55 protein-coding genes (2 of these 55 only partly in view) are annotated in these 56,929 nt (G+C 69.0%); 22 read left to right on the top strand and 33 right to left on the bottom strand.

The genetic code is table 11. The features are described from left to right. Positions 1-30, top strand: the end of a protein-coding gene (locus DMH03_RS22145; RefSeq protein ID WP_125793841.1) for a helix-turn-helix domain-containing protein. The gene continues 849 nt to the left of window position 1, outside the view; the window shows 30 of its 879 coding nt (coding positions 850-879); the start codon falls outside the window, past its left edge; the stop codon is at positions 28-30. Between the two features lie 66 nt (positions 31-96). Here DMH03_RS22145 and DMH03_RS22140 read toward each other — a convergent pair whose 3' ends face one another. Beyond that, positions 97-564: a nuclear transport factor 2 family protein gene (locus tag DMH03_RS22140; RefSeq protein ID WP_125793840.1), complete on the bottom strand. Its 468-nt coding sequence runs from the start codon at positions 562-564 to the stop codon at positions 97-99. A gap of 77 nt (positions 565-641) precedes the next feature. On the opposite strand from DMH03_RS22140, the gene cysD reads away from it, so the two are divergent. Together cysD and cysC are read left to right on the top strand one after the other, a co-directional pair. Continuing rightward, positions 642-1,550 carry a sulfate adenylyltransferase subunit CysD gene (gene cysD / locus DMH03_RS22135; protein WP_125793839.1) on the top strand — a complete coding sequence of 303 codons (909 nt, stop codon included), beginning with the start codon at positions 642-644 and terminating at the stop codon, positions 1,548-1,550. Then, the gene (gene cysC, locus DMH03_RS22130) at positions 1,550-3,376 is read left to right on the top strand and encodes an adenylyl-sulfate kinase (protein ID WP_125793838.1); all 1,827 of its coding nucleotides are present in this window, start codon (positions 1,550-1,552) and stop codon (positions 3,374-3,376) included. Before cysD ends, cysC begins: the two co-directional genes overlap by 1 nt. 43 nt (positions 3,377-3,419) lie before the next feature. Here the strand turns inward: cysC and DMH03_RS22125 are convergent, their stop codons facing one another. Next, positions 3,420-4,397, bottom strand: a complete 978-nt coding sequence (locus tag DMH03_RS22125; protein WP_199748963.1) for an SDR family NAD(P)-dependent oxidoreductase — start codon at positions 4,395-4,397, stop codon at positions 3,420-3,422. 91 nt (positions 4,398-4,488) lie between these two features. Between DMH03_RS22125 and DMH03_RS22120 the strand changes: the two genes are divergently transcribed. Beyond that, positions 4,489-5,184 carry a TetR/AcrR family transcriptional regulator gene (locus tag DMH03_RS22120; protein WP_125793836.1) on the top strand — a complete coding sequence of 232 codons (696 nt, stop codon included), beginning with the start codon at positions 4,489-4,491 and terminating at the stop codon, positions 5,182-5,184. 108 nt (positions 5,185-5,292) lie between these two features. Here the strand turns inward: DMH03_RS22120 and DMH03_RS22115 are convergent, their stop codons facing one another. Next, complete coding sequence (locus tag DMH03_RS22115) at positions 5,293-6,471, bottom strand: WD40 repeat domain-containing protein (protein WP_158633105.1); 1,179 nt, start codon at positions 6,469-6,471, stop codon at positions 5,293-5,295. Positions 6,472-6,720: 249 nt separating this feature from the next. Here DMH03_RS22115 and DMH03_RS22110 point away from each other — a divergent pair, with 249 nt between their 5' ends. Beyond that, positions 6,721-7,173 carry a hypothetical protein gene (locus tag DMH03_RS22110; protein ID WP_125793834.1) on the top strand — a complete coding sequence of 151 codons (453 nt, stop codon included), beginning with the start codon at positions 6,721-6,723 and terminating at the stop codon, positions 7,171-7,173. Positions 7,174-7,217: 44 nt separating this feature from the next. Here DMH03_RS22110 and DMH03_RS22105 read toward each other — a convergent pair whose 3' ends face one another. The 4 genes from DMH03_RS22105 to DMH03_RS22090 are packed head-to-tail and all read right to left on the bottom strand — an operon-like array spanning position 7,218 to position 10,732. Continuing rightward, positions 7,218-8,255, bottom strand: a complete 1,038-nt coding sequence (locus DMH03_RS22105) for a serine hydrolase (protein WP_125793833.1) — start codon at positions 8,253-8,255, stop codon at positions 7,218-7,220. Between the two features lie 18 nt (positions 8,256-8,273). Next, the gene (locus tag DMH03_RS22100) at positions 8,274-8,927 is read right to left on the bottom strand and encodes a response regulator transcription factor (protein WP_125793832.1); all 654 of its coding nucleotides are present in this window, start codon (positions 8,925-8,927) and stop codon (positions 8,274-8,276) included. After that, on the bottom strand, positions 8,924-10,153 hold the full coding sequence (locus DMH03_RS22095; RefSeq protein ID WP_125793831.1) for a sensor histidine kinase: 1,230 nt from the start codon (positions 10,151-10,153) through the stop codon (positions 8,924-8,926). Before DMH03_RS22095 ends, DMH03_RS22100 begins: the two co-directional genes overlap by 4 nt. Before the next feature lie 9 nt (positions 10,154-10,162). Continuing rightward, positions 10,163-10,732 carry a TetR/AcrR family transcriptional regulator gene (locus DMH03_RS22090; RefSeq protein ID WP_125793830.1) on the bottom strand — a complete coding sequence of 190 codons (570 nt, stop codon included), beginning with the start codon at positions 10,730-10,732 and terminating at the stop codon, positions 10,163-10,165. Positions 10,733-10,821: 89 nt separating this feature from the next. Between DMH03_RS22090 and DMH03_RS22085 the strand changes: the two genes are divergently transcribed. Together DMH03_RS22085 and DMH03_RS22080 are read left to right on the top strand one after the other, a co-directional pair. Then, the gene (locus tag DMH03_RS22085) at positions 10,822-12,039 is read left to right on the top strand and encodes an MFS transporter (protein WP_125793829.1); all 1,218 of its coding nucleotides are present in this window, start codon (positions 10,822-10,824) and stop codon (positions 12,037-12,039) included. A 13-nt stretch (positions 12,040-12,052) separates the two neighbouring features. Continuing rightward, a complete protein-coding gene (locus tag DMH03_RS22080; protein ID WP_125793828.1) occupies positions 12,053-14,017 on the top strand; it encodes an AarF/ABC1/UbiB kinase family protein in 1,965 nt (654 codons plus the stop codon). Here DMH03_RS22080 and lepB read toward each other — a convergent pair. The 9 genes from lepB to DMH03_RS22035 all read right to left on the bottom strand — a co-directional run bounded on the left by lepB (position 13,941) and on the right by DMH03_RS22035 (position 21,722). Next, positions 13,941-14,741: a signal peptidase I gene (lepB, locus tag DMH03_RS22075; RefSeq protein WP_125793827.1), complete on the bottom strand. Its 801-nt coding sequence runs from the start codon at positions 14,739-14,741 to the stop codon at positions 13,941-13,943. The two genes, DMH03_RS22080 and lepB, sit on opposite strands and share 77 nt — an antisense overlap. A gap of 28 nt (positions 14,742-14,769) precedes the next feature. Then, the gene (locus DMH03_RS22070) at positions 14,770-15,099 is read right to left on the bottom strand and encodes a YnfA family protein (protein ID WP_125793826.1); all 330 of its coding nucleotides are present in this window, start codon (positions 15,097-15,099) and stop codon (positions 14,770-14,772) included. A 251-nt stretch (positions 15,100-15,350) separates the two neighbouring features. Further along, the gene (locus tag DMH03_RS22065) at positions 15,351-15,758 is read right to left on the bottom strand and encodes a metal-sulfur cluster assembly factor (protein WP_125793825.1); all 408 of its coding nucleotides are present in this window, start codon (positions 15,756-15,758) and stop codon (positions 15,351-15,353) included. Further along, entirely contained in the window at positions 15,755-16,204 is a 450-nt protein-coding gene (gene sufU / locus DMH03_RS22060) for a Fe-S cluster assembly sulfur transfer protein SufU (RefSeq protein WP_125783745.1), read from the bottom strand. The genes DMH03_RS22065 and sufU overlap by 4 nt, the downstream gene beginning before the upstream one ends. Position 16,205: 1 nt before the next feature. Next, a complete protein-coding gene (locus tag DMH03_RS22055) occupies positions 16,206-17,495 on the bottom strand; it encodes a cysteine desulfurase (protein ID WP_125793824.1) in 1,290 nt (429 codons plus the stop codon). 38 nt (positions 17,496-17,533) lie between these two features. After that, entirely contained in the window at positions 17,534-18,304 is a 771-nt protein-coding gene (gene sufC, locus DMH03_RS22050; protein WP_125793823.1) for a Fe-S cluster assembly ATPase SufC, read from the bottom strand. A gap of 36 nt (positions 18,305-18,340) precedes the next feature. Beyond that, positions 18,341-19,513, bottom strand: coding sequence for a Fe-S cluster assembly protein SufD (gene sufD, locus DMH03_RS22045; protein WP_125793822.1), 1,173 nt, complete (start codon positions 19,511-19,513; stop codon positions 18,341-18,343). A 2-nt stretch (positions 19,514-19,515) separates the two neighbouring features. Continuing rightward, the gene (sufB, locus tag DMH03_RS22040) at positions 19,516-20,964 is read right to left on the bottom strand and encodes a Fe-S cluster assembly protein SufB (RefSeq protein WP_125783736.1); all 1,449 of its coding nucleotides are present in this window, start codon (positions 20,962-20,964) and stop codon (positions 19,516-19,518) included. After that, entirely contained in the window at positions 20,961-21,722 is a 762-nt protein-coding gene (locus DMH03_RS22035) for a metalloregulator ArsR/SmtB family transcription factor (RefSeq protein WP_199748987.1), read from the bottom strand. Before DMH03_RS22035 ends, sufB begins: the two co-directional genes overlap by 4 nt. Before the next feature lie 318 nt (positions 21,723-22,040). On the opposite strand from DMH03_RS22035, the gene mptB reads away from it, so the two are divergent. The 5 genes from mptB (at position 22,041) to DMH03_RS22010 (ending at position 27,468) form a co-directional block, all read left to right on the top strand. Then, entirely contained in the window at positions 22,041-23,627 is a 1,587-nt protein-coding gene (gene mptB / locus DMH03_RS22030; RefSeq protein WP_125794031.1) for a polyprenol phosphomannose-dependent alpha 1,6 mannosyltransferase MptB, read from the top strand. Positions 23,628-23,646: 19 nt separating this feature from the next. Continuing rightward, positions 23,647-24,573, top strand: a complete 927-nt coding sequence (locus DMH03_RS22025; RefSeq protein WP_125793821.1) for an ABC transporter ATP-binding protein — start codon at positions 23,647-23,649, stop codon at positions 24,571-24,573. After that, a complete protein-coding gene (locus DMH03_RS22020; RefSeq protein ID WP_125793820.1) occupies positions 24,570-25,370 on the top strand; it encodes an ABC transporter permease in 801 nt (266 codons plus the stop codon). Before DMH03_RS22025 ends, DMH03_RS22020 begins: the two co-directional genes overlap by 4 nt. A 64-nt stretch (positions 25,371-25,434) precedes the next feature. After that, positions 25,435-26,403 carry a heme A synthase gene (locus DMH03_RS22015; RefSeq protein ID WP_125793819.1) on the top strand — a complete coding sequence of 323 codons (969 nt, stop codon included), beginning with the start codon at positions 25,435-25,437 and terminating at the stop codon, positions 26,401-26,403. Between the two features lie 117 nt (positions 26,404-26,520). Beyond that, on the top strand, positions 26,521-27,468 hold the full coding sequence (locus DMH03_RS22010) for an acyl-CoA desaturase (RefSeq protein WP_125793818.1): 948 nt from the start codon (positions 26,521-26,523) through the stop codon (positions 27,466-27,468). A 121-nt stretch (positions 27,469-27,589) separates the two neighbouring features. Here the strand turns inward: DMH03_RS22010 and DMH03_RS22005 are convergent, their stop codons facing one another. Further along, on the bottom strand, positions 27,590-28,456 hold the full coding sequence (locus DMH03_RS22005; RefSeq protein ID WP_125793817.1) for a RimK family alpha-L-glutamate ligase: 867 nt from the start codon (positions 28,454-28,456) through the stop codon (positions 27,590-27,592). Further along, positions 28,453-28,761: a hypothetical protein gene (locus tag DMH03_RS22000; protein ID WP_125783724.1), complete on the bottom strand. Its 309-nt coding sequence runs from the start codon at positions 28,759-28,761 to the stop codon at positions 28,453-28,455. The genes DMH03_RS22005 and DMH03_RS22000 overlap by 4 nt, the downstream gene beginning before the upstream one ends. A gap of 95 nt (positions 28,762-28,856) precedes the next feature. On the opposite strand from DMH03_RS22000, the gene DMH03_RS21995 reads away from it, so the two are divergent. Next, complete coding sequence (locus tag DMH03_RS21995; protein ID WP_125793816.1) at positions 28,857-29,828, top strand: quinone oxidoreductase; 972 nt, start codon at positions 28,857-28,859, stop codon at positions 29,826-29,828. Then, positions 29,825-30,361 (top strand): GNAT family N-acetyltransferase, encoded by a 537-nt coding sequence (locus DMH03_RS21990; protein ID WP_125793815.1) that lies wholly within the window; start codon positions 29,825-29,827, stop codon positions 30,359-30,361. The genes DMH03_RS21995 and DMH03_RS21990 overlap by 4 nt, the downstream gene beginning before the upstream one ends. Positions 30,362-30,738: 377 nt before the next feature. Here the strand turns inward: DMH03_RS21990 and DMH03_RS21985 are convergent, their stop codons facing one another. The 5 genes from DMH03_RS21985 to DMH03_RS21965 form a co-directional block, all read right to left on the bottom strand. Next, complete coding sequence (locus DMH03_RS21985; protein ID WP_125793814.1) at positions 30,739-30,984, bottom strand: cold-shock protein; 246 nt, start codon at positions 30,982-30,984, stop codon at positions 30,739-30,741. Next, positions 30,984-31,556, bottom strand: coding sequence for an FKBP-type peptidyl-prolyl cis-trans isomerase (locus DMH03_RS21980; RefSeq protein ID WP_125793813.1), 573 nt, complete (start codon positions 31,554-31,556; stop codon positions 30,984-30,986). The genes DMH03_RS21985 and DMH03_RS21980 overlap by 1 nt, the downstream gene beginning before the upstream one ends. Before the next feature lie 10 nt (positions 31,557-31,566). After that, positions 31,567-33,822, bottom strand: coding sequence for a UvrD-helicase domain-containing protein (locus DMH03_RS21975; RefSeq protein WP_125794030.1), 2,256 nt, complete (start codon positions 33,820-33,822; stop codon positions 31,567-31,569). A gap of 69 nt (positions 33,823-33,891) precedes the next feature. Then, positions 33,892-35,073, bottom strand: a complete 1,182-nt coding sequence (locus tag DMH03_RS21970; protein ID WP_233611578.1) for an MFS transporter — start codon at positions 35,071-35,073, stop codon at positions 33,892-33,894. A 140-nt stretch (positions 35,074-35,213) separates the two neighbouring features. Next, entirely contained in the window at positions 35,214-36,194 is a 981-nt protein-coding gene (locus tag DMH03_RS21965; RefSeq protein WP_125783717.1) for a heme o synthase, read from the bottom strand. A 299-nt stretch (positions 36,195-36,493) separates the two neighbouring features. Here DMH03_RS21965 and tkt point away from each other — a divergent pair, with 299 nt between their 5' ends. The 7 genes from tkt to DMH03_RS21930 all read left to right on the top strand — a co-directional run bounded on the left by tkt (position 36,494) and on the right by DMH03_RS21930 (position 46,440). Continuing rightward, positions 36,494-38,596 carry a transketolase gene (gene tkt, locus DMH03_RS21960; protein WP_125793812.1) on the top strand — a complete coding sequence of 701 codons (2,103 nt, stop codon included), beginning with the start codon at positions 36,494-36,496 and terminating at the stop codon, positions 38,594-38,596. Between the two features lie 17 nt (positions 38,597-38,613). Then, the gene (gene tal, locus DMH03_RS21955; protein ID WP_125793811.1) at positions 38,614-39,726 is read left to right on the top strand and encodes a transaldolase; all 1,113 of its coding nucleotides are present in this window, start codon (positions 38,614-38,616) and stop codon (positions 39,724-39,726) included. 8 nt (positions 39,727-39,734) lie between these two features. Continuing rightward, complete coding sequence (locus DMH03_RS21950) at positions 39,735-41,354, top strand: glucose-6-phosphate isomerase (RefSeq protein WP_125793810.1); 1,620 nt, start codon at positions 39,735-39,737, stop codon at positions 41,352-41,354. Further along, complete coding sequence (zwf, locus tag DMH03_RS21945; RefSeq protein ID WP_125674953.1) at positions 41,351-42,880, top strand: glucose-6-phosphate dehydrogenase; 1,530 nt, start codon at positions 41,351-41,353, stop codon at positions 42,878-42,880. The genes DMH03_RS21950 and zwf overlap by 4 nt, the downstream gene beginning before the upstream one ends. Continuing rightward, the gene (gene opcA, locus DMH03_RS21940; protein ID WP_125793809.1) at positions 42,877-43,869 is read left to right on the top strand and encodes a glucose-6-phosphate dehydrogenase assembly protein OpcA; all 993 of its coding nucleotides are present in this window, start codon (positions 42,877-42,879) and stop codon (positions 43,867-43,869) included. The genes zwf and opcA overlap by 4 nt, the downstream gene beginning before the upstream one ends. Continuing rightward, on the top strand, positions 43,866-44,621 hold the full coding sequence (gene pgl, locus DMH03_RS21935) for a 6-phosphogluconolactonase (RefSeq protein ID WP_125793808.1): 756 nt from the start codon (positions 43,866-43,868) through the stop codon (positions 44,619-44,621). Before opcA ends, pgl begins: the two co-directional genes overlap by 4 nt. A gap of 616 nt (positions 44,622-45,237) precedes the next feature. Then, entirely contained in the window at positions 45,238-46,440 is a 1,203-nt protein-coding gene (locus DMH03_RS21930) for a sensor histidine kinase (protein WP_199748962.1), read from the top strand. 7 nt (positions 46,441-46,447) lie between these two features. On the opposite strand, the gene DMH03_RS21925 is transcribed toward DMH03_RS21930, so the two are convergent. From DMH03_RS21925 to DMH03_RS21895, 7 genes are all read right to left on the bottom strand, one after another. After that, positions 46,448-46,789, bottom strand: coding sequence for an RNA polymerase-binding protein RbpA (locus DMH03_RS21925; protein ID WP_034311760.1), 342 nt, complete (start codon positions 46,787-46,789; stop codon positions 46,448-46,450). A 65-nt stretch (positions 46,790-46,854) separates the two neighbouring features. Next, positions 46,855-47,085, bottom strand: a complete 231-nt coding sequence (gene secG / locus DMH03_RS21920) for a preprotein translocase subunit SecG (RefSeq protein WP_125783705.1) — start codon at positions 47,083-47,085, stop codon at positions 46,855-46,857. 140 nt (positions 47,086-47,225) lie between these two features. Continuing rightward, the gene (gene tpiA, locus DMH03_RS21915; protein ID WP_125783703.1) at positions 47,226-48,011 is read right to left on the bottom strand and encodes a triose-phosphate isomerase; all 786 of its coding nucleotides are present in this window, start codon (positions 48,009-48,011) and stop codon (positions 47,226-47,228) included. Next, positions 48,011-49,219, bottom strand: coding sequence for a phosphoglycerate kinase (gene pgk, locus DMH03_RS21910; protein WP_305021775.1), 1,209 nt, complete (start codon positions 49,217-49,219; stop codon positions 48,011-48,013). The genes tpiA and pgk overlap by 1 nt, the downstream gene beginning before the upstream one ends. Positions 49,220-49,228: 9 nt before the next feature. Beyond that, complete coding sequence (gene gap, locus DMH03_RS21905; protein WP_125793806.1) at positions 49,229-50,233, bottom strand: type I glyceraldehyde-3-phosphate dehydrogenase; 1,005 nt, start codon at positions 50,231-50,233, stop codon at positions 49,229-49,231. A gap of 178 nt (positions 50,234-50,411) precedes the next feature. After that, positions 50,412-51,599 carry a winged helix DNA-binding domain-containing protein gene (locus DMH03_RS21900; RefSeq protein ID WP_125793805.1) on the bottom strand — a complete coding sequence of 396 codons (1,188 nt, stop codon included), beginning with the start codon at positions 51,597-51,599 and terminating at the stop codon, positions 50,412-50,414. Positions 51,600-52,003: 404 nt separating this feature from the next. Further along, positions 52,004-52,432, bottom strand: coding sequence for a nitroreductase family deazaflavin-dependent oxidoreductase (locus tag DMH03_RS21895; protein ID WP_125793804.1), 429 nt, complete (start codon positions 52,430-52,432; stop codon positions 52,004-52,006). 87 nt (positions 52,433-52,519) lie between these two features. Between DMH03_RS21895 and DMH03_RS21890 the strand changes: the two genes are divergently transcribed. Further along, positions 52,520-53,458: an AraC family transcriptional regulator gene (locus tag DMH03_RS21890; RefSeq protein ID WP_125793803.1), complete on the top strand. Its 939-nt coding sequence runs from the start codon at positions 52,520-52,522 to the stop codon at positions 53,456-53,458. Here the strand turns inward: DMH03_RS21890 and DMH03_RS21885 are convergent. The 3 genes in view from DMH03_RS21885 to DMH03_RS21875 are tightly spaced (at most 53 nt apart) and all read right to left on the bottom strand, a layout consistent with a single transcriptional unit that may run on beyond the window. Then, positions 53,442-53,855, bottom strand: a complete 414-nt coding sequence (locus DMH03_RS21885; RefSeq protein ID WP_125793802.1) for a type II toxin-antitoxin system VapC family toxin — start codon at positions 53,853-53,855, stop codon at positions 53,442-53,444. The genes DMH03_RS21890 and DMH03_RS21885 overlap by 17 nt on opposite strands. Then, a complete protein-coding gene (locus tag DMH03_RS21880) occupies positions 53,845-54,111 on the bottom strand; it encodes a type II toxin-antitoxin system Phd/YefM family antitoxin (RefSeq protein ID WP_125793801.1) in 267 nt (88 codons plus the stop codon). The genes DMH03_RS21885 and DMH03_RS21880 overlap by 11 nt, the downstream gene beginning before the upstream one ends. A gap of 53 nt (positions 54,112-54,164) precedes the next feature. Further along, positions 54,165-56,929 carry the 3' portion of a hypothetical protein gene (locus DMH03_RS21875; RefSeq protein ID WP_125793800.1) on the bottom strand. 1,705 nt of this gene lie beyond the right edge of the window, so only the last 2,765 of its 4,470 coding nucleotides appear in the window; its start codon lies off the right edge, out of view — the gene reads right to left on this strand; its stop codon occupies positions 54,165-54,167.

Below are 56,929 nucleotides of genomic sequence, written 5' to 3'. Positions count from 1 at the left end.
GAATCGGGCGGCCACCACCCCCGCGTTTAGTCCTCTCAATGCGGTAGTTGCACGTGCAAGGACCGCATCCAGAGGACTAAACGCGGAATTGGCAGGTCAGGAAGACCAGCGGTTCGCGGTCAGTTTCAGGCTCGGCACGTCGTCCATCGACATCATCGTCTCGTACAGCCGGTCGTACTGGGTCGAAGCGGTCAGCCACGCGCCGTCCACCCGCCGGTAGGTGTCCTCGTAGTACGCCGCACCCTCGATCACCACCCGATGCTCGGGCACGATCACCTTGTCCCGCATCAGCCAGGTGCCCGTCGCGGTGTCGCCGTCGACGTCGATCTCCGGCTGTCCGGCGAAGTGCACCGTCGTGATGCCGGGCCCGACTGCGTTCCGGAAGAACTCGATGACCGCGTCGCGGCCTTCGAAGGTCAGCGGTTTGCCGTAGGACGGCGTGCCGTACCGCGCGTGCGCGTCGACGGTCAGGGTCCCGGCCATCTCGTCCCACAGCTTGAGGTCGAGGCACCGGAGGTAACGGGCTTTGAGTCGTCGGATCTCTTCGAGTGCGACCAGGTCCATGCCGACAGCGTCCTCCTCCCCTTGACCAAGCACAAGAACTTGTTCTACTTTCCTGGTCTCGAACCACGGAGGTCACGATGGCGTCCCCGGCATACGAGCTCACCCATCTCGAAGCGCTGGAAGCCGAAGCCGTGCACATCTTCCGCGAGGTCGCGGCGACCTTCGAACGGCCGGTGCTGCTGTTCTCCGGCGGCAAGGACTCGATGGTGATGCTCCACGTGGCGGCCAAGGCGTTCTGGCCGTCACCACCGCCGTTCCCGGTGATGCACGTCGACACCGGGCACAACTTCGACGAGGTCATCGAGTTCCGGGACCGCACGGTCGACACCTACGGGCTCCGGCTCGTCGTCACCAGTGTCCAGGACGACATCGACGCGGGCAGGGTCGTCGAAGATCCGAAGGCGGGCCGCAACCGCCTCCAGACCGCGGCCTTGTTGCGGGGAATCCGCGAGCATTCCTTCGACGCCGTGTTCGGCGGAGCGCGGCGCGACGAAGAGAAAGCCCGCGCGAAGGAACGGGTGTTCAGCTTCCGCGACGAGTTCGGCCAATGGGATCCGCGCAATCAGCGGCCGGAACTCTGGAATCTCTACAACGGCAGGCACCGCAAGGGCGAGCACATCCGCGTCTTCCCGCTGTCGAACTGGACCGAACTCGACATCTGGCAGTACATCGAGGCCGAGGGCGTCGACCTGCCGTCGATCTACTATTCGCACCGGCGCCCGGTCGTCCAGCGGGACGGCATGCTGCTCGCGCACACCCGCTTCCTCACCTTGAGCGAAGGCGAAACCCCTTACGAGGCAACGGTTCGATTCCGGACCGTCGGCGACGCGACCTGCACCGGCTGCGTCGAGTCGACGGCGACGTCACCGGGCGAAGTGGTCGCCGAGGTCGCCGTCAGCAGGCTCACCGAACGCGGCGCCACCCGCGCCGACGACCGGATCTCCGAGGCGGGCATGGAAGACCGGAAGAAGGAAGGCTACTTCTGATGGGTGCTTCCTTGGTCCGCCTCGCGACCGCGGGCAGCGTCGACGACGGGAAGTCGACCCTCATCGGCCGTCTGCTGTTCGATTCCAAGACGGTGTTCACCGACCAGCTCGAAGCCATCGAACGCACCAGCCGCGACCGCGGCGAGGCGTATCCGAACCTCGCTCTGCTGACCGACGGCCTGCGCGCCGAACGCGAACAAGGCATCACCATCGACGTCGCCCACCGGTATTTCGCCACCCCCGAACGGAAGTTCATCATCGCCGACACGCCGGGGCACGTGCAGTACACCCGGAACATGGTCACCGGGGCGTCCACGGCGGATCTCGCGCTGATCCTGATCGACGCCCGCAAAGGCGTGCTCGAACAGTCGCGGCGGCACGCGTTCCTGGCGACCCTGCTGGGCATCCAGCATCTGGTGGTCTGCGTCAACAAGATGGACCTGGTCGACTGGTCGCAGGAGCGCTTCGAGGAGATCCGTGAGGACTTCCGCCGCTTCGCCATGAAACTACAGGTGTCCGACCTGACCTTCGTGCCGATGTCGGCACTGCACGGCGACAACGTCGTGCACCGCGGCGCCGGGATGCCTTGGTACGAAGGGACTTCCCTGCTGCATCACCTCGAACAGGTGCACGTGGCCTCGGATCGCAATCTCATCGACGCGCGATTCCCGGTGCAGTACGTGATCCGGGAGCACAGCCGTGACTTCCGCGGGTACGCGGGCACCGTCGCGGGAGGGGTGTTCAAACCCGGTGACGAGGTCGCCGTACTGCCGTCCGGTTTCACCACGACGGTGCGCGCGATCTGGGGGCCGGGCGGCACCACGGTCACCGAAGCCTTCGCCTCGCAGGCCGTCACGATCGAACTCACCGACGACCTCGACCTCGGCCGCGGCGACCTGATCTGCCGCCCCGGCAACCGTCCGCACACCGGCCGGGACGTCGACGCGATGGTGTGCTGGTTCTCCGAACAAGGCTCGCTGACACCCGGCTCGAACTACCTCGTGCGGCACACCACGCGCGAGACCAAGGCCGAGATCCGCGACCTCGACTACCGGCTCGACGTGACCACCCTGCACCGCGACGAGACCGCGAACTCTTTGTCCCTCAACGAGATCGGCCGAATCCGGCTCCGCGCGCGACAACCGCTGCTGTTCGATCCCTACCGCCGCAACCGCTCCACCGGCGGTTTCCTCCTCGTCGACGAGCATTCCGGCGCGACGGTCGCGGCGGGCATGATCACCGGGCCGAGTGTGACGGCGTCGAACGTCGTCTGGCACACCGCCGCGGTCACCAGGGCGGAACGCGCGACGCGCGGGCTCACCGTCTGGCTCACCGGGCTCTCCGCGTCCGGGAAGTCGAGTGTGGCCGTGGAACTGGAGCGGCGGCTGGTCGCGTCCGGCAGGCCCGCGTACCTGCTGGACGGCGACAATCTCCGGCACGGGCTGAACGGGAACCTCGGCTTCAGCCCCGCCGATCGCGCCGAGAACGTCCGCCGCGTCGCCGAGGTCGCGAAGCTGTTCGCCGACGCCGGTGTGGTGTCGGTGGTCTCCCTGATCAGCCCGTACCGGGCCGACCGCGAACTCGCCCGCGCCGCGCACGAGGCGGCCGGGCTGCCGTTCCTGGAAGTCTTCGTCGACACCCCGCTCGAGGTCTGCGAAGACCGCGATCCCAAGGGGATGTACGCGAAGGCGAGGGCGGGCGAGATCAGCGGGTTCACCGGGGTGGACGCTCCCTACGAGCGGCCGGAGAGCGCGGATCTGGTGCTGCGCCCGGAAAACGGGGATCCCGCCGCGATGGCCGCGCTGATCCTCGCCGCCCTGGAGTAGGCCTGAGCGCTTTCCGCTGCTCTTTTGTCGCGGGCTGCGCCGCTCAACTCTTGTCGAGTTCCGCGTTGACCATCGCCTCGAATGCGTCGCGACCGTCGATGCCCAAGGCACCACCGACCGCTATCGCCAACCGGTCGAACGGATCCTCCAGCGGCAGCGCGGTCAGGTTTTCCGCGAGTTCGGGCACCGTCCAGAGTTCGCTGTCCTTGTTGATCTGCTCGCCGCGCGTCCAGCCGTGGTTGACCGCGATCGAGCCACCGCGCACCGACAGGACCTGGCCGGTCAGTGGACAGCCCTCGCTGACCAGGTAGGCCACGAGCGGGGCCACCACAGCAGGGTCCTTCGGGTCCAGTTCCCCCTCTGGCGGTGCCTGGTCCATGCCGGGCACCGGGTTCGTCAGCCGAGTGCGCACCATCGACGGGCTGACGCAGTTCACCCTGACCCCCAACCGCCGCAGTTCCACCGCGTGCACCGTGGTCATGGCCGCAACTCCGGCGTTCGCCGCCGCGTAGTTCGTCTGCGTGGGCAGTGGATTGAGCAGCCCGGAGCCCGAGGCGGTGTTGACGATGGCACGGTCGGTGCGCACTCCGTCGTCCACCTGGCCACGCCAGTACTCCGTGGCCCAGCGGCTCACCGCGAAGGTCCCCTTCAGTTTGACCGCCACAACGTCGTCGAACTCCGCTTCGGTCAACCGTTCGAGCCCTTTGTTGACCTCGATGGTGGCGTTGTTGACCACCGCATGCAGGTCGCCGAATTCCGCGACGGCCAACTCGACCATGCGCTGGGCGTCCACCCAATCGGTGACGCTGCCGGTGTCGGCCACCGCCCGCCCGCCCCGCGCGCGGATCTCGTCGGCCACGGCAGCGGCCACCCCCTCATCGCCCCCACGTCCATCGATCTCCACGCCGGGGTCGTTCACGACCACGTTCGCGCCGCAGGACGCCAGGTACAGCGCCTCCGCCCGGCCGATACCCCGCCCGGCACCGGTCACCAGCACCGTCCGTCCAGTCAACTCGCCCATCACGACACCTCTCGACACTCTCCGCCATTGATGCACTCAGTATACTCATACACTAGGTGTATTGAGTTATATGGTGCACTATGCTCCCCCTGTGCCAGACGAAGTTGGACGTCGTGAACGCAAGAAGCTGCTCACCCGGCAGGCGCTGGTGAACGCGGCCGTCCGCCTGTTCACCGAACAGGGCTACGACCAGACGAGCGTGGCCGACATCGCGGAAGCCGCCGACGTCAGCAAACGCACGTTCTTCCTGCACTTCCCCACCAAGGAGGACGTGCTGCTGGCCGACGGCGGCCCGAGGACGGACCTGGCTGTGCGGGCCATCGAGGGACGACGGCCCGACGCGCCGATGCGCGAGGTACTGGCAGAGGCGACGAAGAACATGATCGCCCACACCGCCGCCGGTGACCTGCCGAACGGGCTGGCAGCGCTCCGTGCCCGGCTGGTGGTCACCACGCCCGCCGTTCAGGCCCGCGTGCTGCACACCATGTTCACCGCACAGACCCGAATCGCCGCGGCGCTGCACAAGGCGTACCCGGACAAGCTCACCGAGATCACCGCGGCCGGCGTCGTCGGCGCGCTGACGGGTGCCATCAGCGCCGCCGCCGTCACCAGCCTCCAACTCGGCGAGCCCCCCGAACGGACCCGCGCAGCGATGCAACAGGCAGCGGAGATCGCCCTGCACCACGCGGAAACGCTCGACACCGGGCACGCCGCTCCGCGCGGCTTCCCAGGGCGCAAAGGCAACCCGCGCCCACCGATGACCGACATCAGAGGCGCACGCGCATGACGCTCGCATGCGTGCAGCGGAGCGGACGCCGCCTACCGCACTGGCCGGGCCGTAGTCGGTGTCGAGAAGGCGTTTGGCGATCCCTGCAGCAAAAGCCGGGGTGCTCCACTAGCCCAGGCCGCTCATGTCCCAGAGGCGCACGGTGTGGTCCATCATGACGGTGGCCAGCGTCTGTTCAGCCGGGCTGTACAGCACGTACGTGGCGGCGGCGACGGTGCCGATGGGGTCACCGCGTGATTCGCGGCTGGCGACGTCCCACAGTTGCACCCCCTGGCCCGCGCTCGCGGTGACGAGGCGCTGACTGTCCGGGCTGAACGAGACGCTCACGGCGCTGTTGTTGACCGGCTGACCGAGCCGCTTGCGGCCGGCCACATCCCAGAACTCGGTGGTCAGGGCGGACACCGCGATGGCAAGGGTACGTCCGTCCGGGCTCAGGGCCAGGCTCAGCACCGGGCCAGTGGCGTCGATGGGAAGCCGGCCGAGCGGCTGCCGGCTGTCGACATCCCACAGCCGCACCGTGTTGTCCGCCGCCGCGGTGACCAGCAGGTGGCTGTCCGCGCTGAACGCCATGGCGAGGACGCCGGAGGTGTGGCCGAGGAGGGGCTCGCCCACCTGCTTGTGGCTGGCCACGTCCCAGAACCGGACCTTGCCGCTGACCTCCCCCGTGGCCAGCAGCCGATCGTCCGGGCTGAACTTCACCACCATGCTGAAGATCGGCAGCCCGCGCATGCCCTCGGTCTCGCTGAGCGCTTGGCCGACCTGCTGAAGGCTGGCCGTGTCCCAGAACTGCACACCCCGGCCCGAGGGCGCGACGGCCACGGTGCGCCCGTCCCGGCTCATCGCCACCCCGTTGGCCAAGCCGGTGTCGAAGGAGCCGAGCTCCTTGTGGTTCGGCACATCCCACAGCCGCACGGTCTTGTCCGCACTCGCCGTGGCGAGGACCTTGCCGTCCCCGCTGAACCCCATCCCGGTGATGTTGGCGGTGTGCCCGGACAGGGTGCCGAGCTCGCGTGCCGTAACGGGCGGCGCCAGCGGGTTGATGCCGACCCCGGTCCGTTGGCCGTCCGTGGCCAGCCAGAACATCAGGACGAGGGTGACCACCAGCGCGACGCCGCCCGCGCCCGCGCCGACCATCAGCGCGCGCCGCCGGGTACCGAGATACTGGTGGACGCCCCCGGAAATGGTGTTCGCCTGCACCACCATGTTCGTCTTCGCCGACACGCTCAACTCGTTGTGCGTCTCGGGGGCAGGCGTGCCGCTGCCGGCCTCGGGTGGGAGGTCGTTCACCGACGTCGCTTCGTATCCATGACGCCGAATTCTAGTGGCGCGGCGTCCGCGAATTGTGCCCTTGAGCATGGGACGGTCCCGGTTCCCTCGAAAGCACCAAGGCCGGAAGAGGAACGTCCACACTTCGGCATGAGCAGGTGCTCAACCGGACGCACGCTTCGTGATAGGAGGATGCTCGTGGAATCACGATCGTGGCAGCAGGTATGACGTGGTCTACTCCTCCCCGTGGGTGGAACTGCGTTGTGTGTCTTGAGCCCGTACACCGCCGATCGTGTCGAGCCGATCGTGGTGGCCGAGATGACTGCCGAGGGCTTGGACCAGAGCCCTCTTCACCCGGAGTACTGGCATTCCGCCGACGGGCTGCCCTACGGATACTCGCTCGACGCAGCGGACAGTGAGACGGACCCGTCGGAACTCCGACTCCTGGAGCAGGCGGACGGTAGGGCGATGCGCTGCGACATCATGTTGCACATCTTCGTCAGCGACCTCGCTGGTCGCCCTGCGCTGGGCAAGCTGGCGCAGCGTGTCGCGGAACGAACCCAAGGCTGGGTGTTCGTCGAGTTCCAGGCTCCGCCTTCAGCGAGCCTGCTCGGGCACTTGGAGAACGCGGGCCGTTGCATCGGCGTGAACGACTACGTCTACCTCGACGCATCGGCGATGGCAGCGTGGAATGCCCATCCAGCGTTCCACGTCCTCAAGTAGACACTCGTGGCATGAGCGCCGGCCCCTCGCCGACGTATCAACCCTCAGCCGCCGTTGGATGCCCGATACGGAGCGGCCGCATAGGTGCGCGCCGTGGCGGCCGTCAGCTTCTCGACCGACCGGAACATCGTCTTCCCGAGCTTCGCCCGCGCCTTCAACGCCGGATGCGTCGCGGCGTAGTCGTCCTTGCTGACCGCCGGATCGCCCGCGAACTCGCCGGAGGCGAACAGCGAATAGGTCAGGATCGGCTTGCCGTCGGCGCTGAACATCACGCCTGCCTCGTTGCGGCCGTCGTTGAACCAGCCCGCCTTCGTGGCGACCCGCAGCCGCTCGGCCGAGGTCAGGCCGAGCCGCACGCCGTCGGTGAACGCGCTCAGCGAACGCAGGATGTTCAGCAGGTAATCGGTGGACTTCGCCGAAAGCAGGGTCCCGCCGACCAGTTTCCGCAGCAGCGTATGCGTCTCGGCCGGGGTGGTCTTGCCGAGGAAGAACCGGTTCGGGTTCGCCACCGGCACGACCTGGGTGTGCACGAATCCCTTGCCGCGCAGGATCTCGTTGAGTTCCGCGGCGGGGCAGACCAGGCCGCACAGGCGGACGGCGGTGTTGTCGGACAGCGTCAGCAGCGCGGCCATCGCGTGCCCGAGGGTCACCGAACTCGGGTACGCCCCGTCGAGGGCGAAGATGCCGTCGGTGTCCTTGATGACGATGTCGGCCGTGACGTCGACGCGCCGGTCCAAAGTGAGCAGTCCGCGGTCGATCTTGTCGAGCACCGCGGTGGCGACGGCGATCTTGTTGACGCTGTACGCCTCGACCACCTCGTCCGCCCGCTCGGAGACGGCGGGAACCAGGTTCCCGGCGGAATCCGCGACGCTGACGTAGGACGACCATGTGCCGCCCGCCTTCGCGGTTTCCCTGGCGTAGACCTGGGAAATCCGGCGTGCGGCGGCCGAAGCGTCGGTGGCGGCGGTGTCCGGTTCGGACTCTTCGGCGGCGTGAGCGACCTGCGCCGTCCCGAGCACCGCGCCCGCGGCGGCGACCGTGCCCAGCCCCAGCAGGCGACGACGATTGACGTTGGTATCCACTCGCGAACCCTACCGCGTTCAGCCGGCCGGGGTGACGAATCCGGTGTCGTAGGCCTTGATCACGGCCTGCGTCCGGTCCCTCGCGCCGAGTTTCGCGAGCACGTTCCCGACGTGTGTCTTCACCGTCTGCACGCCGAGGTACAGTTCGCCCGCGATCTCCACATTGGACAGTCCGCCCGCCATCAGCCGCAGCACCTCGCGTTCGCGTTCGGTGAGCCCGGCGCCGTCGAGGCCGTCCTGCGGCGCCCGGTTCGCCTGCTGCGCGGCCAGCCGCCGGATCGCGGCCGGGAACAGCAGCGACTCCCCCGCCGCCACCGTCCGGATCGCGCCGACGATCTCCTCGGGCCGGGCCCGCTTGAGCAGGAACCCGCTCGCACCGGCGAGCAGGGCGTCGTAGACGTAGTCGTCGTTCTCGAAGGTGGTCACCACGATCACCTTCGGCGGATTGTCCATTGTGGACATGAGATGCGTGGTCGCGCGGATGCCGTCGACCGACGGCATCCGGACGTCCATCAGCACGACGTCCGGCCGGAACCGCGAGACCAGCCCCGGCACCTCGGCCCCGTCGGCCGCTTCGCCAACGACCTCCAGGTCCGGTTCCGAGGCGACGATCGCCCGCAGCCCCGCCCTGATCAACTGTTCGTCGTCGACCAGCAGCACTCCGATGCTCATCGCCGCTTCCCCCATGGCACCGCCACCTCGACCTTCCAGCATCCGTCCGCACGGCCCGCGGTGATCGTGCCGCCGAGCACTTCCACCCGTTCCGTCATTCCCCGCAGCCCCCGGCCGCCCCCGTCCCGCGACGGCGCCGCGGTGCCGAGCGGGTTGGACACCCGCAATCGCAACAGCTCCGCTCCGGCGTCGACGAGGACCGTCACCGGAACCTTACCGGCGTGCCGCAGCGCGTTCGTCAGGCATTCCTGCAAGATCCGGTACGCCTCACGGGAGACGACCGGCGGCACCGAGGACGGTTCGCCCCGCACCTCGGCCGTCACCTCGGCGCCCGCCAGGCGCGTGGCCTCGACCAGCGCGGGCAGCTCCGCCAGCCCTGATTGCGGAGCCCGAGAGGACGCCTCGTCACGCAGCAGTCCGAGCACGTGGTCGAGATCGTCCAGGGCCGCCCGTGCCGACTCCTCGATCGCGGTGAGCGCCTGCTCGGTGAAGCCGGGATCGGTCCTCAGGGTCCGGCGCGCCGCCCCGGCCTGGATGGTCACGACGCTCAGCGCGTGTCCGACCGAGTCGTGCAGTTCCCGCGCCAGCCGGTTGCGTTCGGCGAGCTGTTCGGTGCGCTTCTCCAGCTGGGCGATCCGTTCCGCGGCCGAGATCCCCAGCAGGCTCTTGGCGCAGCGGGTCAGTACCGCGCCCGCGCCCCACACGACATAGGCCAGCGCCACGACGCCGAGCAGGAACGCCACCGGGATCCACGCGCTGGCCCAGCCCTGCGGCACCACGATCGGATCCTCTGTGGACAGTGCGATCCGGCCGCTGAACGGGGCCGCGACGGTGAACCCGAAGCCGACCGGGACGAACAGGCTCGCCAGGCTGAGAACGCAACCGGTGCCCACGTGCAGCAGGTACATCGCCGTCGACCGCAGCCGGACGGGCCAGCCGCCCGCGGGCCCGAACGTCACTCCCGGCACGGGATCGTCCAGCAGTTCCCGGACGGCCGCGCCCTCCAGCACCCGGACGGCGGGGATGAACGACGACGCGATGATCACCAGGACGAGGGTGATCATCGCGATGACGAGCCCGCGCTCCACCGTCGCGACGAGGGGCAGCAGCGACGGCACCACGATGGCGGCGAACAGCACATACGGCACGCTCAGTGCGCCACCGAGGATGAAGTAGACCCACCTGCGGTAGGTCGCCCGGTCCACGAGCGGGCCGAAAAGTCGCATGCGCTCTTTCTAGCGTGTGCCCGCCGTACGCGGATCCCGCATCAGTATCTCCGCGATCTCCCTCGCGAGGGTGACCCGATGCGCGTCCCCGTCGATACCGGTGTGCGCGACGGCGCCCTCGACCAGGAGGAAGAGCTGTTCCGCGAGCTTCTCCGGATCGTCCGCGTCCGGGGCGTCCTCACGGATCAGCTCGGCGAACTTCGCCCGTACAGCCGCCTTGTGCCGCCGGATCACGTCGAGTCCGGGATGGTCTGCGGGCAGTTCGGCCGCCGCGTTGAGGAACGCGCAACCCCTGTCGCTGCCGAGCTTCGGATGATCGACGTAGGCGTCGAAAACCGTCAGCGCCCGAGGCCGGTCGGCGGCGGCCAGCCGCTCTTCGAGGTATGCCCACCAGACGTCGTGACGACGCCGCAGGTACGCGACCGTGAGCTCCGTCTTCGATCCGAAGCACGCGTACAGCGTCTTCTTCGTGACGCCGGCGGCCTCGGCCACGGCCGCGACACCCACCGCGTTCAGGCCCTCCCGGTAGAAGAGCTCGGTCGCGGCGCTCAGGACGCGTTCACCAGCTGGGGTCAGCATGCCTCGACTATACCGATCGGTTGACCTGAGCGCGAAATGCAGGAACACTCCTGAGGTATACCGACCGGTATACCTCAGGAGGAGAGCTGATGGTGTCTTCGTACAAACGCGAGCTGACCCTGACCGCGGCCGGGTTGTCGCTGATCGCGGTCTCCTACGGACTCGCGAGGTACGCGTACGGCCTCTTCGCGCCGACCCTCCGGACGGAGTTCGGCCTCGACGGCGGCACACTCGGTGCCATCGCGGCGGGGAGCTATGTCGCGTACTGCCTCGCCGTCGTCGCCTCGACCGCGGTCACCACCCGTTGGGGTGCGCGGGTGGGCGCGCTCGCCGCCGGGACGACCGCGACCGCGGGGACCGCCCTGATCGCGTCCGCGCCGAACGCCGCCGTCCTCGCGCTCGGCGTGGTCCTCGCCGGGGCCAGCACCGGCCTGGCCTCCCCCTCACTCGCCGACGCGGTGTCACGCGTCGTCCGCGTGACCCGCCGGGACCGCGCCCAGTCCGTGGTGAACGCCGGGACCGGACTCGGTGTGCTGATCTCCGGCCCGGTCTCCTTGCTGGCCATCGGCGACTGGCGAATGGCCTGGTGGGCCTTCGCCGCGGCCTCGGCGCTGGTGACCTTGTGGATCGCCAGGGTGGTCCCGCCGGTCAAGGACGACCGCCGGCGCGGGCTCCCGTCGCCGCTGTTCCCGCCCGCCACCGGACGGCTGCTGCCCGCCGCGGCGACGCTCGGCCTGGCCAGCGCGGCGATCTGGACCTTCGGCCGCGACATCGCCGTCAGTGTCGGCGGGCACGACGAGACCGCCTCGACGGTGGTGTGGATCGTCCTCGGCGCGGTCGGCCTGGCAGGCGCGTTCACCGCCGAGCTGACTTCGCGGGCGGGACTGCGCCGTGCCTGGTCGGCGGGAATGGTCCTGTTCGCCGTCGCCACGGCGCTCGTCGCGCTCGCCACCCGGTCTCTCCCGGCGCTCATCATCGCCGCGGCACTGTTCGGGGCCGTCTACATCGGACTGACCGGCGTGCTGATCCTCTGGGGTACGAGGGCCTACCCGACGGCGCCCGCGTTCGGTGTCGGCGTCGCCTTCCTGATGCTGGCACTCGGCCAGGCGACCGGAGCACCGCTCATCGGCCTCCTCGGCGATCTCATCGACCTCCGTGCCGGCTTCCTCGCGGCTGCGGCGATCGCCGTTCTCGGCGTCCTGTTCGCGCCGCGGGAGGCGACCACGACGTACAACTTCGGGCTCCGCTCCCTCTCAAGGGTGAGTACCGTCCCGCCAGAGCGGGAATCCAGCGCGGATTGCGCGTGATGTGCTCTTCGGCATGAACTTGCTGCTCGGCCTGCTCACCCTGCCCGTCTACGCGCTGATGCTGTGGCCGCTCGTGGTCGCCGCCCGCCGCGTGCTGGGTGTGCGGATCGGCGTGGTCCGCGCATTCTGCGCCGCCGGCTTCGGCTGGCTCGTCGCGGGCGGCATCCTCAGCGCGTTCCCCACGCCGATGTACGCGGGCGGGGCGTTCGCCGGGCTCGTCATCCCGGTGGCGGGCGGCGCGTTCCTGGCGACGCTGATCTTCCTGTTCGTCGCGGAGTTCGTCCTGCCATCGGGTTCGGGGCTCGGGCTGATCGGCCGGATCCGGTCGATGCGCCGCCGCGCGGCCCGGACGCGGCGCTACTCGCAGATCACCCGGATCGCGATCAAACACGGCCTCGGCCGCTACCTCACCGGCCGCCGTGAACCCGGCCTCGCCAAGGTCCGGCACGCCAAACTGGCGCGATCGCTGCGGCGGGCGCTGGAAGAAGGCGGCGTGACGTTCGTGAAACTCGGCCAGCTGCTCTCGACTCGCTCCGATCTGCTTCCGCCGGTGTTCATCGACGAGCTCAGCAAGCTCCAGGACCAGGTCGCCTTCGCTGACGCAGACGAGGTCGCGACGGTGCTGCGGGAGGAACTAGGCGGCGACCCGGACGAGATCTTCGCCGAATTCGACCCGGAACCGATCGCGGCCGCGTCGATCGCGCAGGTCTACCGCGCGAAACTGCGCGGCGGGCAGGACGTGGTGGTCAAGGTGCAGCGGCCCGGCGTGCAGGCACTGGTCGACCGGGACCTCGACATCGTCCGCCGGGTGGCGGCCGCGCTGGACCTGCGCGCGGACTGGGCGCGTTCGCTCGGCGTCGTCGACCTCGCCGAAGGGTTCGCCGACGCGCTGCTCGAAGAACTCGATTTCCGCACGGAGGCAAGGAACATCGAAGCGGTCGCCGCGGCCTACCCCGGCACCGAAGTCGCCATCCCGACCGTCCACAAAGAACTGTCGACCGAACGTGTCCTGGTGATGCGGCGCCTCGACGGGAAACCGCTCGCCGCCGCCAGGGAACAGGTCCCGGTCGCGGAGCGGGCCAAACTCGCGCGGTCGATGCTGCGCTGCGTGCTCGGCCAGGTGATGGGCAGCGGCGTCTTCCACGCCGACCCGCATCCCGGCAATGTCCTGCTGCTCACCGACGGCAGGCTGGGCCTGCTCGACTTCGGCTCCGTCGGACGGCTCGACTCGGGTCTGCGCGCCGGATTGCAGAACCTCATCCTCGCCCTCGACCGAGGCGACCCCGCCGCGTTGCGCGACGGCCTGCTGGAGATCGTCGACCGGCCGGACGAGATCGAGGAGCGACGGCTGGAGCGGGCACTGGGAGCGTTGGTGGCCAAGCATTTCAACCACGGACAGGCCCCGGATCTGGACATGTTCACCGACCTGTTCCGGGTGATCGCCGACTTCCGGCTCAGCGTGCCCCCGCCGATCGCCGCGGTGTTCCGCGCACTGGCCACTTTGGAGGGAACGCTCGCCGCGCTGGCGCCGGGATTCAACATCGTCGTCGAATCCCGCGCCTACGCCGTCGAGCAGGTCGGCGCCGGACTGCGGCCGGAGTCGTTGCGCTCCACGGCGACCAACGAACTGATGGCGCTCCTGCCGGTGCTGCGACGGCTGCCCCGCCGCGTCGACCGGATCGGCAACGCGCTGGAACAGGGCAGGCTTTCGGTCAACATCCGGCTGTTCTCCGACGAACGCGACCGCGACGTGGTCACCGGACTGGTGCACGAAGTCCTGCTGGCGTTCGTCGGCGCGGCCACCGGGCTGATGGCCGTACTGCTGCTGGGCAGCGCGACCGGCCCGCAGATGCTGCCAGGGGTCACGCTGCACCAGATGTTCGGCTACAACCTGCTGGTGGTCAGCGCGCTGGTGGGACTGCGGCTGCTCTTCGTCGTTTTCCGGCGGAGCGGACAACGCTCACGATCGTCCCGATGACACCGAGGACGACGAGCCCGGCACCGGCGAACACGAGGTTCCGCGCGGTACGGAATCCGGTGTCGGACAAGGGATCCCCGGAAAGACCCGCTTCGACGAAAGCCGTGGTCTGCGAAAAGGGCTCGGCGCTCAGGGTGCTCCCCATGCCGACGACGACTCCGTAAACCTTGGAGAGGGGGACGGCACCGTCGCCCGGCATGCCGACGTAGAGCCGCGAGTCCCGGGAGTTGTTCCGCTGATCCCCCGCGACGAACACCGCGCCCGGCGGAACCTGGACACTGAACGGCATGTGCTCCTTGCGGCCGTACCCGTTGTCGTCCTCGGTGTAGGGCTCTTTGACCGGCTTCCCGTTGACGGTGATCAGGTTGTCGTTCGTACAACAGACGACCTGATCACCACCGACGCCGATCACCCGCTTGACGATCCGACCATCGCCGGGTGCCGCGTCCGGGAACGCGGCGAGATCCATGAGGACGACCGAGCCGCGAGGGATCTCGGGGAGAGCGGTCCAGCGGTACAGCACTACCGCGCCCGGCTGGATCGTGGGCGCCATCCCGGTGCTGGGGACGCTCACCATGCGGTAGCTCAGCAGGGTCCAGAACCCGTATCCGCCGGTGCCCACGCCGACGATCGCCACCAGGATCATCACGAGCAGGAGCGGGGAGAATCTTCGCTTCGGCCCGGGTCTTTCGGCGGGCGGAGCGGGGAAGTCCGTTTCGGTCACAGCGCAGAATAGCGCCGATGGTCGCGGCTCAACCCCGGGGCGCGTACATGATGACGCCGACCCCGGCCAGGCAGATCAAGGCACCGACGACGTCGTAGCGATCCGGCCGATAGCCGTCGGCGACCATCCCCCACGCCAGCGAACCCGCGACGAACACTCCGCCGTACGCGGCGAGGATGCGGCCGAAGTTCGCGTCGGGCTGCAAGGTCGCGACGAAACCGTAGAGGCCAAGTGCCACGACGCCCGCGCCGATCCAGAGATAGCCGCGGTGCTCCCGCACCCCTTGCCAGATCAGCCAGGCGCCGCCGATCTCCAGCAGGGCGGCGAGCGCGAAGAGCGCGATGGACCGGACGATCACTCCGGCAGCCTATTGCGGCACGCGGCTGACCTGGGCCGGGGCTGCGCCCAATGTGGCATTGGGGACACTCAGCGTCCCCAATGCCACATTGGGCGCATCTGGACGCACGAATTGCTGCTTGCGCCTGCGACGCGGTATAGGTCGTTATACGCTCCGGTCGCCAGTCCGTGAAGGCTCCCCCAATGCTATGAAAGGTCCTTTCCTTGCAAATTTTGCAAGGAAAGGACCTTTCATAGCGCGCAAAAGAGCGGTCAGACGGTGAAGCCCAGGGCACGCAGCTGTTCGCGGCCGTCGTCGGTGATCTTCTCCGGGCCCCACGGCGGCATCCAGACCCAGTTGATCCGGAAGTCCTTGACCAGCCCGGTTCCACCGCCGACGAGGGCGGCTCCGGTCTGGTCCTCGATGACGTCGGTCAGCGGGCAGGCCGCCGAGGTCAGGGTCATGTCGATGGTGGCGGTGTTGTCCGCCTCGACATGGATGCCGTAGACCAGCCCGAGGTCCACGACGTTGATGCCGAGTTCGGGGTCGACGACGTCGCGCATCGCCTCTTCGACGTCCTCGACCTTCGCCACGTCGGCGGTGTCCGGGGCGGCGGTGGTCTCGGCGTCGAGGTCGGCGGCCGTGCGCCCCTCGCGGGTTTCGGTCTGCTGTTCGGTCATGCCGTCTCAACTCCGTTGGTCGTGCGGGTGACAGCGTCCTTGAACGCCATCCACCCGAGCAGGGCGCATTTCACGCGGGCCGGGTACTTGGCGACGCCGGCGAAGGCGATGCCGTCCTCCAGCACTTCCTCGTCCGGTTCGATCTGCCCTTTGCCCTGCATCAGCTCGACGAAGGCGTCCATGGTGGTGAACGCCTCCTCCACGGTGTGCCCGACGACGAGATCCGTCAAGACCGAAGTGGAAGCCTGGCTGATCGAACAGCCCTGTCCCTCGTAGGAGACGTCGGCGACCTTCCCGTCGTCGACCTTCACCCGCAGCGTCACCTCGTCGCCACAGGTCGGGTTGACCTGGAACGATTCGGCGTCGAACGGCTCGCGCAGACCGCGGCCGTGCGGGTTCTTGTAGTGGTCCAGGATGATCTCCTGGTACATGCTCTCGAGGTTCATGTCACGCCACCCCGAAGAACTTCTGCGCCTCACGCACACCGTTCACCAGCGCGTCCACTTCGGACAGTGTGTTGTAGACGTAGAACGACGCGCGCACGGTCGCGGGCACCGAGCAGGCCCGGTGCAGCGGCCACGCGCAGTGGTGCCCGACGCGGACGGCGATGCCGAGGCTGTCCAGCACCTGGCCCGAGTCGTGCGGGTGGACGCCGTCGATGACGAACGACACCAGTCCGCCGCGGTCGGTCATGTCGGTGGGGCCGATGATCCGCACGCCCGGGATCTCGCCGAGCCCGGCCAGTGCCGCCTCGGTGAGAAGGTGTTCGTGCGCGGCGACCCGTTCCATGCCGATCGCCGACAGGTAGTCGGCGGCCGCGCCGAGGCCGACGGCCTGCGACGTCATCGGCGTGCCTGCCTCGAACCGCTGCGGCGGCGCGGCGAAGGTGGTCTGCTCCATGCGGACCAGCTCGATCATCGAGCCGCCGGTCAGGAACGGCGGCATCGCTTCGAGCAGCTCGCGGCGTCCATAAAGGACACCGATGCCGTACGGGCCGACCATCTTGTGCCCGGCGAAAGCGGCGAAGTCGACGTCCAGCGCGTGGAAGTCCACCGGGAAGTGCGGCACCGACTGGCAGGCGTCCAGCACGACCAGCGCGCCGACCTTGCGGGCCTTCTTCACCAGGAACTCGACGGGGTTGATCGTGCCGAGCACGTTGGACTGGTGCGTGAACGCCAGCACCTTGGTCCGCTCGGTGATCAGCTCGTCCACATTGGACAGATCGAGGCGGCCGTCCGCGGTGACGGAGAACCACTTCAGCGTCGCGCCGGTGCGCTGGCAGAGCTGCTGCCACGGCACCAGGTTCGCGTGGTGCTCCATCTCGGTGATGACGATCTCGTCGCCGGGACCGATCTTGAACCGCTCGGCCCCGGGACCGGCCGTGGCGGCGTTGCTCATCGCGTAGGCGACGAGGTTGATGCCCTCGGTGGCGTTCTTGGTGAACACCAGCTCGTGCGGGGAGGCGCCGACGAACTCCGCGATCCGCACGCGGGCGGATTCGTAGGCGTCGGTCGCTTCCTCGGCGAGCTGGTGCGCGCCGCGGTGCACCGCGGCGTTCGAGGTCTCCAGGAACCGGCGCTCGGCTTCGAGCACCTGCGCCGGTTTCTGGGACGTCGCACCGGAATCCAGATACACCAAGGGTTTCCCGTCCCGCACCGTGCGGGTCAGGATCGGGAAGTCGGCCCTGATGGCCGCTACGTCCAGCGGTGCAGCAGAGTTAGCCGTGGTGGTGGTCATCGGGCCAACTCCTCTCGGTGTAGTCGCGGAAACAGTGATCAGACGGCGGCGGTCTCGGTGGAGCCGGCGTACTTGACGTAGCCGTTCTCCTCCAGCTCGTCCGCGAGCTCACGGCCGCCGGACGCGACGATCTTGCCGCCGGCGAAGACGTGCACGAAGTCGGGCGTGATGTGCCGCAGGATCCGCGTGTAGTGCGTGATCAGCATGACGCCGGCGTCGTTGTTGGCCTTGAACTCGTTGACGCCCTCGGACACGACGCGCAGCGCGTCGACGTCGAGGCCGGAGTCGGTCTCGTCGAGGATGGCGATCTTCGGCTTGAGCAGCGCCAGCTGCAGGATCTCGTGGCGCTTCTTCTCGCCGCCGGAGAAGCCCTCGTTCACCGAACGCTCGGCGAACTCGGACGAGATCTCCAGCTTGCCCATCTCCTCCTTGACCTCCTTGACCCAGTGGCGCAGCTTGGGGGCCTCGCCACGGACCGCGGTGGCCGCGGTGCGGAGGAAGTTGGACATGGACACGCCCGGTACCTCGACCGGGTACTGCATGGCGAGGAACAGGCCCGCGCGGGCGCGCTCGTCGACGCTCATCTCCAGCACGTCCTCACCGTCGAGCAGGACCTGCCCGGAGGTGACTTCGTACTTGGGGTGACCGGCGATGGCGTAGGACAGCGTGGACTTGCCCGAACCGTTGGGGCCCATGATCGCGTGGGTCTCGCCCGACTTGATGGTCAGGTTGACGCCCTTGAGGATCTCCTTGGGGCCCTCCTCGGTCGTGACCGAGGCGTGCAGATCCTTGATTTCCAGCGTAGGCATTTCTTTCCTAAAAGTCTGATGTGGACGGACGAGGGCTTAGACGCCCACGGCTTCGAGCTCGGCTTCGATCGCGGCCTCGAGACGCTCGCGCACCTCGGGAACGCCGATCTTGACCAGGATCTCGTGGAAGAACCCGCGTACGACCAGGCGGCGCGCGGCGTCTTCGCCGATTCCGCGCGACTGAAGGTAGAACAACTGCTCGTCGTCGAACCTTCCCGTGGCGCTCGCGTGGCCGGCGCCTTCGATCTCGCCGGTCTCGATCTCCAGGTTCGGGATCGAGTCCGCCCGCGCACCCGGCGTCAGCACCAGGTTGCGGTTGAGCTCGTAGGTGTCGGTGGCCTCGGCGGCCGCCCGGATCAGCACGTCGCCGACCCACACGGTGTGCGCGCCGTCGCCCTGCAGCGCACCCTTGTACATCACGCGCGACTTGCAGTTCGGCACCGCGTGGTCGACGAAGAGACGGTGCTCCTGGTGCTGACCTTCGTCCGCGAAGTACAGGCCGAGCATCTCGACGTCGCCGCCCTTGTCGGCGAAGGTCGCCGTCGGCGAGACGCGGACGAGGTCACCGCCCAAGGTGATGACGATGTGCTTGAGGGTGGCGTCGCGGCCGAGCTTGAGGTGCTGCTCGGAGACGTGCACCGCGTCGTCGGCCCAGTCCTGGACGCTGACCACGGTCACGTTCGCCGAGTCGCCGATGACGAACTCGACGTTGTCCGCGTAGGTGCCGGAGCCGACGTGGTCGAGGACGATGACGGCCTCGGAGAACTGTTCGGCGCGCACCTGCAGGTGCCCGTAGGCGACCTTGCCCTCGCCGGGGCCGGTGATCTTCACCGTCGACGGCTTCGACGTCTTCGTCTCCTTGGGCACCGTGATGACGGTGGCCTCGGTGAACGAGGAGTACGCCTGCGCGGCGATCCGGTCGCTCGGGACACCCGCGGCGCCGAGGCGCTCGTCGTCCCGGCCGACCTGCTCGATCTTCAGTTCGGGCGCGGCGTCGGCGTCCACAGTGGCCGAACCCGAAGCGGCGGCGGACCCGTCGTGCAGGCCGCGCAGCCGCTTCATCGGAGTGAAACGCCAGTTCTCCTCACGGCCGCCAGGGACCTCGAAGGCCTCGACGTCGTAGGAGGTGAAGCGCTCCGCGCGAGAGGTCGCCGGAATGACGACCCCTTCGCGCATCGCTTCGGAAACGTTGTTCTCGGTAACCGACATGACTAGCCGACGGACCCTTCCATCTGAAGCTCGATCAGGCGGTTCAGCTCGAGCGCGTACTCCATCGGCAGCTCACGCGCGATGGGCTCGACGAACCCGCGCACGATCATCGCCATGGCCTCGGCCTCGTCGAGACCGCGCGACATGAGGTAGAACATCTGGTCTTCGCTGACCTTCGAGACGGTCGCCTCGTGGCCCATGGAGACCTCGTCGTTGCGGATGTCCACGTACGGATACGTGTCCGACCGCGAGATCGTGTCGACGAGCAGTGCGTCACAGACCACGCTGGACCGCGAGTGGTGCGCCCGCTTCGCGACCTTGACCAGGCCGCGGTACGAGGTGCGGCCACCGCCGCGCGCCACCGACTTCGACACGATCGTCGAGGAGGTGTGCGGCGCCAGGTGCTCCATCTTCGCGCCGGCGTCCTGGTGCTGGCCTTCGCCCGCGAACGCGACCGAGAGAACCTCGCCCTTGGCGTGCTCGCCCATGAGGAACACGGACGGGTACTTCATCGTGACCTTGGAACCGATGTTGCCGTCGATCCACTCCATGGTCGCGCCCTCTTCGCACTTGGCGCGCTTGGTGACCAGGTTGTAGACGTTGTTCGACCAGTTCTGGATGGTCGTGTAACGGCAGCGGGCGCCCTTCTTCACGATGATCTCCACGACCGCCGAGTGCAGCGAGTCGGACTGGTAGATCGGCGCGGTGCAACCCTCGACGTAGTGCACGTAGGCGTCTTCGTCGACGATGATCAGGGTCCGCTCGAACTGACCCATGTTCTCGGTGTTGATCCGGAAGTAGGCCTGCAGCGGGATGTCCACCTTGACGCCCTTGGGCACGTAGATGAACGAACCGCCCGACCACACCGCGGTGTTCAGCGCGGAGAACTTGTTGTCCCCGGCCGGGATCACGGAGCCGAAGTACTCCTTGAAGATCTCCGGGTGCTCCTTGAGCGCGGTGTCGGTGTCCAGGAACAGGACGCCCTGCGCCTCCAGATCCTCACGGATCGAGTGGTAGACGACCTCGGACTCGTACTGCGCGGCGACACCGGCGACGAGGCGCTGCTTCTCCGCCTCGGGGATGCCGAGCCGGTCGTACGTGTTCTTGATGTCCTCGGGCAGGTCTTCCCAGGAAGTGGCCTGCTTCTCACTGGACCGCACGAAGTACTTGATGTTGTCGAAGTCGATCCCGGAGAGGTCCGCACCCCAGTTGGGCATCGGCTTCAAGTCGAAGAGCTTGAGCGCCTTCAGTCGTGCTTCGCGCATCCACTCCGGCTCGGACTTCTTCGAGGAGATGTCGGTGACGACGTCCTCGTTCAGTCCTCGACGGGCCGTTGAGCCCGCCTCGTCGGAGTCCGCCCAGCCGAACGCGTACTTGCCAAGGGACTCGATGGTCTCTTCCTGGCTCATGGGCGCGGTGGTGGGAGTGCGCTGCTCGGCAGCGGCAGTCATGCGGGTTTCCCTCCATTCGGGATCCGTGCTGTGCGCCCAGGAGAGGGCGCCGTGCTTCCCGGCCCGGGTGTGGCCGGGTGACCCGCCGAAACGACGGGTACGTGTGTGGTGCACGCGTTGTCACCGCGTGCGATGGTCGCCAGTCGCTGGACGTGGGTGCCCAGAAGTTCCGCGAAAGCCTCTGTCTCGGCTTCGCACAACTGAGGGAACTCGGCGGCGACGTGGGCGACCGGGCAATGGTGCTGGCAGAGCTGTTCACCGACACCGACCTGACGGGTCGACGCAGCGTAACCCTCCCTGGTCAACGCCGCAGCGAGGGCCTCGGCGCGAGCGGCGGGGTCCGCGTGCTGGGTGATCGCGTCCTGATGCGGGCCGACCAGCGAGGCGACACGAGCCTCCGCGAAGGCCTTCACCGCGTCTTCCCCGGCGTGATCGGCGAGGAAGCGGATGGCCGAGGAAGCGAGGTCGTCGTAGGCGTGCCCGAATCGGGCCCGGCCTGCTTCGGTCAGCAGGAAGTTCTTGGCGGGACGGCCACGTCCGCGGGGGCCGCGACGGGGCGCGTCCCGGGTTTCGGCCTCGCCGTCGGCGAGCAGCGCGTCGAGGTGACGGCGGACGGCGGCGGCGCTGATGCCCAGCTGCTCGGCCACCACGACGGCGGTCATCGGACCCTGTTCCAGCAGCAAGCGGGCCACTTCGTGCCTGGTCCGGCCCTCGGGGCCGATCTGCGCGGGGACAGGCTGAACCTCGGCGCGGGGCATGTCGCCACCGGCCTCGTTTCGCGTCCCCGTCTTTTTCACAACACAAGTGTGACGTATTTCCGGGGAGACGGCAAAGAGGGGTGCCTCACGGAGTGGCGTGGGTCACGTCCGCGGCTGAAGGACGCTTTCCCCGCATGCGATGAGACGAAAGCGTCCTTCACCGCGTCGCATGCGGCGAAGGGCCCCTTCAGCCCTCGGTAACCACGTACCCGCCCGGCCTGTTCCCGGCATCGCTACCCTTCCTGAGTGGCAGTGGGCGATCACCCGGCGCAGCGGGACACGGACGGGGCAGAGCCGGAAGACCCGGCGGCGGGTTCGGTGGCGACGCTCACCCCCGGGCACCCGCACGAACCGGAGCCGCTGGACGACAAGGAACTGCGGGGCCTGAACGTGGTCCGCCGGTTCGGCGCGGTCGGTTCCCTGTTCCTCGCGCTCGGCTCGCTCGGCGCGGGCGCCGCGCCGGTGATCAACCCGGTGCAGGAGATCCCGGTCCTGCGGCTGTTCACCCGCATCCCGATGGTCTCGCTCGCGATGGGCCTGGCCGGGATGGCCATCATCGTGCTCAGCTGGCTGCTGCTCGGCCGGTTCGCGCAGCCCGCGCGCCGCCGTCTCGCCACCCAAGGCCAGCTCGCCCGCACCATCGCGCTCTGGTGCGCGCCGCTGCTGGTCATCCCGCCACTGTTCTCCCGCGACGTCTACAGCTATCTCGCGCAGAGCGAGATCGTCGCCCGCGGGATGGACCCGTACTCCCTCGGCCCGGCCGAAGCGCTCGGCGTCTCCGACCCGCTGACCTCGGGCGTCTCCAACATGTGGCGCGAGACCCCGGCGCCCTACGGCCCGCTGCTGCTGCGCCTCGGCGGCTGGCTCGCCCCGCTGAGCAGCGGCAACATCGTCACCGGCGTACTGCTGCAGCGCGGCCTCGCGCTGATCGGCGTCATCCTGATCATCTGGGCGCTGCCCCGGCTGGCCCGGCGGTTCGGCGTGCAGCCCGCGACCGCGCTGTGGCTCGGCGCGGCGAACCCGCTGCTGATCTTCCACTTCGTCGCGGGCGCCCACAACGACGCGCTGGCGATCGGGCTCATGGTGGCCGGGCTGGAGGTCGGTCTCCAGCGGATGCCGGTGCGGTTCAAGCACGACGCGCCTCCCCCGCTGGCCAAGGGCGAACTGCTCTACATCGGGCTCGGGGTGGCGATCATCACCCTCGGCGTCGCGGTGAAGATCAACGCGGTCCTGGCGCTGCCGTTCTTCACCGTGATGGTGGCCAGACGCTGGCACGGCCGGATCAAGGACCTGGTCACCGCCGCGGTGCCGATGGCGCTGCTGTTCGGGGTGGTGCTGGTGGCGGTCTGCTACGGCACCGGCCTCGGTTTCGGCTGGGTCGGCGCGCTCGGGACGCCGGGGCTGGTCCGCTCGTGGATCTCGCCGACGTCGGAACTCGCCGCGCTCGGCGGTGTCCTCGGCATCGCGCTCGGCCTCGGCAACCACACCAACGCGATGGTGCCGATCCTCGGCGCGCTCGGCTATCTCGTCGCGGGCGCGGTGACGGTCAAGTTCCTTTGGGACAGCTTCAAATGGCGCTACCGGCCGATCATCGGCCTCGGTGTCTCGCTGGGCGCGGTGATGGTGCTGCACGTCGCGCTCCAGCCCTGGTATCTGCTGTGGGCCATCATCCCGCTCGCCGCGGCGGCCGGGACCTCGCGGTTCCGCATCGCGGCGACGATCGTCACCGCCGTCCTGCCGTTCCTGCTGCCGACGACGGGAAGCACCTTCGAAGGGCGCGGCTTCGTCCTGCCGTTCGCGTGGGCCGCCGCCGGGGTCGTCACGCTACTGGGGCTGTTCATCGTCCACCGCCTCTCACCACTGCTGCTGTCCAGACCGTCCCCGGAGCATTCGGTCCCGGCGTGAGGCCGTATCGTGACCTGTCGTGAACACCCCCGCCGTCGAGATCACCGGGCTGGTGAAACGCTACGGATCCACCACCGCCGTCGATGGACTCGACCTGCGGATGGAACGTGGCACGCTGCTCGCGTTGCTCGGCCCGAACGGGGCCGGCAAGACCACCACCGTCGAGATCTGCGAAGGCTTCCTGCGGCCTGACGAAGGCGAAGTCCGCGTGCTGGGATTCAATCCTTCGCACGACGGATCCGCGCTGCGGCCGCGGATCGGCGTGATGCCCCAGGGCGGCGGCGCGTATCCCGGCGTCCGCGCCGACGAGATGCTCGGACTGGTCGCCGCGTGTGCGGCGAACCCGCTCGAACCCGCCTGGCTGCTGGATGTCCTCGGTCTTTCGGGAGCGAGGAAGACGCCGTTCAAACGGCTCTCCGGCGGGCAGCAGCAACGGCTCTCGCTCGCCTGCGCGCTCGTCGGCCGCCCGGAACTGCTCTTCCTCGACGAGCCTACGGCGGGGATGGACCCGCAGGCCCGCCGCCTGGTCTGGGAGCTGCTCGGCGCACTGCGCGCCGACGGCGTCAGCGTGCTGCTCACCACGCATCTGATGGAGGAGGCCGAAACGCTGGCCGACACCGTGGTGATCGTGGACCACGGCAAGGTCGTCGTCGAAGGCACTCCGCAGTCGCTGACCGTCGAGGCCGGTGAGACGGCGCAGTTGCGTTTCAAGGCCCGAACGCGGCTCGACACCGCGCTGCTGACCGCGGCGCTGCCCGAGGGGCATCTCGTGCACGAGTCTGCGCCGGGGACGTACCTCGTCGAAGGCGCCATCGACCCGCAGGTGGTGTCGACGGTGACGGCGTGGTGCGCCCAGCAGGGCGTCATGCCGGAGGAACTGCAGGTCGGCAGGCGCACGCTGGAAGAGGTCTTCCTGGAGCTGACCGGACGGGAACTGCGCGCATGACCACCACGCCAACGCCGCGATTCGCCGCGGGCACCTTCACCCCGGCCCCCGGCCGCGGTTCGCTCGGCAAGATGCTGCGCACGCACGCGAAGGTCGAGGCGAGCCTGACCCTGCGCCACGGCGAGCAGATCCTGCTGACCCTGCTCATCCCGCTCGCGCTGCTGATCGGCTTGTCGCTGCTGGACATCCTGCCGTCGGCCCAGCTCGGTTCGGCGTCCAAAGTGGACTGGATCACGCCGAGGATCCTGGCGCTCGCGGTGATGTCGTCCGCGTTCACCGGACAGGCCATCGCGCTGGGCTTCGACCGCCGCTACGGCGTCCTCAAACGGCTTTCCGCCACCGCGCTGCCCCGGTGGCTGCTCATCGCCGGCCGGGTGGCCGCCGCACTGGTCGTGGTCGCGCTGCAGGCGGTGATCCTCGGTGCCGTGGCCGCGCTGCTGGGCTGGTCGCCGTCGCTGGGCGGACTCCTCGGCGCGATCCCGTTCCTGCTCGTCGGCACCCTCGCGTTCGGCGCGCTGGGCCTGCTGCTCGGCGGGGCGCTGCGCGCGGCCGCCGCCCTGGCGCTGGCGAACATCGTCTGGTTCGTGCTGCTGCTCGCGGGCGGCATCCTGCTGGCGCCGTCGACGATGCCGTCCGGCGTCGCTTGGATCGTCGAACTGCTGCCCTCGGGCGCGCTCGCCGAAGGACTGCGGTCGGTGCTGCTGGACGGTTCGTTCGGCTGGGGCCCGTTCGCGGTGCTCGTCGGCTGGGGCGTCGTCGCGGGTGCGCTGGCGAGCAAGACCACGAAGCTGACCTGAGGCGGCCGACACACCGCGTGTGGCCGGTGGAACGCTCTCAGGAACGGCGTTCTAGCATCGGACGGTGCCGTTCCAGAGCCTTGTAGCGCGTCTGCCGTATCCCTCGTTCGCGGTCCAGCGAGGGGTCGCGATAGCGGCGGTGATCGCCCAGGCCGGAATCGGCGTCACCGGCTCGGTCGTCCGGGTCACGGGTTCGGGCCTCGGCTGCCCCACCTGGCCGCAGTGCGTCGAAGGCAGCATCGTGCCGGTCGCGCACCCCGAGTTCGACGCGCTCACCCAGTGGATCGAATTCAGCAACCGGATGCTGACCGGCGTCGTCATCCTGGTCGCCGCGCTGTGCGTGATCACCGCGTGGCGCGTGCAGATCGAGCACCCGAGCCGCCGCCGTCTGGTGAAGCTGGCCTGGACGATGCCCGCCGGCGTGATGCTGCAGGCCGTCGTCGGCGGGATCACCGTGCTCGCCAAACTCGAATGGTGGACCGTCGCGCTCCACTTCCTGGCCTCCACTCCCCTGGTCTGGCTCGCGGTGCTGCTGCTGCGGGCGTTCAAGGAGGGTGACGAGCCCGCCCGCTGGCTGATCCCGGACGCGGGCCGCAAGACGCTGATCGCGCTCGCCGCGTCGATGTGGGCCGTCCTCGTGGCGGGCACCACCGTGACCGGCGCGGGCGCGGACGGCGGCGACCCCGGCACCCACCGGCTCCAGGCCCCGATCGAGACGCTCACCCAGGTGCACGGCGGTCTGCTGGTGGTCTACCTGATCGTGCTGGCCGTCTTCGGGCTCCAGCTGATGCGAGGCGAGACGCCGAAGCAGTTGTGGAAGCGGTACACCATCGTGTGGGTCGTCGCGGTCCTCCAGGGCGTCGTGGGCTCGGTGCAATACGCCCTCGGCGTGCCGGAGGCGCTGGTGTCGTTCCACGTCCTCGGCTCCGCGCTGGTGATCATCTCGACGGCGGCACTGTGGTGCGGCTCACGTGATCGCGGTCCGGCGCCGGTTTCCCACGCCGCTGACCGGGAACTCGCCACTTCGAACTGACCCCCTGGCAAACCGGACGTAACCCCCGGGCGGCGTGCTCGCCAGACGCTGCCCTTACGCTGCGTTTCGGTGCCCCGCACGGGGGTTTCACCACCGAGTCGAGGCACGAGGTGTCGTATGACCGCCAGCACCGAGCCGGACGCACCGGCCAGTCCGTCCAAACCCCTGATCTCCCACCGGCGAGGCTCCGGGGAGATGCTGATCCTCAAGACCTTCCTGCTGGTCCCGTTCATCGCGTTGCTCGCCGCGGTGCCGATCGTGTGGGGCTGGGGCATGACCTGGGTCGATCTCGTGCTGGCGGCCGTGTTCTACACCGTCGGGACGCTCGGGGTGACCGTCGGATACCACCGCTACTTCACCCACGGCGCCTTCAAGGCCGGACGGCCGCTCCGGATCGCGCTCGCCATCGCCGGGAGTTTCGCGGTGCAGGGTTCGGTCATCTTCTGGGTGGCCAGCCACCGTCGCCACCACGCCTTCGCCGACCGCGAAGGCGACCCGCACTCCCCCTGGCTGTTCGGGACGTCGCCGTCGGCGCTGCTGCGCGGCTTCTGGCACGCTCACATGGGCTGGATGTTCAGCCGTGAAGTGACGAACTACGACCGTTTCGCGCCGGACCTGGTGGCCGACAAGGACCTTCGCGTGGTCAACCGCTACTTCTGGCTGTGGATCACGCTGAGCCTCCTGCTGCCCGCGGTGCTCGGCGGGCTGCTCAGCTGGTCGTGGTGGGGTGTGGTGACCGGATTCTTCTGGGCCGGGCTGGTCCGGATCGCGTTCCTGCACCACGTCACCTGGTCGGTGAACTCGATCTGCCACATGGTCGGCGAGCGCCCGTTCGCCAGCCGCGACAAGGCGGCGAACTTCTGGCCGCTGGCGATCCTGTCCATGGGCGAGTCGTGGCACAACTCCCACCACGCCGACCCGACCTGCGCGCGGCACGGTGTCCTGCGCGGGCAGGTCGACGTGTCGGCGCGGGTGATCTGGCTGTTCGAGAAGTTCGGCTGGGCGCGCGATGTGCGGTGGCCGAAGCCGGAGCGGCTGGCGGCGAAGCTCGCCAAACCCGCCTGACGCCGTCTTCGCAATTCGTCACCTACTTGCGACGGCTGTCCCGACGTGCCAATGCTATGAACGGACCGTTCCTTGCAAAATTTGCAAGGAACGGTCCGTTCATAGCATCTTGAGACGCGGGTCAGGCGAGTTGCTGGCGGACAGCCGATGCGAAGCGCCAAGCGGCGGCGGGGTCGGTCTGCCGGAAACCGAGCGAAGGCTCGACGAGCTCCAGTTCCAGCAGCAGCGGCCTGCCGTCCGGCCCGGCGACGAGGTCGACGCGGGCATAGAGCAGTTCCGCGCGCAGGATGCCCAGCAGCGCCGCTGTCGCGTCCAAAGCGTCTTCGGCCAAGGCGCGGAAGCCTGCGGCCGGCTGCACGGGCGCGAGCTTTTCCGTCACGTACAGGCCGGATTCGTCGAGCTCCCGGCCCAGCATCGCGGCCTTCGAGAACGCGTGCGAGTACACGCCACCGAAGTACACCAGCGCGATCTCGCCCTCACTGTCCACACTGGACTGATACGGCTGGAGCAACACGGTGTTGCCGTCGGCTTGCAGCCCGGCGAGATGAGCGGCGGCCGCGTCGCCGGCCGTGAACCGGCCGGCTCCTCGCGAGCCGGCACCGACGGCGGGCTTCAGCACGAACTCGCCCTTGGGCCAGCGCGGGGCCTGGTCGTCCGGCGCGATCAGGGTCGTCGGCACGACCGCGACCCCGGCGTCACCCAGTTCGGCCAGATAGGACTTGTCGGTGTTCCACCGCACGACTTCGGCCGCATTGGCCAGCGTGGGCACGGATTCGGTCCAGGACAGGAACTCGTCGCGGCGCTCGGCGTAATCCCAGGTGGCGCGCAGCACGACGATGTCCGCCGCGCCGAAGTCCACGGTCGTGTCGTCCCAGGCGGCCCAGCGGGTCTTGAAACCGAGGTCGGCCAGCGCCTCGGGAACGGCGTGTTCGTCACCGTCGCCCTCCGGCAGGGCGGAGCAGGCGACGAAGATCGCGGATCCGCTCACTTCCCCGCCATCCGGCGGCGGTGCTCGGGGCCGATCTTGGTGGCCTTCACGGTCTCGCTGTCCCATTCGGCGGGTTCGAGGTCTTCGACGGCCTCGACCAGCGCCTCGCCTGCCTCCACGGAGGCGACGACGACGTCGCCGAGCGCGCCGTCGGCGCCCACGAGCACGACCCTGGCGCCGATCCGGCCGATGTTCTCCACCACCGCGCGTGACGGCTTCCCGTGCCGCTTCACGAAGTCACGGGCGGCCGCGACCTGGCGCGACGTGGGGGCGGCGGTCTCGGTCTTCTCTTCGGTCTCAGCCACGGCCAGAGCTTAACCGCGAAAAGCCCGCGACGCGGAATAACCGTGGCGTCGGCCATAGTTGTCCCGGTCGGAACGACCTTGAACGAGGAGGATGTATGCCCACGGCAGTGCAGATCCGGCGAACCGGCGGTCCCGAAGTCCTTGAGCTGTCGGAAGTCGAGGTCGGCGATCCCGCAGCCGGGGAACTGCTCGTGGACGTCGCGGCGGCGGGCGTCAACTACATCGACACCTACCACCGCGAGGGCATCTACCCGGTCGACACGCCGTTCGTCCTTGGCATGGAGGGCGCGGGCACGGTGGCCGCGGTCGGCGCGGACGTCACCGGTTTCGCCGTCGGCGACCGGGTCGCCTGGCAGGGTTCGCTCGGCAGCTACGCCCAGCGCCGTCTGCTCCCCGCCACGATCGCGGTGAAGATCCCCGACGGCGTGACCGAGGAGACCGCCGCCGCCACGATGCTCCAGGGCATCACCGCGCACGCGCTGATCGCCTCGACCTACGAGATCAAGGCCGGTGACGACGTGCTGATCCACGCCGCCGCTGGCGGGATGGGCCTGCTGCTCGTCCAGCTGGCCAAGGCGCGCGGGGCCCGCGTGATCGGCACCGTCTCCACCGATGAGAAGGCCGAACTCGCCAAGCAGGCGGGTGCCGACGACGTCATCCGCTACGACCAGGTCGACTTCGCGAAGGCCACCCGAGACCTCACCGGCGGCAAAGGTGTCGAGGTGGTCTACGACGGCGTCGGCAAGTCCACTGTGGACGGCAGCCTGGCGAGCCTGAAGATCCGCGGCCTGCTCGCCCTCTACGGCGCGGCCAGCGGTCCGGTGCCGCCGATCGACCCGCAACTGCTCAACCGCAGCGGCTCGGTGTACCTCACCCGCCCGACCTCCGCGCATTACGTGCTCACCCGCGAGGAACTGGAGTGGCGGGTGAACGAACTGTTCGCCGCCGTTCAGGACGGCTCGCTGAACATCCGGATCGGTGGCCGCTACCCGTTGGGAGACGCCCGTCAGGCGCACGAAGACCTCCAGGGGCGCCGCACCACCGGCAAGCTCCTGCTGATCCCGTGACGGTGCTCTGGCCGGAGGAAGTCCGGCTCGAAGGCGAGGGGCTCGTCCTGCGGGAGTGGACCGAAGACGACGTCGCGGCGATGCCCGAACTGTTCGACGACCCCGCCGTCGCGCGGTTCACCCCCTTGGCCTCACCGTTCGACGAGGTGGCGGCGAAGGCCCACTACGCGAAGTGCGTCAACCGCCGTGCGGAAGGCAAGGGACTCCGGTTCGCCATCACGGCCGACGGGAGTGAGCCGCTCGGCGAGGTGGTGCTGATGCTGCCGGGAGAACCGTCGGACCCGGTCGAGCTCGGCTACATGGTCGGGCGCGCCCACCGCGGTCAAGACCTCGCGGCGCGGTCTCTCCGGATGCTCACCGCGTACGCGCTGAAGCTCGGGCTCAGCCCGCTTCGGCTGCGGATCGACTCTCAGAACGCGGCGAGCGAGGCCGTCGCCCGCCGCGCGGGTTACGTCCCCGCCGACCTGCCGCCCAAGGTCGAGATCGAGAAGGGCCTGGAGATCACCCTGCTCACCTGGGAGTACGCCGGCTGAGCAGAACGCCGTGAGGGCCTCCTTCCCTACTCTGAAGGTAGGGAAGGAGGCCCTGCCGGTCCGCGAGCGGCGGTTCGCGTGTCGTCCCTCCAGAGACGCGTGTCGGCCGCCGGATCACACGTGTCGTCCTACCAGTCACGCGCCCAGTTCCGTAAAGGCCTCCTTGAGGGACTCTGGGTCCCTCAAGGAGGCCCTCACGGACTCGATGATCGCCACGTTCGCCCCACAGACACCAGCAGTCACAACAGTGGCGCGTGAAGGCCTCCTTCCCTCGGCTCAGCCGAGGAAACCCGTCCTTCACACCTTCCCAAGTACATGAAGGACCCCTTCCTTGCGCCTGGCGCAAGGAAGGGGTCCTTCATGTACTTGGGCGGACTTCAGCCGGCCGAGCGCACCCAGATCCCCCGCAGCCGGAATTCGTCCTGTTCCGCGTGCTCGACGGTCAGTTCGACCTCGTCGCCCACGTCGAGCTTCCGGAACTCGCCGGGCCCGAAACCCTCCAGCATCGAGTAGTGAACCCAGATCGGGTCGGCGAAATCGGCCGACTCGACGACTCCCCAGCCGTCGTCGACGAGCCACGAACGGACCCGTCCACGGTGGACGCGGCCGTCGGAAGTCCCCATCAGCCCTTGCTGGTCGGGACACTCACCGCGTCGGTGACGAACACCAGGGTCTCGTTCGGCGCGATGCCGTTGCCACCCTGGCCGTAGCCGAGGTCCGGCGGGATGATCAGCAGGCGCCGCGCGCCCTGCTTGATCCCGTCGAGGCCCTGGTCCCAGCCTTTGATGACGTCGCCGGCGCCGAGCGTCAGGTCGAACGGCTCGCCCCGGTCGAACGAGCTGTCCAGCTTCTGCTTGTTGGACCAGGTGACCAGCGAATAGTTCATCTGCAGCTTCGCGCCCGCTTTGGCGCCCTCGCCGGTGCCGGGTTCGAGGTCCTTGGTGATGAGCTTCTTCGGCGGGTCGCAGTCGTCCGGGATGGTGATGGTCGGCGCCTCGCCGAACTTCCCGGTGGTCTTGACGTCCTCCGCCGTGCATTCCTTGCCCGTCGGGGCGGCCGGAGCCGAAGACGACGCCGACGCCGGGGCCGCGCCGGAGGACGACGGGGCGGAACCTGCGGTGTTCGATTTCTCGCCACAGGCCGCCAGGGCGAGGACGCCCGCGCCGATGACCACGATCTTGCCGAATGTGCGCATGCGGCCGACCTTAGCCAAGACCCTCCAGCGCCGGAACAAGGTCACCGGTCTGCACTACGCCCATCCGACGGGTCGCCCTGGTCAGGGCCACATAAAGATCGTTGAGCCCGCGCGGCGACTCGGCGACGACCTCGTCCGGCGCGATCAGCACCACGGAGTCGAACTCGAGGCCCTTCGCCCGGTCCACCGCCATCACCGACACCCGGTCCCCCGCCTCGCCGAGCGTCTCGGAAACAGGAGCGACCCGGGAGGCCGGGCACAGCACGGCGACCGTCCCACCGTCCACAGCGGACAGTTCGGCGTCGACGATCCCCGGCAGTGCGGTGCCGAGCTCCGTCGGCTCCACGGAACGCAGCCAAGGCTCGAAACCCGTCTCCCGCACCGAAACCGGCGCTTCGAGCTCCGGGTTGACGTCGGCGAGCACGCGGGACGCGACGGCCATGATCTCGGCCGGGGTCCGGTAGTTCACCGTCAGCTCTTCGAGCCGCCAGCGGTCGGCGACATAGGGCGAGAGCACCTCGCCCCAGGATCGCGCGCCGCCGGAAGCGCCGGTCTGCGCGACGTCACCGACCAGCGTCATCGACCGGTTCGGGGAACGGCGCATCAGCAGCCGCCAGTCCATCGCGGTCAGTTCCTGCGCCTCGTCGACGATCACGTGCCCGAAGGTCCAGGTCCGGTCCTGCGCGGCCCGTTGTGCCGCGGTCATCTCGCTGCGGCGCTGCTGACGTTCGGCGAACAGCTCGGCGTCGAGCACGTCGCCGACCCGCAGTAGCTCCTCGTCGATGATCTCCTCGTCCTGTTCGAGGATGTCGAGCACGCCTTCCGCGTAGGCGCGGTCTTCCCGCTCGCGGCGGGCGCGCTCGGCACGCGCGTCGGTGTCGTCCTCACCGAGCAGCTCGGCGAGTTCGTCGAGCAGCGGGACGTCGGCCGGGCTCCACGGCGTGTCCGTCGGGCTGTAGAGATGCTCACGATCGGTTTCGGACAAGGCTTTCCCGGCCGCGACGCGCAACCGTTCGCGGTCGGCGAACAGCTCGTCGAGCACGATCTCGGGGGTGAGCGTCGGCCACAGGCCGTCGATCGCGGCGGCCACGTTCTTGTCGGCGGCGACCTCGGCCCGGATGTCCTGGACGTCCCGCGCGTCGAGCAGGTCCTCCCCCAGTTTCCGGGCGGCCTGACGGGTCAGCGCGTCGAGGAGGTCCGAGACGAAGATCCGCCGGGCGAGGTTGTGCGGACGGCGCGAGCGGCGGGCCCGCGTCCGCGCCTCGGTGCAGGTCTTGCGGTCGAGCATCAGGATCTCGCGCTCGAACTCGATCTCCAGCACCGGTTGCGGCACCCGCTGACGGTCGCGGACGGCGTTGGCCAGCACGTCGGCCATCACCGCTCGACCCTTGACCTCGGCGGCCTCGCGCGTGACCGGGCCGGTGGCGTCCAGGCCCGGGTACAGCTGCCCGATCGTCGCCAGCAGCACGCCGGTCTCGCCGAGCGACGGCAGGACCTGCCCGATGTAGCGGAGGAACGTGCTGTTCGGCCCGACCACGAGCACGCCGCGCGTGGTGAGCTGCTGCCGGTGCGTGTAGAGCAGATACGCGGCGCGGTGCAGCGCGACCGCGGTCTTGCCGGTGCCCGGCCCGCCCTGGACCACGAGAACGCCGTTGGGCGTCGCGCGGATGATGCGGTCCTGCTCGGCCTGGATGGTGGCGACGATGTCGCTCATCTCACCGGTGCGACGGCGTTCGAGCGCGGCCAGCAGCGCCGCCTCCCCCGCGAGACCGAGGTCCTGCCCCTGGTCCGCGGCGGAGAGGTCGAGGATCTCGTCGTCGACGCCGACGACCTTCCGGCTCAGCGACCGGATGTGCCGCCTCCGGCGGACACCTTCGGGGGAAGCGGCGGTCGCCAGATAGAACGGCCGCGCTACCGGCGCGCGCCAGTCGACGAGCAGCGGGCGATAGTCGTCGTCCTCGTCGAAGAGCCCGAGCCGCCCGATGTAGGTGGTCTCCTCCGCATGCTCGGGGAGGAAGTCGAGGCGGCCGAAGCACAGGCCCTGCTCGACGGAGCTCAGCTGGGCCAGCCTGTCGGTGTACAGCGTCGTGGCGACGTCGCGTTCGGTGCGCGCCTGCGGGGTGCCGCCGGTCTGGCGCAGCGTCTGGTCGAGCCTGCGCTGCGCCTCGTCGCGTTCGACGTCGAGCTTGCGGTAAAGGGTGGTGACGTACTCCTGCTCGAGCGCGACGTCCTGCTCGAGCGCGTCGAGTTCCCGGTCCGGGGACACGGACAAAGCAGCCTGCTTTCGAGAGGTGGGACAGGGGCCGAAAGGATTACAACGGCGCCCGCCATCATCTCATTCCCTCGCGGTCACCCGGACCAGGAGGAAGGCCCCGAGGGACAGACCGGTGGCGACGCTCGCCCATACGACGTTTTCGTGGAGCAGCGCGGCGAAGGTGGCCGCGACACCCGCGATGGACTGCGCGACGAACCCGCACAGCGCGACGGCGTAGGCGCCCTGTCCGGGGACCTCGCTCACCGCGACGGCCATGCTGCTCGGGAAAAGCGCGGCTTGGCCAAAGGTGATCCCGCAGTACAACGCGATGAACGTCACGAGCGCGGCCGTGAGCGGGATCGCGGGCACCAGCCACAAGGCGATCGTCAGCGCACCGGCACCGGTCATGACCAGCGCGCCCGCCCGCATCAGCCACGGCGATCCCTTGCGGCCCGCCAGCCGGTTGACCAGCAACGCGCCCCCGAAGTAGGCCAGCCCGAACAGGAGGCCGAGGCTGCCGTACTGGTCCACGCTCAGCCCGAAGTGCTGCTGGAAGACGAACGGCGCGACCTCCTGGAGGAGCACGATCGTCGCGAAGCCGAGCCCCGCCGCGATCGTCGGCCGCAGGAACGCCGGGACGGTGAGGATCCGGAGGTAGATCCGGAGCATGCCCGTCTTCTCCTCGCGGCCCCGGCCGAGCGGAATCGTGAGCGTGCCGATGACGCAGAGCACACCCGCCGCCGTCAGCACGACGAACCCGCCCCGCCACTCGCCGATCAGCCCGCCGACGAACTGCCCGCCGCCGAGCGCGGTGACGAACGCGATGGACAGCACCGAAAGCCGTTTGGCGAGCGCGTCGCCGTCACCGAGGTCCCGGACGGCGATGCGGGCGATGATGGCCGCACCTCCGGCGCCGATCCCTTGCAGGGAACGAAGAGCGAGTAGCCACGCCGGCGAGGTGTTCACGATGAGGACCGCGCTGGAGACGACGAACAGGCCCAGCGCGCTGAGCATCGCGGCACGCCTTCCGAGCCGGTCGGCCGCACGGCCCCAGAGCACCACCGGCGCCGCCGCGCCGACGACGAACAGCGAGACCGAGAGCGCCGCGAAGCCACGCGACACCGCGAAGTCGCGCTCGATCATCGGGAGGGAGGGGAGGTAGATCGTCGTCGCCATCTGCCCGGTGAAGACGACCAGGCAGGCGACCGCCATGGTCCTGCGCCCGGCTCGGACCGCGGCCGGGCGCTCGGTTGTGCTCGTCACCCCGCCGGACGGTACCGACGGGTAGCTCCGCGCGCCGCCCCGTGCCACACCGTGAGACCCCTATGCATTTCGTCCTCTGGATGCGGTAGTTGCGCGTGCAAGTACCGCATCCAGAGGACTAAATGCGAGGGGTGAGGAGACTAGAAAGGCAGGCCGATGACCGGCAGGCCGATGGCCGAGTCGACGGCCAGCGCGACGAACACGATCATCAGGTACGTGTTCGACCGGTGGAACAGCGACATCGGCTTGGTCTCTTCGCCGCGCCGCACCGCCGCGTTCAGGCTGTGCGCGTAGAAGAGGAACCAGCCGCCGGCCAGGATCGCGAACGTCGTGTAGATCCAGCTCGTCACCGGGACCAGCAGCAGCGTCCAGGCGACCATCACCCACGAGTAGATGACGATCTGCCGTGCCACGTGCTGCGGGGTGGCGACCACCGGCAGCATCGGCACGCCGGCGCGCTCGTAGTCGTCGCGGTACTTCATGCCCAGCGCCCAGGTGTGCGGCGGGGTCCAGAAGAAGATGACGCCGAACATCACGAACGCGGGCCACTCGACGGTGCCGGTGACGGCCGCCCAGCCGATGATGACCGGCATGCAGCCCGCCGCACCGCCCCAGACCACGTTCTGTGACGTACGCCGCTTCAGCACCAGCGTGTAGACGAAGATGTAGAAGAGGATCGTCGCGATCGCGAGAATCGCCGAGAGCAGATTCACCGTGAAATAGAGCACGACGGCCGACAGGACACCGAGCACGAGACCGAAGATCAGCGCGCCGCGCCGGGGTACCGATTCCTTCACCAGCGGGCGGCGCTTGGTGCGGTTCATCACCTTGTCGATATCCGCGTCGATGACGCAGTTCAAGGCGTTGGCGCTACCGGCGGCCATGGTGCCGCCCACGAGCGTCGCGAGCACCAGCCACGGCGACGGGATCTCCCGGCCTGCCAGGAACATCGCGGGAATCGTGGTGACGAGAAGGAGCTCGATCACCCTGGGCTTCGCGAGGGCGGCGTACGCGCCGACGACCTGGCGGATTGTTCGCCGGCCACCGTGCGGTCGTTCACCGGTCGGATGTACGGCGCTGGTGCTGTCACTGCGTCCGTGCGCAGCGTTCACCAACGACATTTCACTCCCTGCGTCAGTTTTCGGGCCGGGTCCACCAGGCTTCCGGGTGATGTGGCGGCCCCGGATCCGGAGTGTTCTGAACCCTTCCCCGATGTTAGACGTGCTGTTTCCAGAGGGTGATCGCGGGTCCTCGACCGGCCGAACCATTAGGCTGGCCGCGGTAGCTCGCGGCGTGCCCCTGCGAACGGCCCGGACCAGGAATATCGTCCCTTCCGGATCGATTGAGATTAGTAGCGGTACACGTGGGTTATCCACGAGGGAAGAGAAGCCACAACCTGATGACGGGGAGTTCGAGTTCAGTGTCCGAAACCGCCTCTACCAGCGAGAAGAACCCACTCCTCCGGCGCAACGTGCCCGCCGACTGGACCGACCTCGACACGCGGGCCGTCGACACCGTTCGGGTGCTCGCCGCGGATGCGGTCGAGAACTGCGGCAGCGGTCACCCAGGCACCGCGATGAGCCTGGCGCCGCTCGCGTACACGCTTTTCCAGCGGACGCTGCGTCATGACCCGGCGGACCCCGAGTGGCCCGCGCGTGACCGCTTCGTCCTCTCCGCCGGTCACTCGAGCCTCACCCTCTACATCCAGCTGTACCTCGCCGGGTTCGGCCTGGAGCTGGAAGACCTGAAGCAGCTGCGCAAGTGGGACTCGAAGACCCCGGGTCACCCGGAGTACCGCCACACCAAGGGCGTCGAGACCACCACCGGCCCGCTCGGGCAGGGCCTGGCCAACGCGGTCGGCATGGCGATGGCGGCCCGCCGCGAGCGTGGCCTGCTGGACCCGGACGCCCCGCAGGGCGAGAGCATCTTCGACCACTATGTCTACGTCGTCGCCTCCGACGGTGACATCGAAGAGGGCGTCACCGCCGAGGCCTCCTCGATCGCCGGCCGCCAGGAGCTGGGCAACCTCATCGTCTTCTGGGACGACAACGAGATCTCGATCGAGGACGACACCAAGATCGCGCTGTCCGAGGACGTCGTGAAGCGCTACGAGGCCTACGGGTGGCACACCCAGGTCGTCGAGGGTGGCGAGGACGTCGTCGCGATCGAAGAGGCCATCAAGGCCGCGAAGGCCGAGACCGAGCGCCCGTCGTTCATCGCGCTGAAGACCGTCATCGGGTACCCGGCGCCGAAGAAGATGGGCACCGGCAAGGCCCACGGTGCCGCGCTCGGCGCCGAAGAGGTCGCCGCGGTCAAGGAGATCCTCGGCTTCGACCCCGCGCAGAACTTCCAGGTCGACGACGAGGTCATCGCGCACACCCGCCAGGCCGTCGACCGCGGCAAGACCGCCCGCGCCGAATGGCAGGAGAAGTTCGAGGCGTGGGGCGCCGCCAACCCGGAGCGCAAGAAGATCGCGGACCGGATGTCGACCCGCACGCTGCCCGAGGGTTTCGCGGACAACCTGCCGACGTGGGAGCCGGACGCCAAGGGCATCGCGACCCGCAAGGCCTCCGGTGAGGTGCTCAACGCGCTCGCCGAGCCGCTTCCCGAGCTGTGGGGCGGTTCCGCGGACCTCGCGGAGAGCAACAACACCACCATGAAGGGGGCCGACTCGTTCGGCCCGGAGAAGGCTTCCACCGAAATGTGGAAGACCAGCCCGTACGGCCGGACGCTGCACTTCGGCATCCGCGAGCACGCGATGGGCTCGATCCTCAACGGCATCGCGCTGCACGGCGGCACCCGTCCCTACGGCGCCACGTTCCTGATCTTCTCCGACTACATGCGCCCGCCCGTGCGGCTGGCCGCGCTGATGAAGGCGCCGGTCACCTACGTGTGGACGCACGACTCGATCGGCCTGGGCGAGGACGGCCCCACCCACCAGCCGATCGAGCAGCTCTCCGCCCTGCGCGCGATCCCCGGCCTCAACGTCGTCCGCCCGGCGGACGCCAACGAGACCGCGTACGCGTGGAAGGCCGTCCTGGAGGACGTCCACCACCCGTCGGGCCTCGCGCTGACCCGGCAGAACGTGCCGGTGCTGGAGGGCACCAGCGCCGAAGGCGTCAAGCGGGGCGGTTACGTCCTCGCCGAAGCGTCCAACGGCAGCCCCGAGGTCGTGCTGATCGCGACCGGCTCCGAGGTCCAGCTGGCCGTCGAGGCCCGCAAGACCCTCGAAGCCGACGGCATCCCGGCGAGCGTCGTCTCGATGCCGTGTGTCGAGTGGTTCGACGCGCAGGACAAGTCCTACAAGGACTCCGTCCTCCCGCCGTCGGTCAAGGCACGCGTCTCCGTCGAAGCCGGTATCGCCCTTTCGTGGCACCGCTTCACCGGTGACGCCGGGGAGAACGTTTCGATCGAGCACTTCGGTGCTTCGGCCGACGCCGCCACGCTGTTCCGCGAGTTCGGTTTCACAGCGGAAGCCGTCGTCGACGCCGCCCGTCGCTCGATCGCCAACACCAAGAACTGAAGGGGATGACGCAGCACATGAGCAACGACAAGCTCGCTCAGCTGTCCGAGGCAGGCGTCTCGATCTGGCTCGACGACCTGTCCCGTGAGCGCCTGAACACCGGCAACCTCGCCGACCTGATCCGCGACAAGCACGTCGTGGGCGTCACCACGAACCCGACGATCTTCGCCAACGCGATGTCGAAGGGCGAGGCGTACGACGAGCAGACCAAGGAGCTCGCCGCCCGCGGCGCCGACGTCGAGGCCACCATCCGCGAGCTGACCACCACCGACGTGCGCAACGCCGCGGACCTGTTCCGCGACGTCTACACCGCCACGAACGGGGTCGACGGCCGGGTGTCCATCGAGGTGGACCCGCGGCTGGCCAAGGACTCCGACAAGACGGTGGCCGAGGCGCAGGACCTGTGGAAGACCGTGGACCGGCCGAACGTGCTGATCAAGATCCCGGCCACCGAGGAGGGTCTCCCGGCGATCACCAAGACCCTGGCCGAGGGCATCAGCGTCAACGTCACGCTGATCTTCTCGGTCGAGCGGTACCGGGCGGTCATCGAGGCCTACTTCGCCGGGCTGGAGCAGGCCAAGGCCAACGGCCACGACCTCAAGGGCATCCACTCGGTCGCGTCGTTCTTCGTGTCCCGTGTGGACACCGAGATCGACAAGCGCCTCGACGCCATCGGCACCGAAGCGGCCATCGCGCTGCGCGGTGAGGCCGCCATCGCCAACGCGCGCCTCGCGTACGCGGCGTTCGAGGAGCTCTTCGCCTCGGACCGCTGGAAGGCGCTCGCGGAGGCAGGCGCGAACGCGCAGCGTCCGCTGTGGGCCTCCACCGGTGTGAAGGACCCGCAGTACTCCGACACCCGCTACGTGGACCAGCTCGTCGTCAAGGACACGGTCAACACGATGCCGGAGAAGACCCTCGACGCCGCGGGCGACCACGCCGAGATCACCGGTGACACGGTGACCGGCAAGGGCCCCGACGCGCAGATCGTCTTCGACAAGCTGCGTGTGGTCGGCATCGACATCGACGACGTCTTCAAGGTCCTCGAGGACGAGGGCGTCGAGAAGTTCGAGAAGTCCTGGGTGGAGCTTCTCGAGACCGTCACCGGGCAGCTCGAAAAGGCAAAGGACTGATCTGGACCATGGCAGGGGAAACGACAGGCGTCGACATCATCGACGCCGCCCTGGCCGGCGAAGCCGCTCCGTTCGCGGAGCGGCTCGTCGCCGACCAGGTCGCATCGAAACTGGCGTCCCAGGACGCCACACTGTGGGGTCCCGAAGCCGAGTCCGAAGCGTCGATCCGTCTCTCGTGGACGACGCTGCACAAGTCCTCGCGGCCGTTGATCGGCGAGATCGAGGCACTGCGGACCGACCTGCGTTCCGAGGGCGTCGATCGCGTCGTCCTCGCGGGCATGGGCGGTTCGTCGCTGGCCCCCGAGGTGATCACCGCGACGGACGGCGTCGCGCTGACCGTCCTCGACACCACCGACCCTGGCCAGGTCGCCGACGCTCTCGCCGGTGACCTGGAGCGCACGGTCATCGTGGTGTCGTCGAAGTCCGGCGGCACCGTCGAGACCGACAGCCACCGGCGGATCTTCGCCAAGGCCTTCGCCGACGCGGGCATCGACGCGGCCCGGCGGATCGTGGTCGTCACCGACCCCGGCTCGCCGTTCGCGGAACTGTCCGAAAAGGAGGGTTACCGCAAGGTCTTCCTCGCCGACCCGAACGTCGGCGGCCGCTACTCGGCGCTGACCGCGTTCGGGCTCGTCCCGGCCGGTCTCGCCGGCGCGGACGTCGCCCGTCTGCTCGACCAGGCCGCTGCCGTCGCGGGCAACCTCGCCGACGACGTCACCGACAACCCAGCGATCAAGCTCGCCTCGGCGTGGGTCGCGGCACATGAGCGCGGCGCCGAGAAGGTCGTCATCGGCGACACGGGTTCCGGTATCAAGGGCTTCGCCGACTGGGCGGAGCAGCTGATCGCCGAATCCACCGGCAAGCAGGGCACCGGGCTCCTCCCCGTCGCCGTCGAGGGCCCGGACTCCCCCGGGTTCGCCGACGCCAAGGCCGACGCCACTCCGGTGGCGGTCGGCCCCGCGGAAGGCACCGCGAAGATCTCCGTGACCGGGCCGCTCGGCGCGCAGTTCCTGCTGTGGGAGTTCGCCACCGCGCTCGCCGGGCGGCTGCTCGGGATCAACCCGTTCGACCAGCCCGACGTCGAGGCCGCGAAGAAGGCGGCCCGTTCCTTGCTGGACAACCCGGACGCGCTCAAGGGCGGCGAGAAGCCGTCCACTGTGGACGGCGCGGTCGAGGTGTTCGGCTCGGAAGGCGTGGCCACCGACGGAAAGCTCGCGGACATCCTGCGGGCTTTCTTCGATTCCGCCCCGGAAAACGGCTACATCGCGGTGCAGGCGTACCTCGACCGTCTCGATGACGCGTCGACGTCGCTCCTGCGTGGCGAGATCGCCAAGCGCACTGGTCGCCAGACCACGTTCGGCTGGGGGCCGCGGTTCCTGCACTCGACCGGGCAGTACCACAAGGGCGGGCACCAGAACGGTGTCTTCCTGCAGATCACCGGCGCGGTCGAGAACGACCTGGACGTCCCGGACCGGCCGTACACGCTCGGCGTGCTCCAGCACGCGCAGGCGCTCGGCGACGGCCAGGTGCTCGCGGAGCACGGTCGCCCGGTGCTGCGCCTGCACCTCACCGACCGGGCCGCCGGCCTGGCCGGACTGGTCCGCGCGGTACAGGAGGCCGGCGAGTGACACGTGCCTGGAACAACCCGCTGCGCGATCCGCGCGACAAGCGGCTGCCGCGGATCGCCGGGCCCTCCAGCCTGGTGATCTTCGGCGTCACCGGTGACCTCGCCCGCAAGAAGCTGATGCCGGCGATCTACGACCTCGCCCACCGCGGGCTGCTGCCCGCCGGGTTCTCGCTGGTCGGTTTCGCCCGCCGGGACTGGGAGCACCAGGACTTCGGCGAGCTCGTGCACGACTCGGTCAAGGAGCACGCGCGGACGCCGTTCAAGGAGTCGGTGTGGAACCGGCTCGCCGAAGGCATCCGGTTCGTCCAGGGCACCTTCGACGACGACGACGCCTTCGACCGGCTCGCGCAGACGGTCAAGGATCTCGACGCCGAGCGTGGCACCGGTGGCAACACCGCGTTCTACCTGTCGATCCCGCCGAGCGCGTTCCCGGTGGTGACCAAGCAGCTCGCCCGCTCCGGCCTCGCCGAGGCGAGTGAGGACACCTGGCGCCGCGTCGTCATCGAGAAGCCCTTCGGCCGCGACCTCAAGAGCGCCAAGGAGCTCAACGGGATCGTGAACGACGTCTTCCCCGAGGAGTCGGTGTTCCGCATCGACCACTACCTCGGCAAGGAGACGGTGCAGAACCTGCTGGCGCTGCGTTTCGCGAACCAGCTGTTCGAGCCGATCTGGAACGCCAACTACGTCGACCACGTGCAGATCACCATGGCCGAGGACATCGGCCTCGGCGGCCGCGCGGGGTACTACGACGGCATCGGCGCCGCACGCGACGTCATCCAGAACCACCTGTTGCAGCTCCTCGCGCTGACCGCGATGGAGGAGCCGGTCTCGTTCGCTCCGCGCGCTCTTCGCGCGGAGAAGGTCAAGGTGCTCTCGGCGACCAAGCCGCTGGCACCGTTCGACGAGACCACCGCGCGCGGGCAGTACGCGGGCGGCTGGCAGGGCGGCATGAAGGTGCCGGGCCTGCTGCAGGAAGGCGGTTTCGCGAAGGACTCGACGACCGAGACCTACGCCGCGGTGACGCTGGAGGTGCAGAACCGCCGCTGGGCGGGGGTGCCGTTCTACCTGCGCACCGGCAAGCGGCTCGGCCGCCGGGTCACCGAGATCGCCGTGGTGTTCAAACGGGCGCCGCATCTGCCGTTCGACTCCACCTCGACCGAGGAACTGGGCCAGAACGCGCTGGTGATCCGGGTGCAGCCCGACGAGGGCATCACGCTGAGGTTCGGGTCGAAGGTGCCGGGGACCACGATGGAGGTCCGCGACGTCACCATGGACTTCGGCTACGGGCACGCGTTCACCGAGTCGTCCCCGGAGGCCTACGAACGGCTCATCCTGGACGTGCTGCTCGGCGAACCGTCGCTGTTCCCGGTGAACGAAGAGGTCGAACTGTCCTGGGAGATCCTGGACCCGATCCTCGACCACTGGGCCAAGAAGGGCGCGCCCGAGGCGTACCCGCCCGGCTCGTGGGGACCGCCGTCCGCGGACGAAATGCTGGAACGTACCGGCCGGAACTGGAGGCGTCCGTGATCATCGACCTGCCGTCGACCACGACGTCGCAGCTGAACAAGAAGCTCGTCGAGATCCGCGAACAGGGCGGGCAGGTGGCGCTCGGCCGCGTGCTGACACTGGTCATCGTGGCGGACGACGACGACAAGCTCGAAGAGGCGATCGAAGCCGCCAACGAGGCCAGCCGGGAGCACCCCTCGCGGGTGATCGTGGTGGCCAAGGGCGCGCGGACCGCCGCGCCGCGGATCGACGGCCAGATCCGGGTCGGCGGCGACGCCGGCGCGAGCGAGGTCATCGTCCTGCGGCTCTACGGTCCGCTGGCCTCGCAGGGCCAGAGCGCGGTCGTGCCGCTGCTGCAGGCCGACGCGCCGATCGTCACCTGGTGGCCGGGTACCGGTCCGAAGGCCCCGGCCAAGGATCCGCTCGGTGAGCTGGCGCAACGCCGGATCACCGACTCGGCGGCGGAAAAGGCGCCCATAAGGGCACTCACCACCCGGGCGAAGTCCTATGTGGAGGGTGACACCGACCTGGCGTGGACCCGGCTGACCAGCTGGCGCGCGCAGCTGGTGTCCGCTTTGGACCTTCCGCCGCATGAGAAGGTCACCGGCGCGACGGTGACCGGTGAGGCCGACTCGCCGTCGACCGAGCTGCTCGCCGGCTGGCTGGCCGAGTACCTCAAGGTGCCGGTGAAGCGGGTCAAGAGCAGCGGCGCCGCGGGCATCATCTCGGTGACGCTGGACCGGCGTTCCGGCGCGGTGGAACTGCACCGGCCGGACGGCCGGGTCGGCACGCTGACCCAGCCGGGCCAGCCGACGCGCCGCATCGCCCTGCAGCGGCGCAACAACAAGGACTGCCTGATCGAGGAGCTGCGTCGGCTCGACCCGGACGAGGTCTACGAGGCTTCGCTCCACGGGCTCTCCAAGATCTCGTCGGGCACGGCCGCTCCGGCGAAGAAGGCGGCTCCGGCGGCGAAGAAGGCGCCCGCCAAGACCGGGAAGAGCACCTCATGAGCAAGACCGAGGTCGTCGTCTACGAGAACCCGGACCTCCTGGCCGCCGCCGCGGCGGCCAGGCTGGTCACCCGGATCGTCGACGTCCAGGCCGCCAAGGGCTCCGCTTCGGTGGTGCTCACCGGCGGCGGCACCGGGATCGCGATCCTGCGCGAACTGCGCGACTCCAGTGCCCGTGACGCCATCGACTGGTCGCGTCTGGACCTCTACTGGGGCGACGAGCGCTTCGTCCCGGCGGACTCGGACGACCGCAACGAGAAGCAGGCCCGCGAGGCGCTGCTCGACCACGTCCCGCTCGACCCGAAGCGGGTGCACGCCATGGCACCCTCGGACGGCGAGTTCGGCGATGACGTCGACGCGGCGGCCGCGGCCTACGCGGAGGTCCTGGCGGCCAACGACGCGGCGTTCGACATCATGCTGCTGGGCCTCGGCGGCGAGGGGCACACCGCCTCGATCTTCCCCGAGAGCCCGGCGGTGTACGAGAAGGAGCGTTCGGTCGTCGCGGTGCGGGACTGCCCGAAGCCGCCGCCGACCCGGATCTCGCTGACCCTGCCCGCGATCCGTCGCGCGCAGGACATCTGGCTGGTCACCGGCGGCGACGCCAAGGCGGACGCCGTCGCGCAGGCGCTGGCCGGTGCGGGCGAGGTCCAGATCCCGGTGGCGGGAGCCCGCGGCAGCCGTCGCACGCTCTGGCTGCTGGACCGGGGTTCCGCCTCGAAACTGACGAAGGTCTACCAGCCGCCTACGGGCTGACGCTTTGCGCGTGAAGGCCCCCTTCCCTCGGCTGAGCCGAGGGAAGGGGGCCTTCACGCGCTTCAGGGGCCGGGAGGGCGAGGTCCCCAAGTCGTAACTCGCGTGCTTGGAGACGTAACTCGCGTGATCAGAGGCGTAACTCGGTTGTACGGCTTCAATCACGTGAGTTACGTCTTCGATCACGCGAGTTACGGGTCTGATCACGACCCAACGCGGGTTCAGTGGTGACACCCCCATGGCGGAAGTCCCGGAAGGTCTCTCTTCCCTACTCTGAAGGTCGGGAACGACGCGCGGCAGGGTCACCGCGCGGCCACGAAACGTGACGTAGATCAACTTCCGGGGGCTTCGGCATCAGAGAGGACTTGTTCGCGCGTCCGAACGATCAACGGACCACCGAGCCCGGGTGGTCCGGTCCGCGCCTTGACCGACCGAACGTTCATGCACTTGTCCGCAGAACGGACAGTGACCGGACAGTCGCTAGCCCGACTGGGGGAAACTTACCGCCCTTGCACATCCACCCGTTAGCATCCGCACATTTGTTCGTTCCTGCGCGTCCCGATCGGGCGAAGAACACGTCTCACCATTCAAGTCCACAAGACGAGTGAGGTCGCCAGCGATGAGCACAGAGGGTCTCTCGATGCCAGGTATCTCGGTGGGCGGCTCCGGAGCGGACGCCGCCGACCGGATGCGCCGTGCCGCCGGGGTCATGTCGTTCGCCAAGATCAAACGTCCGGCGCTGGTCGCGCTGGGCGTCGATACGCTCGCGATCTTCCTGGCCGCGCTCGATGTCTGGCTGGTGATCCCCGAGAAGGCCCAGCCGTACTCCATCTACCTCTCCGGCGCCGCGTGCCTCGGTCTCGCGTTCCGCCGCAAGCTGCCGTTCCTCGCGGTGATCGTCACCGTCCCCGGTTTCCTGGCGGGCTGGTCCCAGCTGGCCGCGATGATCGCGCTCGGTTTCCTCGCCACCCGCAAGCAGATGCACTGGCAGACCTGGACCGGGTTCGCGCTCGTCTTCACCTGCCGGTTCGTCCAATGGCCGCTGGCCGACTTCGTCGAGCTCAGCTGGCGCGAACACGTTCTGGACGGGATCTACGGCGTCATCGTCGCCGGGATGCCGGTGGCCATCGGCCTGCTCATCGGCGCGCGGACCGAGATCTCGCAGAAGCTCTCCGAACTCGCCGCCAGCCGCGACCGCGAGCGCCGCTTCCACGCCGACGCCGTCCGCGCGGAGGAACGCGCCCGGCTCGCACGGGAGATGCATGACGTCGTCTCGCACCAGATCACGCTGATCGCGATGCAGGCCGGCGCGCTCCAGGCGCAGACCACCGACGCTCGTTCGCTCGAAACCGCGCAGGTCATCCGGAAACTGAGCACCAAAACGCTCGAGGAACTGCGGTCACTCGTGAGTGTGCTGCGCTCGGGCTCCGAAGACGACGGACCGCGCCCGGGGATCAACGAACTCGACCGGCTGATCCGCGGCTCGGACGTCCCGGTGCACCTCACCGTCGAACGGATCCCCGATCTCCTGCCAAGCCAGGTTTCGGCGGCGGCCTACCGGACCGTGCAGGAATGCCTGACGAACGTGCACAAGCACGCGCCCGGCGCCACCGCGACCATCCGGATCCAGGGTGAGCACGGTTCCCTCAAGGTCGAAATACGCAACGAGCGCGCCCGGACAGCCGGTGCGGCCCTGCCCTCGGGAGGGCACGGGCTGACCGGACTGGCCGAACGCGCTCGACTGCTGGGTGGGAGCTTCGAGACCGCCGACACCGAGGACGGCGGGTTCCGGGTGCGTGCCCGGTACCCGCTCGACCGGTGACCAGCGGCTAGATCTCCCGGCGCTGGCGCAACCGCTCCAGCGCCTCGGCGAGAATGGCCTCGCCGTCGGCGTCGGAACGCCGTTCCTTCACGTACGCGAGGTGAGTCTTGTAAGGCTCGGTCCGCGGCGCGGCAGGAGGGTTCTTCTCGTCCTGTCCGCCGGGCAGCCCGCAGCGCGGGCAGTCCCACTCGTCGGGAATCTCGGCGTCCATCGAGAACGAGGGCTGTGCCTCGTGCCCGTTGGCGCACCAGTAGGAAATGCGGCGCCGTGGCGCCGACTCACCCCGTTCCGATTCGCCCGAAGGTCCGGCACCCACACGGGTGCCCCGAATCGCGTTACCGCCAACCATGAATCCTCACACCTATAGGGATCGGCGGCGCGCCCCCCATAGGCACGCCGAAACACCTGGATCGATCAGACCTTGAGCAGGAGCCCGAGGCCGATGATGCTGATCAGCCATACCGAACCCAGCAGCACCGTGATCCGGTCGAGGTTCTTCTCGGCCACGCTGGAACCGGACAGGCTCGACTGCATACCGCCACCGAACAGCGAAGACAGACCGCCACCACGGCCGCGGTGCAGCAACACGGCGACCACCAGGAAAAAGCTGGAGGCGATCAACAGGATTTGCAGGAACAGCTTCATGTCATCCTCTGCGCTCTTGGAGAATGCAGGAAAACGGTGTGCCACCGACGGCTGTCGACCGCCAGAACACACCGTACTCCTGGACTCGTCCACTGCTGTGTGACGGACCAGATACCCAGGTTACCCGGTAGGTGCCCCGATCAGGGCAGGGGCCCGCCCGCGGCGAGTGCGCAGAGTTTGGTGAATTCGTCACCATCCAGGCTGGCACCACCAACGAGCGCACCATCGATGTTCTCGCAGGCGACGAGGTCACTGATGTTGTTGGCCTTGGCCGAGCCCCCGTAGAGCACGCGAACCGAGGAAGCGACCTCGGCGCCGTACTTCTCCGCAAGGGTGGCGCGGATGGCTCCGCACACCTCCTCGGCGTCCTGCGGGGTCGCGACCTTGCCGGTCCCGATGGCCCAGACCGGCTCGTAGGCGACGACGACGTCCTTGACCTGCTCGGCCTTGAGCCCCTTGAGGCCCTCCACCAGCTGGGTCGTGGTGTGGGCGATGTGCTCGCCCGCCTCGCGGACCTCGAGCTTCTCCCCCACGCACAGGATCGGCTTGATGCCGTGCTTGAGCGCGGCCTTGACCTTCTTGTTCACCAGTTCGTCGGACTCGCCGTGGTACTCACGCCGCTCCGAGTGCCCGACGGTGACGAAGCTGCAACCCAGCTTCGCCAGCATCGGACCCGACACGTCGCCGGTGTAGGCACCGGAGTCGTGCGGCGACAGGTCCTGGGCGCCGTAGGTGAGCGACAGCTTGTCGCCGTCGGTCAGCGTCTGGACGCTGCGGATGTCGGTGAACGGCGGCAGGACCGCGACGTCGACCTTCGCGTAGTACTTCTCCGGCAGGGCGAAGGCGATCTTCTGAACCAGCGCGATGGCTTCGAGGTGGTTCTGGTTCATCTTCCAGTTGCCGGCGATGAGCGGTTTGCGCGCCACTAGTCGTTCTCTCCCAGCACAGCGACTCCGGGCAGTTCCTTGCCCTCCAGGTACTCCAGCGACGCGCCGCCGCCGGTCGAGATATGCGAGAAGCCGTCCTCGGGAAGGCCCAGCTGCCGCACGGCGGCGGCGGAGTCGCCACCGCCGACCACGGTGAAGGCGTCGCTCTTGACCAGCGCTTCGGCCACGGCACGGGTGCCGCCGGCGAAGGACTCGAACTCGAACACGCCCATCGGGCCGTTCCAGAACACGGTCGCCGCGTCGGCCAGCTTGCCCGCGAACAGCTCACGCGACTTCGGGCCGATGTCGAGACCCATGCGGTCGGCCGGGATGGCCTTCGCGTCGACGACGTCGAACTCCGCGTCGGCCGCGAAGCCCGTCGCGGCGAGGACGTCCACCGGCAGGATCAGCTCGACGCCGCGTTTCTCCGCCTCGGCGAGGAAACCGCGGACCTGCTCCAGCTGGTCCTCCTGGAGCAGCGAGTTCCCGACCTCGTGGCCCTGGGCCTTGAGGAAGGTGTACGCCATGCCGCCACCGATGAGCAGCCTGTCGACCTTGGTCAGCAGGTTGGCGATGACACCCAGCTTGTCCGAAACCTTCGCGCCGCCGAGGACGACGACGTACGGCCGTGCGAGGTCCTCGGTGAGCTTCTTGAGGACGTCGACCTCGGCCAGCACCAGCCCGCCGGCATACGCCGGAAGCGCCCGCGCGATCTCGTAGACCGAGGCCTGCTTGCGGTGCACGACACCGAAACCGTCGGAGACGAACGCGCCGCCCGGGACGAGCGCGGCCAGCTCCGCGGCCAGCTCCTGCCGCTCGGCCTCGACCTTGCTGGTCTCGCGCGCGTCGAAACGCACGTTCTCCAGCAGGGCCACCTGGCCGTCGGTCAGGCCCGCGACGGTGGCCTTGGCGGACTCGCCGACCAGGTCACCGGCCAGCGGGACGTCCACGCCGAGCAGCTCGGTGAGTTTCGCGGCGACAGGCGCGAGCGAGAACTTCGGGTCCGGCTCGCCCTTGGGCCGGCCGAGGTGCGCCGTGACGACCACCTCGGCCAGCGCCTCGGCGAGCCGCTTGAGGGTCGGCAGGGCCGCGCGGACGCGGCCGTCGTCGGTGATCTTGTCCCCGTCGAGCGGGACGTTCAGGTCGGATCGCACGAGTACGAACCGGCCCGAGACGTCCTCGCCCAGCAGGTCTTCGAGGTTCTTCAGCGCCATCGGTCAGGAAAGCTTGTTGCCGACGAGCTTGACGAGGTCGGCGAGGCGGTTGGAGTAGCCCCACTCGTTGTCGTACCAGCCGATGACCTTGACCTGGTTGCCGATGACCTTGGTCAGCGGCGCGTCGTAGATGCAGGACGCCGGGTCGGTGACGATGTCGGCCGAGACGATCGGGTCCTCGTTGTAGCGGAGGATGCCGGCCAGGGGGCCCTCGGCGGCGGCCTTGTAGGCGGCGTTGATCTCCTCGAGGGTCGCGCTCTTGGTCAGCGTGACGGTGAGGTCGGTGGCCGAGCCTGTCGGGATCGGGACGCGCAGCGCGTAGCCGTCCAGCTTGCCCTGCAGCTCCGGCAGGACCAGGCCGATGGCCTTGGCGGCACCGGTCGAGGTCGGGACGATGTTCAGCGCGGCGGCGCGGGCGCGGCGCAGGTCCTTGTGCGGCGCGTCCTGCAGGTTCTGGTCCTGCGTGTACGCGTGGATGGTGGTCATCAGGCCCTGCTCGATGCCGAACGAGTCCTGCAGGACCTTGGCCAGCGGCCCGAGGCAGTTCGTGGTGCAGGAGGCGTTCGAGATGATGTTCTGCGAGCCGTCGTACTTGTCGTCGTTGACGCCGAGCACCACGGTCAGGTCCTCGCCCTTGGCGGGCGCGGAGATGATGACCTTCTTCGCGCCGCCGGCGAGGTGCGCCTTGGCGGCGTCGGCGTTGGTGAAGAAGCCGGTCGACTCCACGACGACGTCCACGCCGAGGTCGCCCCAGGGCAGGTTGGCCGGGTCGCGCTCGGCGAGGGCCTTGATCGTCTTGCCGTCGACGACGATGCCCTCGTCGCTGACGCTGACCTCGCCCGGGAAGCGGCCGAGGATGGAGTCGTACTTCAGCAGGTGGGCCATGGTGGCGACGTCGCCGAGGTCGTTGAACGCGACCACCTCGATGTCGTGACCGGCGGCCTGCACGGCCCGGAAGAAGTTGCGGCCGATGCGGCCGAAGCCGTTGACACCTACGCGAACCGTCACTGCTGCCACTCCCTTGAGACTCGTCCGGGATCGCCCCGGAAAGACGTCCTTTACTCGGGCGCAACCCTAGCGTGCGTGCTCGGGCGGCCCTCTTTGCCCTGACGAGACTTCCACCACTCGGTGAGTCAGGTCAAGAATCGATCAAGTGCATCGCCACCAGGACGTCTTGGGAAAACTCTCAGCTTCGCTGTGCTAGCCGTCGCTCCAGCGGCGTGCGCATCCGTGGCGTGACTCGCACCTCTCCGAACCACTCGGCCAGGTGGTTCGCCTCCGCCTCGACGGCCCGTTCGACGTCCGCGCCCACGTCCTCCAGGAAGTGGTGGACGACCTCGCCGTCCGGACGCTGCGCCCAGCCGCCGACGATCCGGCCGTCGGCCCAGACGGTGGGCCCGATGTTCCCGGTGCCGTCGAACAGCGGCGCCTTGTGCGGGCCCAGGTACCAGTCGCGCTCGAGCCATCCCATCGACGTCGGGTCGAGGGACGGGAGCAGCGCGACCCAGGGTCCGGGCTCCGCGACCGGCTCCACGTCGTCGGCGAGCATCACGCCGGGAACGCCGTCGAGATCGACCTCGACCGGCTGAATTTCCGCGAGCGCCTTCTTCGTCTGGCCTGCCGTCCAGCCCGTCCACCAGCGGAGGTCCGCGATCGGAGCGGGACCGTAGGCGTAGAGCCACTTTCGGGCGAGCTCGACCCTGGCGGCGTCGGCGTCCCATTCGGCGAGGCCCTGTGCCAGCCAGTCCGCCATCGGGGCCCAGTAGTACTGGCTGCTGATCCAGCTGCCGCGCGGGCGGCCGCGCACGATACGGCCGTCGACCGCGAGCTGGAACAGGACGCGGCTGGTGACGTTGGCGATCGCCTCGTACGGCTTTCCCTTCGCCATCAACAGCTGCTGCCTGAGCCGCGGCTCGTCCTCGCTCAGCTGTTGTGCGGTCGCGGAACCGCGGGCCTTCAGCGCACGCTCGGTCGCGTCCTCGACCTCGGCGAGCCAGCGTTCCGGATCGGGCACGTTCTCCGGGTGTCCCTGCGTGCCGAGGTGCTGTTCGAGCAGGCGGCGCTGCTTCTTGGCGATGTCGGCGGAACAGGCGGCCTGGATGAGCGCCGCGTTCTCGTGCCCGACGACGAAGACCGTCCGGCGCATGCCGAGCATCCGGATCAGCGTGCGCTCGTCGTAAAGCGCCTTCTCCACCTCCGCGACACCGTCGCCCTTCACCCGCGCCCACGCCGACAGGTGCACCGACGCCGGATCCGTGGCATGCAGCGCGACGACCGCGTCCGCGGCGGCGTGCACCGAGCCGGCGGGCGTGGTCAGGCGATGACGTGTCGCGAGGCGGGCGCGGCGCTGCCGGATGCCGATCTTGAGGGTCACGGATCGGTTCTATCACCGGGGCCCGACAAAATCCTGCGGTGAGGTGTGGGTTCGTGAGTGGTGAGGATGATTAGGCCGAGGATGTTTTAGGTACCTATGTGGCTCCGGTTGCGGTTGATCTCAGGCTCGTGTCCGTGAAGGACTCCAGTCAGGCGCTCACGTGAGTTTTCGCGGTCGTGGGGATGTCGTGAAGGGCCCCTTTGAGACGATGAAGGTCTCAAAGGGGCCCTTCACGACATAAGAGCTCGACGCCGGACCCATGCGCAGCCTCCGGCGCTTCTTGCCGTAATGAAGGACCCCTTCATGTACCGAGCTCAGCCCGACATGTAGTGAGGGAGTCCCTCACGGACCTGCGATCCCGACCCGCCCGCCGTAGGGACCTAGAACACGCCACTCACGAGGGGCTAGACCCGCTCCAGTTCGAATACCGGGATGATCCGGCTGGTCTTGCGCTGGTACTCGGCGAACTGCGGCATGACGGCGGACTGCCTGGCGTAGACGTCGTCGCGCTCGGCGCCGGTGAGCAACCGGGCGCGGACCGGGAAGGTTTCGGTGCCGAGTTCGACCTTCGTGTCCGGGTTGGCCACCAGGTTGTGGAACCACGCCGGGTTCTCGTCGGAGCCGCCCTTGCTGCCGAAGATGTAGATCCGGTCGCCCTCGAGGAGCGGGACGAGCGGTGCGATCCGCTCGGTGCCGGACTTCGCGCCGGTGTGGTGGACGAGAACGAGCGGGAAGCCCTCGAACATGCCACCCGCCTTGCCGCCGGTCTCGCGGAATTCGGCGATCACGCCGCGGTTGATCTCGTCGAAGTCGAAGTCGATCGTGTCTGCCATGACCTCGATCGTATGGCGCATCGAGTGACCGTATCGATGGCTGAAAACGCCACGAGCATATCCATTTGTCGCACTATGCTCGGCGGCATGGACCTGTTGGCCGAAACCCTCGCCGTGGGCGGCGTCCGTGGCACCGCCGGCGCCCGGATCGAGGCGTCCGGGCCGTGGGGGATCCTCTGGCACGGCATCGCCGGTGCGGCCTTCTACGCCGTCACCTGCGGGACGGCCTGGCTGGACGTGGCGGGCCATCCGCCGCGGCGGCTCATGCCCGGCGACGTCGTCCTGCTGCCGAACGGACCGGAGCACACCCTGCGCAGCGCCCCGGACGTCGCGATCATTCCCAACCTGTGCACGGCGGCGGAGAAGGCGCGGGAGTGCGGCGGAGTACTGCGCCTCGGTTCAGGGGAGGTCGAGACCCACGTCCTCGGCGCGTCCTACGACTACGACCCGGCGGTGTCCACCCAGGTGATGGCCACTTTGCCGGAGCTGGTGCACATCCGCGCGAACCATGTCGGTGGCGGGCTGGACGACACCGTCCGGCTGCTGTCGCGGGAGCTGGCCTCTCCGCAGATCGCCACCGAGTTCGTCCTCAACCGGCTCGTCGACATCCTGCTGGTCCAGTTGCTCCGCGCGTGGCGGACCGAGAAACCGGCCGAGACGCGGGGAACCTGGCTCGGTGTCCTCGGCGATCCGCTGATCAGCGTGGCCTTGGCCAAGATCCACGAGGCGCCGGCGAAACCGTGGACCACCGACCTGCTCGCGGCGGAACTGGCGACCTCGCGCAGCACCTTGACCCGCCGTTTCCGTGAAACGACCGGCCGGACTCCCGGCGATTACCTGACCCAGTGGCGGATGGACCTGGCCGCGGTCCGGCTCCGCGACACCGACGACACGGTGGACACCATCGCCCGCTCTGTCGGCTACACGTCGGTGTACGCGTTCAGCCGGGCCTTCCGGCGGGCTCGAAGTCAGGCGCCGGGGCAGTACCGGACCTCGACCCGGGAAGGTCTCAAGACGGCCGGGTGACCGGAACGACGTCGAGGAGTTCCTTCAGGCCTTCGAAATCCTGCGGGTTGGTGGTGTACAGGGGCATTCGGTGCGCGACGGCCACACTGGCGATCATCAGGTCGGCGACACGGCGCCGGGGCGTCCTGCCCATCGCGAGCACGCAAGCCGACACCCTGCCGAAGATCCGGGCCGCCTCGGTGCCGAAGGGCAGCGGGTCGAATTCGGACTCCACCCGTTGCAGCAGATCCGTGCGCCGGGCCCGCTCGGCCGGGTCCGCGGTGTAGTGCGGTCCTGCTGAAAGCTCGGCGAGCGTGATCGTGCTGATCGACATCAGGTCCGGCAGCTGGGCGTGATCGATCGTCCGGCGCAGGATGAGGATGTTCGTGTCGAGCAGGCCGTGAACCTCAGCGGCCATAGGGATCGCCCGCCTCCCCTTCGAAAGCGTCGTCGAGGTCCGCGCGGAACCTGTCCGGGTCGATGAGCGGAGCGTTGGCCGAGCCGGTGGCGAACTGGTCCCGGGACACGGCGTGCCTGCGACACAGCGGGACCAGCTGGGCGATGGGCGAGCCGCTACGGGTCACGGTGAAGGTTTCACCGTGCTCGACCGCGTCCATGATCTCGCCGGACCGGTTCCGGAGATCACGCTGGGAGATCTCATGCTGAACGCTCATGTGCCCACTCTAACACCCTGTGCCCCGATGTGCCACGCTGTGCCACATCGCCGTCAGGCCGTCTCCTCCTCCGGTTCCGGCTCCTCCGCGGGCCGCGTGAACAGCCGCGTCGCGGAAAGGCGGGCGACTCCGTCCGGCTCGCCCAGGTCGTCGGTCGCGTTCCGGATCGTCGCGTCGACGGACAGGTATTTGCGGCCCGCCCGCAGGTCCGCGTCGTTGCGCAGCCGCACGATCAGCGGGAACTCGCTCAGCGCGCCGGCGTCGAACAGGCCGGTGGTGTAGATCAGCTGGACGCCCAGCGCCTCCGCCACCGCGCGCTGAAGTTCCAGCAGGTAACCCGCCGAAGCGCGGCCGATCGGGTTGTCGAGGAACAGCACGCCGGAGTGCCGGTTGCGTGCCTTGCCGCGGTTGTTCGCCCGCAGCGCCGCCAGGGTGCAGTACAGGATGATCGCCGCGGTCAGCTGCTGCCCGCCGGAGAACACGTCCCGGATCTCGGAGACACGCTGGCGTTCGGTCCGCAATACGGAGTCCGGCTTCAGCATGTCGACCCGGAACCCCTTGGGGGCGGCGGCCTGCACGCCGCGCAGCACGAGGGAAAGCCCGTCTCGCTTGACATCCCGGCCGTCGGAGGTCTTCCCCACCGCGGCCTCGTCGACGACCTCGCCCAGTTTCTCGGCGAGCACGTTCTCTTCGAGTTCGGTGAAGCGGATCCGCAGGAACTCCTGGCCCGACCAGTCGCCGAGACCGTCCGGCAGCCGCGAAACCCGTTGTGCCGCGCGAAGAGTGCGCAGCGCGCCGTCGACCATGCCCTGCAGGCGGGTGATGATGCCGCCGCGGTGCCGGTCGATCTGCGCGAGATCGTCGGTGAGCGTGCGCAACCGCGGCCGCAGCGCCTCCGCCCATTCCGCGGCATGGGCGGGCAGCTGATCGCGGCGGACCGAGATCACCTGCTGCCGCACCGGCGTGCTGAGCTTCTCGAAGCGCTTGTCCGTCGCGTACTGCGCCAGCTGGTCGGCCGCGGCCCGCACCCGGCGGTCGCCCGCGTCGGCGGCGTCCTGTGCCTCCGTGAGCGCCGTGTTGAGCCGGGCGTGTTTGGTGCGCGCGGATTCGACGTCGCCGTCGAACGCGGCCACGCCGTCCGATTCGGACAACAGATGCGCCATGGACTCGGCCAGCAGACCGAAGCCGGACGCGGACACCTTCGCGGACTCCAGCGTCGCTTCGGCCGCGGCGCGGCGCTCCTGCAGTTCCTCCCATTTCCGCGCGGCGGCGGACACTTCGAGGCTCGCTTCGTCGATCAGTTCCAGGCCGTGCTCGATGTCCTTCGGCCTGGCGTCGAGGGCGAGCTGGGGGCTCGCTAGCTCCGGGAGCTGGGCCAGTTCCGCCTTGCGGGTCGCGACGAGCCCGACGATCTCGGTGCGTTCCTCCTCCAGCACGGCGACCGCCCGGTTCGCCCGCGCCTGCGCCGCCGCCCGCGCGGAAGCGTCGGAACCGTCCGGCGTCTCCAGCAACGACGAGGCCCGCTCGCGGACGGCGTCGTCCAGTGCCTCGAAGGCCGCCCGCGCGGACGTCTCGACGCTTTCGGCCTGTTCGAGTTCGGCCCGCAGATCACTGCCGACCTCGACCTTCGCGTACGCCTCGGAAGCCGACGAGAAGGTACGCCGCAACGCGTCCACCGGCTCTGCGGGCACCGGATCGTCCTCGGTGACGTCGCTCGACCCCGGAACCTCGGCCAGTTCGGACTTCGCGGTCGTCGCCGTGCGCCGGTGCCCGTCGGCGGTGCGCTGTTCCTCGCCTGCCTGCTCGCGCAACCGGGAAGCCTTCACCGCCGCTTCGGACGCCGTCGACTCGGCCCGCTCGGCGGTCTCCGTCGCACGTTCGACGTCGTCCGTCCACTCGGGAATCTTCGCGGCACGCGTGGCGAGCGCCTCGAGACCGCGGGCACGCTCCCCCGCCTCGGCCGAAGCCGCGCGCAGTTCGGGGACCCGCTCCCGCAGCCCGGTCGCCTTCTCGCCGAGGCGCTGGAACTCCTTTTCCGTCTGCTCCAACGCGGTCCGCGCGGTTTCGTGCGCGGTGCGCGCGTTCTGCAGCTGCTCGGCCAGCGTCGCGATGCTGCCCGGCGGGTAATCCTCGCGCCACGTCTTGAGTTTCCACGACAACGCGCTGTCGTCGGCCAGCGAAATCGCCAGCGCTTCCAACCGGCGCTGACGTTCCGCGTGCCGCAGCGCGATGGCCTCGCGCTCGGCGTCGGCTGCCTCTTCGTCGTACATGGCCGGGTTGGGCGGCACGAGGAACTCGATGCCCGCCTCTCCCGGCAGGCGATCGGTCGTGGTGGCCTCGGTCGTGGAGACCGGGATGATCGTGGTGGGCAGCAAACGCCGCTCCGCCAGGACCTTCTCGGCGAGCCGGACCTGCTCCGGCTCGTTGAGCAGGATCCCCGAGACGAGCTGGGGCGCACGGGCCAGCACCGCAGCCCGTCGCTTCTTGTCCAAAGTGGACAGATAACGCCAACCGGACCACGCGTTCATCCCGGCGGCTTCCAGCGCGTCCAACGCGGCCTGGACCTCTTCGGTGGCGGGCAGGAGACCGCCGGAACCGAGTGCGTTCAGCGCGCGCTCGTCGACGGATTCCTCCATCCGCAACGCGGTCTGTTCCTTCTCCGCGGCCGAACCCGCCTCGCGGAGCCGTTCGAGCAGCACCGGGAGATCCGTCTCCAGCGCGACGTCCTCCGCGCCGAGGAGCTCGCTCAGCCGGGGTTCGACGGCGAGCGCGTCGGTGCGCCGATCGGCCCGGTCGAGCTCGTCGGCCGCGCGCTCCA

It is taken from the genome of Amycolatopsis sp. WAC 01376, from assembly GCF_003947415.1.
Lineage (GTDB): Bacteria > Actinomycetota > Actinomycetes > Mycobacteriales > Pseudonocardiaceae > Amycolatopsis.
Note: the sequence above shows the minus strand (reverse complement) of the source record. Positions and strands in the feature narration are given on the sequence as shown.

Bases quoted from the DNA above. Each gene is read 5' to 3' on its own strand.
- sufU (WP_125783745.1), bottom strand. From the start codon at position 16,204: ATGAACCTCGAGAGCATGTACCAGGAGATCATCCTGGACCACTACAAG.
- DMH03_RS21980 (WP_125793813.1), bottom strand. From the start codon at position 31,556: ATGCGCACATTCGGCAAGATCGTGGTCATCGGCGCGGGCGTCCTCGCC.
- DMH03_RS22035 (WP_199748987.1), bottom strand. From the start codon at position 21,722: ATGCCCCGCGCCGAGGTTCAGCCTGTCCCCGCGCAGATCGGCCCCGAG.
- DMH03_RS22010 (WP_125793818.1), top strand. From the start codon at position 26,521: ATGACCGCCAGCACCGAGCCGGACGCACCGGCCAGTCCGTCCAAACCC.
- DMH03_RS21995 (WP_125793816.1), top strand. From the start codon at position 28,857: ATGCCCACGGCAGTGCAGATCCGGCGAACCGGCGGTCCCGAAGTCCTT.
- DMH03_RS21880 (WP_125793801.1), bottom strand. From the start codon at position 54,111: ATGAGCGTTCAGCATGAGATCTCCCAGCGTGATCTCCGGAACCGGTCC.
- DMH03_RS21925 (WP_034311760.1), bottom strand. From the start codon at position 46,789: ATGGTTGGCGGTAACGCGATTCGGGGCACCCGTGTGGGTGCCGGACCT.
- DMH03_RS21965 (WP_125783717.1), bottom strand. From the start codon at position 36,194: ATGTCGTTGGTGAACGCTGCGCACGGACGCAGTGACAGCACCAGCGCC.
- DMH03_RS21890 (WP_125793803.1), top strand. From the start codon at position 52,520: ATGGACCTGTTGGCCGAAACCCTCGCCGTGGGCGGCGTCCGTGGCACC.
- DMH03_RS22100 (WP_125793832.1), bottom strand. From the start codon at position 8,927: ATGAGCATCGGAGTGCTGCTGGTCGACGACGAACAGTTGATCAGGGCG.
- sufD (WP_125793822.1), bottom strand. From the start codon at position 19,513: ATGTCGGTTACCGAGAACAACGTTTCCGAAGCGATGCGCGAAGGGGTC.
- cysD (WP_125793839.1), top strand. From the start codon at position 642: ATGGCGTCCCCGGCATACGAGCTCACCCATCTCGAAGCGCTGGAAGCC.
- DMH03_RS22080 (WP_125793828.1), top strand. From the start codon at position 12,053: ATGAACTTGCTGCTCGGCCTGCTCACCCTGCCCGTCTACGCGCTGATG.
- DMH03_RS22090 (WP_125793830.1), bottom strand. From the start codon at position 10,732: ATGCTGACCCCAGCTGGTGAACGCGTCCTGAGCGCCGCGACCGAGCTC.
- DMH03_RS21895 (WP_125793804.1), bottom strand. From the start codon at position 52,432: ATGGCAGACACGATCGACTTCGACTTCGACGAGATCAACCGCGGCGTG.
- DMH03_RS22095 (WP_125793831.1), bottom strand. From the start codon at position 10,153: ATGCGACTTTTCGGCCCGCTCGTGGACCGGGCGACCTACCGCAGGTGG.
- DMH03_RS22125 (WP_199748963.1), bottom strand. From the start codon at position 4,397: ATGGGCGAGTTGACTGGACGGACGGTGCTGGTGACCGGTGCCGGGCGG.
- secG (WP_125783705.1), bottom strand. From the start codon at position 47,085: ATGAAGCTGTTCCTGCAAATCCTGTTGATCGCCTCCAGCTTTTTCCTG.
- DMH03_RS22140 (WP_125793840.1), bottom strand. From the start codon at position 564: ATGGACCTGGTCGCACTCGAAGAGATCCGACGACTCAAAGCCCGTTAC.
- DMH03_RS22065 (WP_125793825.1), bottom strand. From the start codon at position 15,758: ATGACCGAACAGCAGACCGAAACCCGCGAGGGGCGCACGGCCGCCGAC.
- DMH03_RS21885 (WP_125793802.1), bottom strand. From the start codon at position 53,855: ATGGCCGCTGAGGTTCACGGCCTGCTCGACACGAACATCCTCATCCTG.
- DMH03_RS22055 (WP_125793824.1), bottom strand. From the start codon at position 17,495: ATGACCACCACCACGGCTAACTCTGCTGCACCGCTGGACGTAGCGGCC.
- sufB (WP_125783736.1), bottom strand. From the start codon at position 20,964: ATGACTGCCGCTGCCGAGCAGCGCACTCCCACCACCGCGCCCATGAGC.
- sufC (WP_125793823.1), bottom strand. From the start codon at position 18,304: ATGCCTACGCTGGAAATCAAGGATCTGCACGCCTCGGTCACGACCGAG.
- DMH03_RS21950 (WP_125793810.1), top strand. From the start codon at position 39,735: ATGGCAGGGGAAACGACAGGCGTCGACATCATCGACGCCGCCCTGGCC.
- tal (WP_125793811.1), top strand. From the start codon at position 38,614: ATGAGCAACGACAAGCTCGCTCAGCTGTCCGAGGCAGGCGTCTCGATC.
- DMH03_RS21985 (WP_125793814.1), bottom strand. From the start codon at position 30,984: ATGGGGACTTCCGACGGCCGCGTCCACCGTGGACGGGTCCGTTCGTGG.
- cysC (WP_125793838.1), top strand. From the start codon at position 1,550: ATGGGTGCTTCCTTGGTCCGCCTCGCGACCGCGGGCAGCGTCGACGAC.
- DMH03_RS22085 (WP_125793829.1), top strand. From the start codon at position 10,822: ATGGTGTCTTCGTACAAACGCGAGCTGACCCTGACCGCGGCCGGGTTG.
- DMH03_RS21930 (WP_199748962.1), top strand. From the start codon at position 45,238: ATGAGCACAGAGGGTCTCTCGATGCCAGGTATCTCGGTGGGCGGCTCC.
- pgl (WP_125793808.1), top strand. From the start codon at position 43,866: ATGAGCAAGACCGAGGTCGTCGTCTACGAGAACCCGGACCTCCTGGCC.
- DMH03_RS22020 (WP_125793820.1), top strand. From the start codon at position 24,570: ATGACCACCACGCCAACGCCGCGATTCGCCGCGGGCACCTTCACCCCG.